At 59.0% G+C, this 56,996-nt stretch carries 53 protein-coding genes and 2 tRNA genes (1 of these 55 cut by a window edge); 30 read left to right on the forward strand and 25 right to left on the reverse strand.

Translation table 11 applies throughout. The annotated features are described in order from the left end of the window. Together psaB and psaA are read right to left on the reverse strand one after the other, a co-directional pair. On the reverse strand, window positions 1-1,526 hold the 5' portion of the coding sequence (gene psaB / locus SIB58_RS12425) for a photosystem I core protein PsaB (RefSeq protein WP_066904556.1). The gene continues 682 nt to the left of window position 1, outside the view; only the first 1,526 of its 2,208 coding nucleotides appear in the window; it begins with the start codon at window positions 1,524-1,526; the stop codon falls past the left edge of the window. Window positions 1,527-1,548: 22 nt separating this feature from the next. Beyond that, window positions 1,549-3,855: a photosystem I core protein PsaA gene (psaA, locus tag SIB58_RS12430; protein WP_066904559.1), complete on the reverse strand. Its 2,307-nt coding sequence runs from the start codon at window positions 3,853-3,855 to the stop codon at window positions 1,549-1,551. A 390-nt stretch (window positions 3,856-4,245) separates the two neighbouring features. Between psaA and SIB58_RS12435 the strand changes: the two genes are divergently transcribed. Together SIB58_RS12435 and cobJ are read left to right on the forward strand one after the other, a co-directional pair. Next, entirely contained in the window at window positions 4,246-5,652 is a 1,407-nt protein-coding gene (locus tag SIB58_RS12435; RefSeq protein ID WP_231884150.1) for a hypothetical protein, read from the forward strand. 52 nt (window positions 5,653-5,704) lie between these two features. Then, complete coding sequence (gene cobJ, locus SIB58_RS12440) at window positions 5,705-7,525, forward strand: precorrin-3B C(17)-methyltransferase (protein ID WP_066905002.1); 1,821 nt, start codon at window positions 5,705-5,707, stop codon at window positions 7,523-7,525. 16 nt (window positions 7,526-7,541) lie between these two features. Here cobJ and SIB58_RS12445 read toward each other — a convergent pair. Further along, a tRNA-Pro gene (locus tag SIB58_RS12445) sits at window positions 7,542-7,615 on the reverse strand. Between the two features lie 18 nt (window positions 7,616-7,633). Here SIB58_RS12445 and lipA point away from each other — a divergent pair. Beyond that, window positions 7,634-8,512 (forward strand): lipoyl synthase, encoded by an 879-nt coding sequence (lipA, locus tag SIB58_RS12450; protein WP_066904565.1) that lies wholly within the window; start codon window positions 7,634-7,636, stop codon window positions 8,510-8,512. Window positions 8,513-8,516: 4 nt separating this feature from the next. On the opposite strand, the gene SIB58_RS12455 is transcribed toward lipA, so the two are convergent. Both SIB58_RS12455 and gltB read right to left on the reverse strand, forming a co-directional pair. Next, complete coding sequence (locus tag SIB58_RS12455) at window positions 8,517-8,822, reverse strand: YciI family protein (RefSeq protein WP_066904567.1); 306 nt, start codon at window positions 8,820-8,822, stop codon at window positions 8,517-8,519. A 15-nt stretch (window positions 8,823-8,837) separates the two neighbouring features. Continuing rightward, complete coding sequence (gene gltB, locus SIB58_RS12460; RefSeq protein WP_067326081.1) at window positions 8,838-13,436, reverse strand: glutamate synthase large subunit; 4,599 nt, start codon at window positions 13,434-13,436, stop codon at window positions 8,838-8,840. A 98-nt stretch (window positions 13,437-13,534) separates the two neighbouring features. On the opposite strand from gltB, the gene SIB58_RS12465 reads away from it, so the two are divergent. From SIB58_RS12465 to SIB58_RS12505, 9 genes are all read left to right on the forward strand, one after another. After that, window positions 13,535-15,229, forward strand: coding sequence for a phosphodiester glycosidase family protein (locus SIB58_RS12465; protein ID WP_067326079.1), 1,695 nt, complete (start codon window positions 13,535-13,537; stop codon window positions 15,227-15,229). A 52-nt stretch (window positions 15,230-15,281) separates the two neighbouring features. After that, window positions 15,282-15,608, forward strand: a complete 327-nt coding sequence (locus SIB58_RS12470) for an AIR synthase (RefSeq protein ID WP_066904576.1) — start codon at window positions 15,282-15,284, stop codon at window positions 15,606-15,608. A gap of 76 nt (window positions 15,609-15,684) precedes the next feature. Continuing rightward, window positions 15,685-16,059 (forward strand): 30S ribosomal protein S12, encoded by a 375-nt coding sequence (rpsL, locus tag SIB58_RS12475; protein ID WP_066904579.1) that lies wholly within the window; start codon window positions 15,685-15,687, stop codon window positions 16,057-16,059. A gap of 75 nt (window positions 16,060-16,134) precedes the next feature. Further along, on the forward strand, window positions 16,135-16,605 hold the full coding sequence (gene rpsG, locus SIB58_RS12480) for a 30S ribosomal protein S7 (RefSeq protein WP_066904590.1): 471 nt from the start codon (window positions 16,135-16,137) through the stop codon (window positions 16,603-16,605). Between the two features lie 85 nt (window positions 16,606-16,690). Beyond that, entirely contained in the window at window positions 16,691-18,766 is a 2,076-nt protein-coding gene (gene fusA / locus SIB58_RS12485) for an elongation factor G (RefSeq protein WP_066904593.1), read from the forward strand. A gap of 42 nt (window positions 18,767-18,808) precedes the next feature. Further along, window positions 18,809-20,008 carry an elongation factor Tu gene (gene tuf / locus SIB58_RS12490; RefSeq protein WP_066904596.1) on the forward strand — a complete coding sequence of 400 codons (1,200 nt, stop codon included), beginning with the start codon at window positions 18,809-18,811 and terminating at the stop codon, window positions 20,006-20,008. A gap of 149 nt (window positions 20,009-20,157) precedes the next feature. Then, complete coding sequence (gene rpsJ, locus SIB58_RS12495; RefSeq protein ID WP_006042265.1) at window positions 20,158-20,478, forward strand: 30S ribosomal protein S10; 321 nt, start codon at window positions 20,158-20,160, stop codon at window positions 20,476-20,478. 57 nt (window positions 20,479-20,535) lie between these two features. Beyond that, on the forward strand, window positions 20,536-21,198 hold the full coding sequence (locus tag SIB58_RS12500; protein ID WP_066904599.1) for an LON peptidase substrate-binding domain-containing protein: 663 nt from the start codon (window positions 20,536-20,538) through the stop codon (window positions 21,196-21,198). Beyond that, complete coding sequence (locus tag SIB58_RS12505) at window positions 21,198-22,142, forward strand: methyltransferase domain-containing protein (RefSeq protein ID WP_066904602.1); 945 nt, start codon at window positions 21,198-21,200, stop codon at window positions 22,140-22,142. Before SIB58_RS12500 ends, SIB58_RS12505 begins: the two co-directional genes overlap by 1 nt. On the opposite strand, the gene pheA is transcribed toward SIB58_RS12505, so the two are convergent. After that, window positions 22,139-22,978 carry a prephenate dehydratase gene (pheA, locus tag SIB58_RS12510; RefSeq protein ID WP_066905003.1) on the reverse strand — a complete coding sequence of 280 codons (840 nt, stop codon included), beginning with the start codon at window positions 22,976-22,978 and terminating at the stop codon, window positions 22,139-22,141. The genes SIB58_RS12505 and pheA overlap by 4 nt on opposite strands. A gap of 50 nt (window positions 22,979-23,028) precedes the next feature. On the opposite strand from pheA, the gene SIB58_RS12515 reads away from it, so the two are divergent. Further along, a complete protein-coding gene (locus tag SIB58_RS12515; RefSeq protein ID WP_066904604.1) occupies window positions 23,029-23,634 on the forward strand; it encodes a DUF1997 domain-containing protein in 606 nt (201 codons plus the stop codon). On the opposite strand, the gene SIB58_RS12520 is transcribed toward SIB58_RS12515, so the two are convergent. The 3 genes from SIB58_RS12520 to SIB58_RS12530 form a co-directional block, all read right to left on the reverse strand. After that, a complete protein-coding gene (locus SIB58_RS12520) occupies window positions 23,575-24,147 on the reverse strand; it encodes a ribonuclease HII (RefSeq protein WP_066904607.1) in 573 nt (190 codons plus the stop codon). The genes SIB58_RS12515 and SIB58_RS12520 overlap by 60 nt on opposite strands. Continuing rightward, a complete protein-coding gene (locus tag SIB58_RS12525; RefSeq protein WP_067326076.1) occupies window positions 24,144-26,069 on the reverse strand; it encodes an Rne/Rng family ribonuclease in 1,926 nt (641 codons plus the stop codon). The genes SIB58_RS12520 and SIB58_RS12525 overlap by 4 nt, the downstream gene beginning before the upstream one ends. Window positions 26,070-26,331: 262 nt before the next feature. Continuing rightward, window positions 26,332-28,911, reverse strand: coding sequence for a TIGR03960 family B12-binding radical SAM protein (locus SIB58_RS12530; protein WP_231856960.1), 2,580 nt, complete (start codon window positions 28,909-28,911; stop codon window positions 26,332-26,334). A gap of 146 nt (window positions 28,912-29,057) precedes the next feature. Between SIB58_RS12530 and SIB58_RS12535 the strand changes: the two genes are divergently transcribed. The 3 genes from SIB58_RS12535 to SIB58_RS12545 all read left to right on the forward strand — a co-directional run bounded on the left by SIB58_RS12535 (window position 29,058) and on the right by SIB58_RS12545 (window position 31,514). Further along, the gene (locus tag SIB58_RS12535) at window positions 29,058-30,284 is read left to right on the forward strand and encodes an LL-diaminopimelate aminotransferase (protein WP_066905005.1); all 1,227 of its coding nucleotides are present in this window, start codon (window positions 29,058-29,060) and stop codon (window positions 30,282-30,284) included. Window positions 30,285-30,333: 49 nt separating this feature from the next. Continuing rightward, window positions 30,334-30,654: an ATP-dependent Clp protease adapter ClpS gene (clpS, locus tag SIB58_RS12540; protein ID WP_066904616.1), complete on the forward strand. Its 321-nt coding sequence runs from the start codon at window positions 30,334-30,336 to the stop codon at window positions 30,652-30,654. Window positions 30,655-30,758: 104 nt separating this feature from the next. Continuing rightward, window positions 30,759-31,514, forward strand: coding sequence for a CPBP family intramembrane glutamic endopeptidase (locus SIB58_RS12545; protein WP_082823331.1), 756 nt, complete (start codon window positions 30,759-30,761; stop codon window positions 31,512-31,514). Here the strand turns inward: SIB58_RS12545 and SIB58_RS12550 are convergent. Further along, complete coding sequence (locus tag SIB58_RS12550) at window positions 31,478-33,094, reverse strand: photosystem II high light acclimation radical SAM protein (protein ID WP_066904621.1); 1,617 nt, start codon at window positions 33,092-33,094, stop codon at window positions 31,478-31,480. The two genes, SIB58_RS12545 and SIB58_RS12550, sit on opposite strands and share 37 nt — an antisense overlap. Window positions 33,095-33,268: 174 nt before the next feature. Between SIB58_RS12550 and psbA the strand changes: the two genes are divergently transcribed. Beyond that, window positions 33,269-34,348 (forward strand): photosystem II q(b) protein, encoded by a 1,080-nt coding sequence (psbA, locus tag SIB58_RS12555; RefSeq protein WP_066904623.1) that lies wholly within the window; start codon window positions 33,269-33,271, stop codon window positions 34,346-34,348. Between the two features lie 179 nt (window positions 34,349-34,527). Next, the gene (locus SIB58_RS12560; protein WP_156486650.1) at window positions 34,528-36,111 is read left to right on the forward strand and encodes a permease; all 1,584 of its coding nucleotides are present in this window, start codon (window positions 34,528-34,530) and stop codon (window positions 36,109-36,111) included. Here SIB58_RS12560 and SIB58_RS12565 read toward each other — a convergent pair. From SIB58_RS12565 to SIB58_RS12575, 3 genes are read right to left on the reverse strand one after another with little or no spacing between them, the layout of a single operon-like run. After that, window positions 36,103-37,083, reverse strand: a complete 981-nt coding sequence (locus SIB58_RS12565; RefSeq protein ID WP_067326469.1) for a glycine betaine ABC transporter substrate-binding protein — start codon at window positions 37,081-37,083, stop codon at window positions 36,103-36,105. The genes SIB58_RS12560 and SIB58_RS12565 overlap by 9 nt on opposite strands. Continuing rightward, entirely contained in the window at window positions 37,080-37,976 is an 897-nt protein-coding gene (locus SIB58_RS12570; RefSeq protein ID WP_066904627.1) for an ABC transporter permease, read from the reverse strand. The genes SIB58_RS12565 and SIB58_RS12570 overlap by 4 nt, the downstream gene beginning before the upstream one ends. Beyond that, window positions 37,976-39,109 carry a quaternary amine ABC transporter ATP-binding protein gene (locus tag SIB58_RS12575; protein WP_066905009.1) on the reverse strand — a complete coding sequence of 378 codons (1,134 nt, stop codon included), beginning with the start codon at window positions 39,107-39,109 and terminating at the stop codon, window positions 37,976-37,978. Before SIB58_RS12575 ends, SIB58_RS12570 begins: the two co-directional genes overlap by 1 nt. 241 nt (window positions 39,110-39,350) lie before the next feature. Between SIB58_RS12575 and SIB58_RS12580 the strand changes: the two genes are divergently transcribed. The 4 genes from SIB58_RS12580 to aroC are packed head-to-tail and all read left to right on the forward strand — an operon-like array spanning window position 39,351 to window position 42,680. Next, window positions 39,351-40,193, forward strand: coding sequence for a class I SAM-dependent methyltransferase (locus SIB58_RS12580; RefSeq protein ID WP_066905010.1), 843 nt, complete (start codon window positions 39,351-39,353; stop codon window positions 40,191-40,193). 3 nt (window positions 40,194-40,196) lie between these two features. Beyond that, a complete protein-coding gene (locus SIB58_RS12585; protein ID WP_067326363.1) occupies window positions 40,197-41,054 on the forward strand; it encodes an SAM-dependent methyltransferase in 858 nt (285 codons plus the stop codon). Then, entirely contained in the window at window positions 41,054-41,557 is a 504-nt protein-coding gene (locus SIB58_RS12590; RefSeq protein WP_066904630.1) for a cupin domain-containing protein, read from the forward strand. Before SIB58_RS12585 ends, SIB58_RS12590 begins: the two co-directional genes overlap by 1 nt. 34 nt (window positions 41,558-41,591) lie before the next feature. Continuing rightward, entirely contained in the window at window positions 41,592-42,680 is a 1,089-nt protein-coding gene (gene aroC / locus SIB58_RS12595) for a chorismate synthase (RefSeq protein ID WP_066904632.1), read from the forward strand. 28 nt (window positions 42,681-42,708) lie between these two features. Here aroC and SIB58_RS12600 read toward each other — a convergent pair whose 3' ends face one another. From SIB58_RS12600 to psbO, 5 genes are all read right to left on the reverse strand, one after another. Then, window positions 42,709-43,365: a hypothetical protein gene (locus SIB58_RS12600; RefSeq protein ID WP_066904636.1), complete on the reverse strand. Its 657-nt coding sequence runs from the start codon at window positions 43,363-43,365 to the stop codon at window positions 42,709-42,711. A 52-nt stretch (window positions 43,366-43,417) separates the two neighbouring features. After that, entirely contained in the window at window positions 43,418-44,071 is a 654-nt protein-coding gene (locus tag SIB58_RS12605; protein WP_066904638.1) for a bifunctional 4-hydroxy-2-oxoglutarate aldolase/2-dehydro-3-deoxy-phosphogluconate aldolase, read from the reverse strand. After that, complete coding sequence (gene ftsH3, locus SIB58_RS12610; RefSeq protein ID WP_066904641.1) at window positions 44,046-45,899, reverse strand: ATP-dependent zinc metalloprotease FtsH3; 1,854 nt, start codon at window positions 45,897-45,899, stop codon at window positions 44,046-44,048. Before ftsH3 ends, SIB58_RS12605 begins: the two co-directional genes overlap by 26 nt. A gap of 46 nt (window positions 45,900-45,945) precedes the next feature. Beyond that, window positions 45,946-47,112 (reverse strand): sulfate adenylyltransferase, encoded by a 1,167-nt coding sequence (gene sat / locus SIB58_RS12615; protein WP_067326365.1) that lies wholly within the window; start codon window positions 47,110-47,112, stop codon window positions 45,946-45,948. A 128-nt stretch (window positions 47,113-47,240) separates the two neighbouring features. Continuing rightward, window positions 47,241-48,062: a photosystem II manganese-stabilizing polypeptide gene (gene psbO, locus SIB58_RS12620; RefSeq protein WP_066905011.1), complete on the reverse strand. Its 822-nt coding sequence runs from the start codon at window positions 48,060-48,062 to the stop codon at window positions 47,241-47,243. A gap of 118 nt (window positions 48,063-48,180) precedes the next feature. On the opposite strand from psbO, the gene SIB58_RS12625 reads away from it, so the two are divergent. Next, a complete protein-coding gene (locus SIB58_RS12625) occupies window positions 48,181-48,486 on the forward strand; it encodes a hypothetical protein (RefSeq protein WP_066904645.1) in 306 nt (101 codons plus the stop codon). A 17-nt stretch (window positions 48,487-48,503) separates the two neighbouring features. Here the strand turns inward: SIB58_RS12625 and coaBC are convergent, their stop codons facing one another. Together coaBC and SIB58_RS12635 are read right to left on the reverse strand one after the other, a co-directional pair. Then, window positions 48,504-49,802, reverse strand: a complete 1,299-nt coding sequence (gene coaBC, locus SIB58_RS12630; RefSeq protein WP_067326368.1) for a bifunctional phosphopantothenoylcysteine decarboxylase/phosphopantothenate--cysteine ligase CoaBC — start codon at window positions 49,800-49,802, stop codon at window positions 48,504-48,506. A gap of 4 nt (window positions 49,803-49,806) precedes the next feature. Further along, window positions 49,807-50,010 carry a DUF2555 domain-containing protein gene (locus SIB58_RS12635; protein WP_066905019.1) on the reverse strand — a complete coding sequence of 68 codons (204 nt, stop codon included), beginning with the start codon at window positions 50,008-50,010 and terminating at the stop codon, window positions 49,807-49,809. 71 nt (window positions 50,011-50,081) lie between these two features. Here SIB58_RS12635 and SIB58_RS12640 point away from each other — a divergent pair. From SIB58_RS12640 to SIB58_RS12665, 6 genes are all read left to right on the forward strand, one after another. Beyond that, window positions 50,082-50,154: transfer RNA gene (locus tag SIB58_RS12640), tRNA-Ala, on the forward strand. Between the two features lie 22 nt (window positions 50,155-50,176). Beyond that, window positions 50,177-50,338, forward strand: a complete 162-nt coding sequence (locus SIB58_RS12645) for a PCP reductase family protein (RefSeq protein ID WP_066904648.1) — start codon at window positions 50,177-50,179, stop codon at window positions 50,336-50,338. Window positions 50,339-50,341: 3 nt separating this feature from the next. Further along, window positions 50,342-50,494 carry a hypothetical protein gene (locus SIB58_RS12650; protein WP_156486651.1) on the forward strand — a complete coding sequence of 51 codons (153 nt, stop codon included), beginning with the start codon at window positions 50,342-50,344 and terminating at the stop codon, window positions 50,492-50,494. 67 nt (window positions 50,495-50,561) lie between these two features. Next, window positions 50,562-50,762, forward strand: a complete 201-nt coding sequence (locus SIB58_RS12655) for a hypothetical protein (protein WP_006042295.1) — start codon at window positions 50,562-50,564, stop codon at window positions 50,760-50,762. 225 nt (window positions 50,763-50,987) lie between these two features. After that, window positions 50,988-51,329, forward strand: coding sequence for a DUF565 domain-containing protein (locus tag SIB58_RS12660; protein ID WP_066904650.1), 342 nt, complete (start codon window positions 50,988-50,990; stop codon window positions 51,327-51,329). 77 nt (window positions 51,330-51,406) lie between these two features. Next, window positions 51,407-52,912, forward strand: coding sequence for an NAD(P)/FAD-dependent oxidoreductase (locus SIB58_RS12665; protein ID WP_066904653.1), 1,506 nt, complete (start codon window positions 51,407-51,409; stop codon window positions 52,910-52,912). Here SIB58_RS12665 and SIB58_RS12670 read toward each other — a convergent pair. Continuing rightward, window positions 52,861-53,901 carry an aspartate carbamoyltransferase catalytic subunit gene (locus tag SIB58_RS12670; protein WP_066904655.1) on the reverse strand — a complete coding sequence of 347 codons (1,041 nt, stop codon included), beginning with the start codon at window positions 53,899-53,901 and terminating at the stop codon, window positions 52,861-52,863. The two genes, SIB58_RS12665 and SIB58_RS12670, sit on opposite strands and share 52 nt — an antisense overlap. A gap of 57 nt (window positions 53,902-53,958) precedes the next feature. Beyond that, on the reverse strand, window positions 53,959-54,582 hold the full coding sequence (locus SIB58_RS12675) for a DNA-3-methyladenine glycosylase (protein ID WP_066904658.1): 624 nt from the start codon (window positions 54,580-54,582) through the stop codon (window positions 53,959-53,961). A 92-nt stretch (window positions 54,583-54,674) separates the two neighbouring features. On the opposite strand from SIB58_RS12675, the gene SIB58_RS12680 reads away from it, so the two are divergent. Then, window positions 54,675-54,935, forward strand: a complete 261-nt coding sequence (locus tag SIB58_RS12680; RefSeq protein WP_066904660.1) for a Nif11-like leader peptide family natural product precursor — start codon at window positions 54,675-54,677, stop codon at window positions 54,933-54,935. Between the two features lie 225 nt (window positions 54,936-55,160). Here the strand turns inward: SIB58_RS12680 and SIB58_RS12685 are convergent, their stop codons facing one another. The 3 genes from SIB58_RS12685 to SIB58_RS12695 all read right to left on the reverse strand — a co-directional run bounded on the left by SIB58_RS12685 (window position 55,161) and on the right by SIB58_RS12695 (window position 56,837). Beyond that, a complete protein-coding gene (locus SIB58_RS12685) occupies window positions 55,161-55,946 on the reverse strand; it encodes a transposase (protein WP_066904662.1) in 786 nt (261 codons plus the stop codon). Window positions 55,947-55,969: 23 nt separating this feature from the next. After that, window positions 55,970-56,125 carry a hypothetical protein gene (locus SIB58_RS12690; RefSeq protein ID WP_007099788.1) on the reverse strand — a complete coding sequence of 52 codons (156 nt, stop codon included), beginning with the start codon at window positions 56,123-56,125 and terminating at the stop codon, window positions 55,970-55,972. A 169-nt stretch (window positions 56,126-56,294) separates the two neighbouring features. Further along, window positions 56,295-56,837 carry a hypothetical protein gene (locus tag SIB58_RS12695; RefSeq protein ID WP_067326371.1) on the reverse strand — a complete coding sequence of 181 codons (543 nt, stop codon included), beginning with the start codon at window positions 56,835-56,837 and terminating at the stop codon, window positions 56,295-56,297. Between the last annotated feature and the right edge of the window lie 159 nt (window positions 56,838-56,996).

Consider the following 56,996-nt stretch of genomic DNA (forward strand, 5'->3'; position numbering starts at 1 on the left):
ACGTCGGTGTTGCCGTTGATGGCATCCATCCAGCCACCCATGTAAGCGGCGTTGGCATTGGCGGCTGCACCAGCGGAGTTGGAGAGCAGCACATCAAAACCGTAGATCGCCTTACCGGATGCGGCTTGAACGAACTGGGCAAAGACTGGCTCAACCAGGATCTGTTTCTCGGGTGTTCCGAACGCCACAACAACGTCGTTGTGAACGTAGAGACCGAGCGTATGGAAACCAAGGAAGAGGGTGATCCAGCTCAGATGGCTGATGATCGCTTCCTTGTGCTCCAGCATCCGAGCAAGAACATTGTCCTTGTTGGCTTCAGGGTCGTAGTCACGGATGAAGAAGATTGCTCCGTGAGCAAAGGCACCGCACATCAGGAAGATGGCGATGTACTGGTGGTGCGTGTACAGAGCAGCCTGTGTCGTGTAGGCCTTGGCGATGAAGGCATACGACGGCATCGCATACATGTGCTGAGCCACCAGTGAGGTGACAACACCCAGCGAAGCAAGAGCCAGGCCAAGCTGCATGTGCAGGCTGTTGTTCAAGGTGTCGTAAAGACCCTTGTGACCGGCACCGAGATCACCAGGAGTGCCCTTGGGAGGATTGTGAGCTTCGAGGATCTCCTTGATGGAGTGACCGATACCGAAGTTGGTCCTGTACATGTGACCAGCGATCACAAACAGGCAGCCAATCGCCAGGTGGTGATGGGCGATGTCAGTGAGCCAGAGGGCTTCAGTCTGAGGATGGAAGCCACCGAGGAAGGTGAGAATCGCCGTACCTGATCCTTCGGTTGTGCCGAAGATCTGGCCCATGGAATCCGGATTCTGTGCATAGACACCCCAGTTGCCGGTGAAGAAAGGTCCAAGACCGGCGGGGTGAGGCATCACGCTCAGAAAGTTGTCCCAGCCGACGTGCTGACCCCGGGATTCGGGGATCGCCACGTGCACCAGGTGACCTGTCCAGGCGATGGAGCTGAAACCGAAGAGGACAGCCAGGTGATGGTTCAGACGTGACTCAGCATTTTTGAACCATGCGAGTGAAGGGCGGAACTTGGGCTGCAGGTGCAGCCAACCGGCGAACAATGCCCAGGCCGACAGGATCATCATGAAGATGGAGCCCTGATACAGCTCGGCGTTCTTCGTCATGCCAATTGTGTAGAACCAGTGGTACAAGCCTGAGTAGGCGATGTTCACTGGCGATGTGGCTCCCGCTTGGGTGAAGGCGGTAATGGCGCCTTGACCAAAATGGGGATCCCAGATTGCGTGAGCAATGGGCTTCACATGCAGAGGGTCGGCGACCCACTGTTCGAAGTTGCCCTGCCAGGCGATATGGAACAGGTTTCCCGAAACCCAGAGACCGATGATTGCGAGATGCCCGAAATGGGTGGAGAAGAGCTTTTGGTAAAGCCTCTCCTCCGTCATTCCGTCATGGCTCTCGAAGTCGTGAGCCGTGGCGATCCCGTACCAGATGCGGCGGGTTGTCGGGTCCTGTGCCAGACCCTGGCTGAACGAAGGAAATTTCGTTGCCATTAGAGGGAAAGTTCAGGAAAGGTCAGCCGCCCACCACAAGGATGTGGGCGTGGAAGAAGGACCACGTGACTGTGATGCCGCCCAGAAGATAGTGAGCAACACCGACAGCACGGCCCTGGATGATGGACAGAGCACGAGGCTGGATGCCAGGAGCCACCTTCAGCTTGTTGTGAGCCCAGACGATGGACTCAATCAGCTCCTGCCAGTAGCCGCGGCCACTGAAGAGGAACATCAGGCTGAAGGCCCAGATGAAGTGACCACCAAGGAACATGATTCCGTAGCCAGCTGTGTTGGAGCCGTAGCTGTTGATCACCTGAACGGCCTGAGCCCACAGGAAATCACGCAACCAACCGTTGATGGTGATGGCGCTGTTGGCGAAATTGCCGTTGGTGAGGTATTGGACTGAACCATCAGGCCTCACGGCACCCCAGACATCGCTCTGCATTTTCCAGGAGAAGTGGAAAATGACAACCGACAGGGAGTTGTACATCCAGAACAGACCCAGGAAGACATGGTCCCAAGCAGACACCTGACAGGTGCCGCCGCGACCAGGGCCATCGCAGGAGAAGCGGAAACCGAGGTTGGCTTTGTCTGGAATCAGGCGGGAATTACGGGCATAGAGAACACCCTTGAGCAGGATTAACACCGTCACGTGAATCGTGAAGGCGTGAATGTGGTGGACCATGAAGTCCGCCGTGCCCAGAGGAATCGGAGCAGCTGCAACCTTGCCGCCAACTGCCACGACCGAACCGTTGAACACCTCACTGACGCCAGCGAGGGCGTTGGGTGCGGTGCTGCCGGCAGCTGCAGCGTGCAGACTCTGAATCCACTGTGCGAAAACAGGTCTGAGCTGAATCGCCGAATCGCTGAACATGTCCTGGGGGCGACCCAGAGCACGCATGGTGTCGTTATGGATGTACAGGCCGAAGCTGTGGAAGCCAAGCCAGATGCACACCCAGTTGAGGTGGCTGATCAGAGCGTCACGGGCCTTGAGCACCCGGTCAAGAACGTTGTCAACGTGCTTGGCAGGGTCGTAATCGCGAATCATCGCGATGGCAGCGTGAGCTGAAGCACCGACGATCAGGAAGCCACCAATCCACATGTGATGGGTGAACAGACCGATCTGAGTCGGATAGTCAATCGACATGTACGGATAAGGAGGCATCGCGTACATGTGCTGGGCAACGATGATGCTCAGGGAGCCGAGCATTGCAAGGTTCAGAGCCAGCTGGGCATGCCAGCTGTTGATCATGAACTCGAACAGGCCGTCATGGCCCTTCGTTGCAGGGAAAAGCAGAGGATCGCCTTTCTGGCCCTCGAGAATCTCCTTGATGGAGTGCCCGATTCCCCAGTTGGTCCGGTACATGTGACCGGCCACGATGAACAGCACCGCGATGGCCAGGTGGTGATGAGCGATATCGGTCATCCACATGCTTCCGGTCACAGGATTGATTCCACCCTTGAAGGTGAGGAAATCGCTGTATGCAGCCCAGTTGCCGTTGAAGAAGGCACCGATACCGGCGCTGAATCCCGGGTAGAGCTGAGCCAGCAGATCCTGATTGAGGAATTCGTGGGGAAGAGGAATGTCTGCCACGGAAGCAATGGTCTTGCCGTTCAACACCAGCGGCTGGCCGGCGTCGATGGCATCCATCAACTTGGTGGTGGGCAGAGACACATGCAGCAGGTGACCGGTCCAGGACAGTGAGCCCAGGCCCAGCAGACCAGCCAGGTGGTGGTTGAGCATCGACTCAACGTTCTGGAACCACTCAAGCTTCGGAGCTGCCTTGTGGTAATGGAAAACGCCTGCATTGAGCATCAGGCCGGCCATCACCAAAGCGCCGATGGCGAGAGACATCAACTGCGTCTCATTGGTGATGCCCCAGGCCCTCCAGACATGGAAGAGACCGGAGGTGATCTGGATGCCTTGGAAGCCGGCACCCATATCGCCGTTGAGGATTTCCTGGCCGAAGACCGACCAAACCACCTGAGCGCTTGGCTTCACATGGGTGGGGTCGGCGAGCCAGCCGGAGAAATTGGAGAAGTGGGCGCCATGGAAAAAGGCACCGCTCAGCCAGATGAAGATCACGGCCAAATGGCCGAAGTGAGCACTAAAGATCTTCCGAGAAACCTCCTCAAGGTCACTCGTGTGGCTGTCGAAATCGTGAGCGTTGGCGTGGAGGTTCCAAACCCAGGTGGTGGTTTTGGGACCTTTCGCGAGGGCTCGGTCGAAATGTCCGGGCTTACCGAACAATTCGAAGGTCGCTGGATTGTCGACCTTCTCGACTTGAGTCTTCGCGGTGCTCCCACGCTCTGGTGGGCTGATGGTCATCGAGTCGTTCCTCGAGGGACGGGATCGAGGTGGTGGGACACCCCTCCGGAAATCCATTGGATCACCGGGGCCCCGGGCGCGGATCAGCAAGCTTCACCGTGACCGGGCGCCAGTGGTATTCAGAGTAATGAACCCTGACTCTCACTGGAGCTAGGGCCCCAAAGAGGGGACCGCTGGCGGCAGCATAGGAGGGGAAGCAGGCATCACACGACAGGGAGTTACAAAGGTTCAATCCGGTCGCGGGCCTGTCCAGACCTGGGGTCTGCATCAGCTCGAGCATCAGCGAGAACACACCGATTAGGCACGTTGAGCAACACAAACAGGCAACACATATCGAACTATTTAATGCAAATCATTCCCAATAGTGCACCCCTTCCGTCGGTGCCCAGAATGAGTCGACTCAAGCTTTGCCCCATGGCGGCATCAGGCCGGACGTACCACCTCCATTACTGGCTTCAGGCTCTGCTTGCCCTGTGGATCATGGTGATTCCCGCCGCAGCCGCTCAGGCCTGGCCCTGGGGAGGAGACGGCTCTGGCGATGCAAACCGCTCCTCAGAGATCATCAGTGTTTCTTCACCTTCCGGTCGACTTCAGGAAGTCAGTCCCCCGGGAGCTGTTCAGCAGCTGCAGGCAGCCCTGAGCAGCCATACGCCCCGACTCAGGCTGATCAGCCCCTCTGATGGCAGTGTGCTGAAGAACGGGGAGGTGCAGCTCTCGTTACGGATCGAGGATTGGCCGCTAGCCGAGGATCCACAACTGGGGCTTGGTGCGCATGTGGCAGTCCAGATCGACGACGGTCCACCACTGCGTTTCAGCCACGCCGACAATGATCAAATTCAGATCACGCTTCCTGCTCTCAGCCCGGGGAGTCATCGCTTGACGGCCTACGCCGCCATGCCCTGGGGTGAAGCTGTGAAATCTCAGGGGGCCAGCCTTCAGTGGCGACTGAATCTCTTGCAGAAGCTTTCAGGAACGCAGCCGGATCAGGATGCTCCCTGGCTTGCAGTGGTCAGCCCCGCCGAACTCGGCAGCGATGATCCCCTGCTGATCGACTGGCTGATCTGGAACGCCCCGCTGCAGAACCTGCGGGAGGGTGATGGCCGCTGGAGGCTGAGGATCAGCGTGGATGGCGACAGTTTTCTTGTTGACCGCCAGGAGGCCCTTTGGCTGAAAGCTGCGGGCAATAGAAACGGAAGCGTGCAGATGGAACTGCTTGATGGTCTTGGTGATCCGATCACACCGGTCTTCAACAATCAACTGCGTGCCACGGTGGCTCTCCCCGGCACCCGTCCGATCTGGATGCAGTCGAGCCTCAGCGATGAACAGATGGCACGCCTGATTGGTGACGCCATTCCCGAGCCGGAACAGCCAGCTGAGAGAGATGCAACCCCGCCACAGACTGCGCTCGACACTGACTCTGAACCTGAAGCGTCCATTCAGGACGATCCTTCAGCGGAGATCCAAACAGCAGAGGGACAAACCGTTGATGGACAAACAATTGTTGGACAAACCTTGGATAAAGACGCAGACGGCGCTGCGGACTTGATGCTTGATCCAAGCCAGCAGCAGATCGACTCCTCTGAGGCAATCAAAGCTGACGATGAGCTGCCTGTGGTGCCTGATCGGGCAGAGGCTGATACAGAAGAGCCGCTGGAGACCAGCAAAGCCGAAAAGGCTGTTCCCGAAGCAGAGATCCGGAAGAGCGAACCAGCAGCCGAGCCAGAAAAGCTGCGGATCACCAGCAGCCTTGGAGGATCAGCCAGGGAGCTGGTGAACGAGGATGGCACCCAGCGCTGATTCACTGAGGCCGCTTGCCCTGAACGCTGTCAACACCACCACCATCCAGCCGATGGGAGCCTCACTTGCATTGGGACTGTCAGTGAGTGCCTGGCCCCTGCTTCAGCAGCTGCGACAGGCCGGCCAGGCTGATCGGATGGGACTGACACCGCTGGCGGCCGCAGCACTTCAGACCCCTCCCAGCGACTTGCTGGTCGCACCGGCTGCGCAACTTCTCACTGACCAATGGCTGCGTGGAGGGCCCACGATCGTGGTCGGAGCCTTGGGTGCAGTCACACGCCTGATCGCTCCTTTGCTGAGCGACAAGCAGAACGACCCAGCCGTGGTTGTGATGGACGCCCGCGGTGCAAAGATCGTGCCCCTGATTGGTGGGCATGCGGCAGGAGCTGAACAGCTTGCCCATGCGCTGGCAGCTGCACTGGGGGGGCAGGTCGTGCTGACCGGTGATGGAGCGAGCCAGCAGCGACTGGCTCTCGACGCCTTCGGTGAAGGCTGGGGATGGGTGCGTGGCGGCACGCCGAAGGACTGGCATGAGCTCATGCTCTCCCAGGCCTCTGGACATCAGATCAACGTTCTTCAACAGACAGGATCAGACCTCTGGCGCAGGAGTGGCGCCGGGCAGGGCTTCGCAGTTGCCGCAGAAAGCGAGCATGGATTGGGGCTCGCCATCGGTCCGCGCACCGATGGGGCTCCGTGTCGCTGGCACCCAGCCACGATCTGGATCGGCATCGGCTGCGAACGCTTGAGCAGCCTTGAACTGATTGAAAGAGCCGTGGATCGTTCTCTTGAATCCGCAGGAATGGCCAAGGAGGCCGTGGCAGGCATCAGCAGCATTGAAGCCAAGGGTGACGAGCCGGCCTTGCTGCAACTCTCTGAGCAGCGTGGTTGGCCTCTGCGGCTGTTCGGCGCGACTGCCCTCGCCGATGTTGCCGTGCCCACACCATCGGAAGTGGTGAAAGCGGAGATGGGCACAGCATCTGTTGCGGAAGCCTCAGCACTGCTGGCCTCAGGAGAAGGAGCACAGCTCTTGCAGGCCAAACAGATCTTCCATGCCGAGGGCGGCGAGAAGGGCGCCGTGACGGTGGCGATCGCAGAGGCTGCCCACGCCCTCGCACCCAGGAAAGGAGAACTGCATCTGATCGGCAGTGGGCCAGGGTCACTGCAACTGCTCACGGCCGATGCCCGCGAAGCGCTCAGCCGCTGCATCCTCTGGGTGGGATATGGCCTTTACCTAGATCTGCTTGAACCGCTGCGTCGCTGTGATCAGGTCCGCTTAGACGGGCAACTCACCCGGGAACGGGATCGCTGCTTACAGGCACTGAATCTGGCCCGCCAGGGCGCCCGTGTTGCTCTGATCTCCTCGGGAGACAGCGGCATCTATGGCATGGCAGGGCTGGCGCTGGAGCTTTGGCTGGACCTGCCTCAGACAGAACGTCCTCAGTTTCAAGTGCATCCCGGTCTCTCCGCACTGCAGCTGGCTGCCGCCAGGGCAGGGGCACCACTGATGCATGACTTCTGCACCATCTCTCTCAGCGACCGCCTCACACCCTGGGAGGTGATCGAACGACGCATCGAGGCAGCTGCCGCCGGAGATTTTGTGGTGGCGCTTTACAACCCACGGTCCAGAGAACGTGACTGGCAGTTGGCAAAGGCCATCGAGATTCTGCTCTGCGCTCGTCCACTGACCACCCCTGTGGTGATGGCTCGCCAGCTCGGTCGCAGCGACGAGCAAGTGAGCATCCACAACCTGGGCAACCTGCGGCCTGAAGACGTGGACATGCTTACGGTGCTGGTAATAGGAAACAGCAGCAGCCGCGTTCAGGACGGCCGCATGGTGACCCCCAGGGGTTACCCAGGTGCCGCTCTGAGCTGATGACGACCTAGTGCAGTCGGGATGACAGGATTCGAACCTGCGGCCCCTTCGTCCCGAACGAAGTGCGCTACCAAGCTGCGCCACATCCCGATGGCCCGACTGTAGAAGATGACCTCAGTTCTGAAACCTGACTGGTTACGCGTCAAAGCCCCTCAGCGGGAACGCATCGGAGCTGTTGCCGACCTGCTTCTTGACCTCAAGCTCAACACGGTCTGCCAGGAAGCGAGCTGTCCAAACATCGGTGAATGCTTCGCCGGGGGAACGGCCACATTTCTGATCATGGGTCCGGGCTGCACGCGCGCCTGTCCCTACTGCGACATTGACTTCGACAAGAGCGTTCGAGCACTGGATCCCACCGAACCGGAGCGTCTTGGTGAAGCGGTGTCAAGGCTGAAGCTGAAGCATGTGGTGATCACCTCGGTGAACCGTGATGACCTCAGCGATGGCGGAGCCAGTCAGTTCGTTGCCTGCATCGAACAGGTGAAACAACGCTCCCCCTTCACCACGATCGAACTGCTGATCCCCGACCTCTGTGGGAACTGGGATGCACTGGCAACGGTGATGAACGCTGCCCCGCATGTGCTCAACCACAACATTGAGACGGTGCCAAGGCTCTACAGAAGAGCCAGACCTCAGGGCAATTACGAACGTTCTCTGGCACTGCTGAAAAGGGTCAGGGATGGATGGCCCAGGTCGTACAGCAAATCCGGTCTGATGGTGGGTCTCGGCGAAAACGATGAAGAGGTGATCGGGGTGCTGCGCGACCTGCGCGACCACCGTGTCGACATTGTCACCATTGGCCAGTACCTCTCTCCAGGCCCGAGACACTTACCGGTGAACCGCTTCGTGACTCCGGAACAGTTCGACAGCTATCGGCGCATTGGGGAAGACGAGCTGGGTTGTCTGCAGGTGGTGAGCAGTCCACTGACGCGCAGCAGCTATCACGCCGGTGAAGTGCAGCGCCTGATGATCAGCCACCCACGCTGATGATTCAGAGCTGATCACCGCCGATCTGAATCCATTCCTGCAACTGCCAGGTCACCAGTCCGGACTGAATCATCGGGTCAGCCTGCACCCAGCGGCGGGCGTCCTCGAAGCTGCAGGCTTCAAAGATCAACAGTCCACCGCCGCCGGGCCGCTTCTCGCCATCCACCAGATATCCGCTGTGGATACGACGTCCACAGTCGCACTGGGACATCACCCATCGGCGATGAGCCTCGAGGTGAGGCCGCTTTTGCTCAATGGGCAGGGCGGCCGTCTCTTGAGTGAACGTTTCGGTCTTGATGAACCAGGGCACGGTGCGAGAGCTCGATCAGGCCGCAACCGCCTGCTTATCGGCCAGCCCCATGGCAGCACGTTCGCTGGGCGGAACCAGAACCTTGAACCGGCTTCTTGCGGCGGACCAGTCAGACAGAAGAGCCACAGCCTTCTCACTGCCGGTAGCAGCGACATGAAGCTCGAGCAGCTCCTTGAGCGTGGACTCCTGCTCAGATGTGCTGACCGGGCACACCTCAACGATCTCCGGGTTCACACGTGGAGTGACCCGGTCGCCTTCATCCAGAAGGAATGTGACGCCGCCGGTCATCCCGGCGCCCACATTGCGTCCGGTGCTGCCGAGCACCACCACTACGCCACCGGTCATGTATTCACAGCAGTGGTCGCCGGCGCCCTCAACAACAGTGCGGGCTCCGCTGTTGCGCACACCGAAGCGCTCCCCGGCGCGCCCATGAGCGAACAGCTCACCACCGGTTGAACCATACAGACAGGTGTTCCCGAGAATCACCTGTTCACCGGGATTCGCTGTGGAATCAGATGGCACAAGCGTGATGCGACCACTGTTCATGCCCTTACCGACATAGTCGTTGGCTTCGCCTTCAAGGCGCACATTCATACCCTGAACCAGAAAAGCACCGAAGCTCTGGCCGGCAGCTCCGCGGAAGGTGAGATCGAGCTGGCCCAGAAAACCACGATTGCCGTAGCGCTGGGCAATCTCGCCGGCCAGACGTGCACAAACGCTCCGGTCGGTGTTGATGATCTCCACTGTGCGACGAATGGATCGCTGACTCTCAATGGCAGCCATCAGCTCGGGATCAGCCAGCAGCTGGTCTTCGAGAATCGGCCCATTGCCATGGGCTTCGGCACTGTGAATCAGCCATGAGCGATCTTCAGAACCACTGATCGGTGCCAGCAGGCTGGAGAGATCCACGCACTTGGTTTTGGCCAGAGACACACCCCTTGGCTTCAGCAGGTCGCTGCGACCAATGAGATCCTCCAGTCGAGCCAGACCAAGCAGACTCATCAGCTGACGGACCTCTTCGGCGACATACCAGAAAAAATTCACGACGTGCTCAGGAACTCCGGTGAAGCGCTGACGCAGGTTCTCCTTCTGCGTCGCCACACCAACCGGGCAGCTGTTGAGGTGACAGACGCGAGCCATCACGCAGCCTTCGGCGATCATGGCGATCGAACCGAAGCCATATTCCTCAGCACCGAGCAGCGCAGCAATCACCACATCCCAGCCGGTCTTGAGACCGCCATCGGCTCTGAGCAGAACTCTTTCGCGAAGGCCGTTTTCGAGCAAAGCGCGATGCACCTCAGTGAGGCCCAGTTCCCAGGGACCGCCAGCGTGCTTGATCGAACTCAGCGGGGAAGCTCCTGTGCCTCCGTCATGGCCAGAGATCTGGATCACGTCCGCGTTGGCTTTGGCCACACCGGCAGCGATAGTGCCGATGCCGATCTCAGCAACCAGCTTGACGCTGACCGGCGCCGAAGGATGCACCTGATGCAGGTCATGGATCAGTTGGGCCAGATCCTCGATCGAATAAATATCGTGATGCGGTGGCGGTGAAATCAAAGCGACTCCAGGCTTGCTGTTGCGCAGCCAGGCAATGTATTTGTCCACCTTCGGGCCTGGAAGCTGTCCTCCTTCACCTGGCTTGGCCCCCTGGGCCACTTTGATTTCCAGCTGTTTACCGCTCCTCAAATATTCAGCCGTCACACAGAAGCGGCCTGAGGCGATCTGCTTGATCGCAGAGCAGGCGGTATCGCCGTTCTGAAGCCCGCCGATGCTGGGGAAGGCGATGGATCTGCCGTCGTCATCCACATCAGTGAGCACCTGAAAGCGAGCAGGATCCTCACCACCCTCACCGCTGTTGCTCTTACCGCCGATGCGGTTCATGGCCACAGCCAGAACCTCGTGGGCTTCACGAGAGAGAGCGCCAAGGCTCATGCCACCGGTACAGAAACGGGTGCAGATGCTTTCAACGCTTTCCACCTGATCCAGGGGCAAGGGCGTCGAGGCGACCTTGAACTCCAGCAGGTCACGCAGCGCCATCACCGGACGGTTCTCCAGCAACGTCTTGTAGGTGGAGAAATGGTCATAGCCGGGACCCTGGGCCAGAGCCTTGTGCAAGGCCTTGGAGAGTTCAGGATTGTTGCGGTGGTACTCCGCACCGTTGCGGTATTGAACGAAGCCCATGAACTCGAGCTTGCTGCGATTCAGCTCGGGGAAAGCCTTGGCATGCATCGAGAGTGTTTCGTTTGCCAGTTCCGCAAGAGTCATGCCGGCAACCCGGCTGGTCGTGCCACTGAAGGCGGTCTCGATCACGTCGGCACCCAGCCCGATCGCCTCGAAAATCTGAGCACCGTGGTAACTCGCCAGCAGCGAAATGCCGATCTTGGAAAGAATTTTTCTGAGACCGTTTTCCAGAGAGATGCGCACATTGGCCTGAACCTGATCAGCACTGAGGTCGGGAAGCTTTCCCTGCTCGATGCGTTTTTTTGTTTTGGGGTGTTGAAGCCAGTGGCGGGTGGTCTCCCAGGTCAACCATGGACAAACGGCACTGGCGCCATAGCCGATCAGGCAGGCCATGTGATGGGTGCTCCAACACTGAGCGGTGTCCACCACGATTGAGCAGCGCAGCCGCAACTTGCGGCGCAGTAAATGGTGGTGGACGGAGCCAACGGCGAGAAGCGCTGGCATCGCCACCGTGGTGGCAGTCAGTGGTGTGGATTCAGCATTGGCATCGAAGCGGTCGGAGAGCACCAGAACCTGGGCCCCAGCGTGCACGGCTTGCTCTGCCGCCTGACACAGGGCATCAAGGACGGTTCGGAATCCACCGGTGCAGGATTCAACCGCCACCTGGGTGGACAGGAACTGAACGGGAAGACCTTGCTGGCTGATCTTTTCCAGCTCAGCCTCATTGAGAACCGGGGTATCGAGGTGAATCACCGAAGCGGCGTCCGCCTGAGGCTTCAACGCCGGACGACGCTCACCCAGATGCATCTCAAGGCTCATCACCAGTTGTTCCCGCAGGGGATCGATCGGCGGATTGGTGACCTGAGCGAAGCGCTGCTTGAAGTAGTCGTAGAGCAGATGAGGCTTGTCAGACAGCACCGCCAGTGGGATGTCATCACCCATGCAGAAGGTGGGTTCCTTCCCAAGGGAAGCCATGTCTCCGATGATCAGGTCAAAATCCTCGGCGGTGAAGCCCATGGCGGTCTGCAGTCTCAGCAGGTCGAGTTCTCCGACCTGCTGAGACTGGGTCCAGGGTTGCGGCCCCACGTTGCGGCGATGTTGCTTCAGCCAATCGCCGTAGGGGAAACGGCCAGCAGCGTCTTCTTTCACCAACCAGTTGTCGAGGAGCTGGCCGGTCTGCAGATCAACCGCCAGCATCTGACCGGGACCGAGCCGACCTTTCTGGACCACGGTCTTGCCGCTGAGATCCACGACGCCAGTCTCGGATCCCATGATCACGAAGCCATCCTCTGTGGAGCACCAGCGCGCTGGACGCAGGCCGTTGCGATCCAGGGTGGCTCCGACACGTTTACCATCGGCGAACACCAGCAGGGCAGGGCCGTCCCAGGGCTCCTGGATGCCAGCGTTGAATTCATACATGGCCGTCACATCAGGACGGCTATCGAGGTCTGGCTGGTTGCGGAATGCTTCAGGGACAAGGGTGATCAGGCTGTCAGTGACGGAACGACCACTGCGCACCATCAGCTCGAGCGTGGCGTCGAGGTTGGCTGAATCACTAAACGCGGGATTGACCACGGGGTTGAGGTCGTCCGCGGCGTCTCCCCAAACTCCAGCGAGGCTGGCTTCAGATGCCTTGGCCCAGTTGAGATTGCCCAGCAGAGTGTTGATCTCACCGTTGTGCCCCAACAACCGCATCGGCTGAGCCAGCGGCCAGCGGGGAAGGGTATTGGTGCTGAAGCGCCGGTGATATACCGCGAAGCTCACTTCAAAGCGGGAATCACGCAGGTCTGCGTAGTACTGCGCGAGCACTTCCGAACGAACCATGCCCTTGTAGACGACGGTTCGACTGCTCATCGAAGCGACATAGAAGTCGCGTGATCCCTCAAACCCCCATGCTTCTCTGGCTCTGGCACCAACGCGGCGCCTGAGACGCAGCAGCAGCGCCTCGAAGGCATCGCCTTCAGCCTCCCCTTTGACGAGCCACTGCTCAATGACCGGAGCCGTTTCACGAGCCATGGGCCCAAGCACTGCCGAGTCGACAGGCACCTCGCGCCATCCGGCGAACTGCAGGTCAAGCGCAGCGGCTTCCTCTTCAAAGAACTGGCGAGCCTGCTGACGTCGTTCAGCATCTGTGGGGAGGAACATCATTCCCAGCCCTCGGGCATCAGCAGCTTCAGGCCAGATCGCCCTGAGATAAGCCCATGGAATTTCACACAAAACGCCAGCACCATCTCCGGAGTCAGCGTCACCGCCACAGCCACCGCGGTGTTCCATGCAGCCAAGGCCACGCAGGGCCTGCTCCAGAACCCAATGGCTGGGTTGCCCCTGCATCTGGGCCAGGAATCCCACTCCACAGGCATCCTTCTCACCGGCTACCGCCTGGGGCGCAGCGCTGTCGCTGTAAGGCCAGGAGGAGCCGGAGAGGTGAGTCATGACCTGGATAAGAGTCGGGCTGACGCCGCTCTGGATTCAACATCCAGCACGGAGCAAATTCGATCCTAAGGATTGGCCACCCCGGCTAGCGTCTACGCATGTTCTTGCCGCCTCCTCCTCCAGTCCCGGTTGCCGAAGTGCGCACAGCCGGTCGGTACAGCGGTACCGAAGTCAAGGTTGGAGGCTTCCTATCCAAGGGGGCCTGGCAGTGGGTCGGAAACGACCAACGCTCACCTGAGCAGCTCTGGATTCCACTGGATCTGCTGATCGGACGACTCGGCTTCCAGCGGGTGGCCACTGAAGCGGGGGAGGAACTGGAGTGGTTCGGTCAAAGCATCCCCTTAAAGGCTCTGGCCAAGCGCTCCCTCGACGATGAGGTGGCGGTTGACGCAGCACCTTGGTTGAAGGCATTGAATGTTTCGACCAGCCGTCGAAACGGTGTCCTCTCAATCTCGCTGCAAGCTCCCAGAGTCCAGAATCTGCGTCAGGGGCGCGGCAGCACAGCAGGGCGGCTGGTGCTCGATCTCAGCGGTCCGGCACTACTGCAACGTCAGAACGATGACCTGTTACTCGGGGTTTCGATCACAGCAGCCCAGGAAGCCCGTTTGCGTGAGATCGGCTTGAAAACCAAGCGCGAAAGGCAGGGTCTGAGACTCCAGGGCAGTGCCGATCGTCCGACGCTCACGCTTGCATCACCCTGGCGGCTTGTGATCGATGGGTTGAGCAGCTCGCGCGCCACCCGAGTCCGTTCCACAGGGAATGCGTTGCGGTCAGCTCTGCTCAATCCAGAGATCCAGGCGGAAAGTGGCAACGGACTGGTGCTGGACACCCGCACGGTTCGTGTAGGGGTCAAGCCGGTGAAGATTTACAGGGCAGGCGTTCCTTTCAACAGCCAATCTCTCCAGCTTCGACCACTGGCCGCTCGAGGAGCACAAACCGGGATTCGATTTCTGAGCCAACTGGCCCAGCCTGAACAGGCTTTGCTGGCCGTCAATGGGGGATTCTTCAATCGGGTTCGTCAGCTTCCCCTGGGCGCCCTTCGTGTCGATGGGACCTGGCTTTCCGGACCGATACTCAACCGCGGAGCGATCGGCTGGACAGCAGGGAACAGGCTTCTGTTCAATCGTCTGCGCCTGGACCAGTCCATGCAGGTCAACGGAGGACGTCGCTGGGGCCTGGGTTTTCTCAACAGTGGCTACGTCCAGCGCGGCTTGAGTCGTTACACCCGTGCATGGGGTCCGGTCTACAAAGCCCTGAGCGGCGAGGAGAAGGCCATCACTGTGAAGGAAGGAGTCACCGTTAGCCAGCACGATCGCGCCGAACTGAGTCGGGGGGTTCCTCTGACACCCGGAGTCTCGCTGATCGTTTCGCGCGCTGGAGCGCCGCTTCCCGCCCAACCCGGTGATCGGGTCAGTATCAGTCTGCGGCCATCCACTCCAGTTGGAGAGCAACCTCAGGTGCTGGCGGGTGGTCCACTCCTGCTGAAAAACGGTCAGGTGGTTCTGCGGGGTCGCCAGGAAGGGTTCAGTGCCGGGTTCCTGTCCCTTTCAGCTCCACGCACGGTCGTCGCCCAGGACCGCAGTCGTGTGTGGCTGTTGACACTCGAGGGCACTACAGGCACTGATCCCACGCTGCTGGAAACGACACTGGCTCTTCAGCAGCTGGGAATGCTCGACGCCCTCAATCTTGACGGTGGCAGCTCCACCACACTGCTTGCCGCCAATCGGACCGTCATGACCGGACGCGGTGTGACACCGAGGGTTCAGAACGGTCTGGGACTGGTTCGTCGTTGAACGGTCGTTGAACAACGGCTGGCAAACTGGTGTCTCTCCTGAGCTTTGCTCCATGGGCGCCACGCTGCAAATCACCGCCACTGCAGCCGCCGAACTGGGGCGACAGGCGGCAATTGCAGGCACCCCAGGAGTGATGCATCTGGATCTCACGGCAGGGCACTGTGAACGGAATGTCATTCGTCTACAGCCAGGCCAGCTGAGCGGAACACCGGTTGCCAGATCAGAGGGAGTCACCCTGCATGTTCCCGATGCCCAGCACGCGTTGCTGGAAGGGCTGACGCTGGACTACCGCAGCGACATCAGTGGCGGTGGATTTCTGATCCTGAGCAACGATGCAGTGCGTTGCTGTGCCTGCGGCAGCGCTTTCAGCCGCCTTTGATCAGTTCAGGCAGGTCGAACCGGTATTGTGATGGATTGTCGAACAGGTCGGATCTCCGGCCGCTACGCGACCGTCGATGCCAACCATTCAGCAACTGATCCGGACCGAGCGCCAGAGCTCAAAGGCGAAAACCAAATCGCCAGCTCTGAAAGCCTGCCCCGAACGCCGTGGTGTTTGCACCCGTGTGTACACGTCCACGCCCAAGAAGCCCAATTCGGCTTTGCGCAAAGTGGCCCGTGTGCGCCTCACCTCCGGTTTCGAGGTCACCGCCTACATCGGCGGTATCGGCCACAACCTGCAGGAACACTCGGTTGTGCTGATCCGCGGTGGTCGCGTCAAGGATCTCCCCGGAGTTCGGTATCACATCATTCGCGGAACTCTTGACACCGCAGGGGTCAAGGACCGCCGTCAGTCCCGTTCGAAGTACGGCGCCAAATCACCGAAGGAATGATTGCCAACGGTCCAGCTTCAGGATCGTTCCATCCATTCCCTTCACCCCTTTCTGTTCCTTTTCATCTGACAGTCCATGTCACGCCGTAACGCCGCCGTCAAGCGCCCGGTCCTCCCTGATCCCCAGTTCAACAACCGACTTGCCACCATGCTTGTGGCCCGGCTGATGAAGCACGGGAAGAAGTCCACGGCACAGCGCATCCTGTCCGATGCCTTCAGCCTGATCGGCGACCGCACTGGTGGTGATCCCATCGAGCTTTTCGAGACGGCCGTGAAGAACGCGACTCCTCTTGTGGAGGTCCGTGCACGACGCGTCGGAGGTGCCACCTATCAGGTGCCCATGGAAGTGCGCCAGGAGCGCGGCACAGCCATGGCTCTGCGCTGGCTTGTCAGTTTTTCCCGCGCTCGCAACGGTCGCAGCATGGCTCAGAAGCTTGCTGGTGAACTGATGGATGCTGCCAATGAAGCCGGCAGTGCCGTTCGCAAGCGGGAAGAAACCCACAAGATGGCCGAAGCCAACAAGGCATTCGCCCACTACCGCTACTGATCCAAGCCTGCCCTGAAGCCTCGATTGCTCAGGGCGGACCTGTAGGATCTCACCCGCCTTTTTACGCCCCACCCCGGAGTTTCCTGTGGCTCGCGCCTTTCCCCTGGAACGCGTCAGAAATATTGGTATCGCTGCCCACATTGATGCGGGCAAAACCACCACGACAGAACGGATTCTGTTCTATTCAGGTGTGGTTCACAAGATCGGTGAAGTGCACGACGGTGCGGCAGTGACCGACTGGATGGCCCAGGAGCGCGAGCGGGGCATCACCATCACTGCTGCGGCAATTTCCACCAGCTGGAAGGATCACCGCATCAACATCATCGATACGCCTGGCCACGTGGACTTCACCATCGAGGTGGAGCGCTCCATGCGCGTGCTTGATGGTGTGATTGCCGTCTTCTGCGCGGTTGGTGGCGTCCAGCCTCAGTCAGAAACCGTCTGGCGTCAGGCCGACCGCTATTCCGTTCCCCGGATGGTGTTCGTCAACAAGATGGATCGCACCGGCGCCGACTTCCTCAAGGTCCACGGTCAGATCAAGGATCGCCTCAAAGCGAATGCCGTTCCGATTCAGCTGCCCATCGGCGCTGAAGGCGAACTGAGCGGCATCATTGATCTCGTGGCCAATCAGGCGCATATCTACAAAGACGATCTCGGTCAGAACATCGAAGTCACCGATGTTCCGGCTGAGATGAAGGATCAGGTGGATGAATGGCGCAACGTCCTGATGGAAACCGTTGCCGAGAACGACGAAAACCTGATCGAGAAATTCCTGGAAACCGGTGAGCTTTCGATTGAGGAGCTCAAAAACGGCATCCGCGAAGGAGTTCTGAGGCATGGCCTTGTGCCGGTGCTTTGTGGCTCCGCTTTCAAGAACAAAGGTGTGCAGCTTGTTCTCGATGCGGTTGTCGACTATCTGCCTGCACCAGTGGATGTTCCTCCCATCCAGGGAGTCCTGCCCGATGGCAAGGAAGCTGTTCGCCCCTCCGACGACAAAGCGCCTTTCAGTGCTCTGGCCTTCAAGGTGATGGCCGATCCCTACGGCAAGCTCACCTTTGTTCGGATGTACTCCGGTGTTCTCGAGAAGGGCAGCTACGTCCTCAACTCAACCAAGGACAGCAAAGAGCGTATTTCCAGGCTGGTGGTGCTGAAGGCCGATGACCGAGAGGAAGTCGATGCACTACGAGCTGGCGATCTGGGCGCTGTTCTGGGTCTGAAGAACACAACCACCGGAGACACTCTGTGCTCGGTTGAGGATCCGATTGTCCTTGAGACACTGTTTGTTCCGGAACCGGTCATTTCCGTGGCGGTTGAGCCCAAGACGAAGGGTGATATGGAGAAACTCTCCAAAGCTCTTGTCGCACTGGCTGAAGAAGATCCCACCTTCCGTGTGAGAACTGATTCAGAGACTGGTCAGACCGTGATTGCCGGCATGGGTGAGCTCCACCTGGAGATCCTGGTCGACAGGATGCTGCGCGAATTCAAGGTGGAAGCCAATATCGGTGCTCCTCAGGTCTCCTATCGCGAAACCATTCGCGCGGCATCACGAGGCGAGGGCAAATTCTCTCGTCAGACCGGCGGTAAGGGTCAGTACGGCCACGTGGTGATCGAAATGGAGCCGGGTGAACCCGAATCCGGCTTTGAATTCATCAACAAGATTGTTGGTGGTGTCGTCCCCAAGGAATTCATCAAGCCTTCGGAAATGGGCATGAAGGAGACCTGTGAGTCCGGCGTGATTGCTGGATTCCCCATGATCGACGTCAAAGTCACCATGGTCGACGGTTCATATCACGATGTGGACTCGTCGGAGATGGCATTCAAGATTGCCGGTTCGATGGCCTTCAAGGACGCCGTCAAGAAGTGCAATCCAGTGCTTCTTGAGCCGATGATGAAGGTCGAGGTCGAGGTCCCCGAGGATTTCCTCGGCTCGATCATCGGCGACCTGTCCTCTCGCAGGGGCCAGGTCGAAGGTCAGGCAATTGACGATGGCACGTCAAAAGTCTCGGCCAAGGTGCCCTTGGCCGAGATGTTCGGCTATGCCACCGAGCTCCGATCCATGACCCAGGGTCGGGGTATTTTCTCGATGGAATTCAGCCACTATGAGGATGTTCCTCGCAATGTGGCCGAGGCCATCATCTCCAAGAATCAGGGCAATTCCTGATCTCTACCCCCTTTTAATTCCACCCCCGATTCTTTAACCAAAATGGCACGCGAGAAGTTCGAAAGGAACAAGCCCCACGTCAACATCGGCACGATCGGCCACGTTGACCACGGCAAAACAACCCTCACCGCCGCGATCACCAACGTGCTCGCCAAAAAGGGACAGGCAGAGGTTCAGGACTATGCCGATATCGACGGCGCTCCTGAAGAGCGCGAGCGCGGGATCACCATCAATACCGCTCACGTCGAATACGAGACCGACTCGCGTCACTACGCCCACGTCGACTGTCCTGGCCACGCGGACTATGTGAAGAACATGATCACCGGTGCCGCTCAGATGGATGGCGCCATCCTCGTGTGTGCCGCAACCGACGGTCCCATGGCCCAGACCAAGGAGCACATCCTGCTGGCCAAACAGGTTGGCGTGCCCGCCCTGGTGGTTGCACTGAACAAGTGCGACATGGTCGATGACGAGGAGATCATCGAACTGGTGGAAATGGAGATCCGCGAACTGCTCTCCAGCTACGACTTCCCCGGCGACGATATCCCCGTGGTGCAGGTCTCCGGCCTGAAGGCGATCGAAGGCGACGCTGAATGGGAGTCCAAGATCGAGGAGCTGATGGCGGCTGTTGATGCCAACATCCCTGAGCCAGAGCGCGAAGTTGACAAGCCTTTCCTCATGGCTGTTGAGGATGTCTTCTCCATCACCGGCCGCGGCACCGTGGCGACAGGTCGTATTGAGCGAGGCATCGTCAAGGTTGGCGAAGAAGTGGAAATCGTCGGCATCAGAGAGCCACGCAAAACCACCGTCACCGGTGTGGAGATGTTCCGCAAGCTGCTCGATGAGGGCATGGCTGGTGACAATGTGGGTCTGCTGCTTCGTGGCATTCAGAAGGAAGACATCGAGCGCGGCATGGTGCTCGTGAAGCCAGGATCGATCACCCCTCACACCAAATTTGAGGGTCAGGTTTACGTTCTCAAAAAAGAGGAAGGTGGCCGCCATACGCCTTTCTTTGCTGGCTACCGCCCGCAGTTCTACATCCGCACCACGGACGTGACCGGTCAGATCACCGCCTTCACCGCGGAGGATGGCAGCAACGTGGAAATGGTGATGCCTGGAGACAACATCAAGATGACCGGCGAATTGATCTGCCCGGTCGCGATGGAAATGGGCATGCGCTTCGCTATCCGCGAGGGTGGTCGCACCATCGGCGCAGGCGTCGTCTCCAAGATCATCGAGTGATCTAGAACGGGATGATCACATGGATGGTCTGACTGCTGTCAGGCCATCCTTTAACATTCCAAAATGACTCGAACGTTGCTCAAATCCGTTCGATCTGCACCTCGACAATCCACCTCTCGTGATCTCCGCAGGAGATTTCTTCGCGCTTCATGTCCACTGCAATCGCCCAGCAGAAGATCCGCATCCGCCTCAAGGCGTTTGACCGCCGCATGCTGGATCTGTCCTGCGACAAAATCATTGAAACCGCCGATAACACTGCAGCAACGGCGATCGGGCCCATTCCCCTGCCGACCAAGCGCAAGATTTACTGCGTTCTTCGCTCACCCCATGTGGACAAGGATTCCAGGGAACATTTCGAGACCAGGACCCACCGCCGAATCATCGATATCTACAGCCCTTCCGCCAAGACAATCGATGCTCTGATGAAGCTCGATCTGCCCAGCGGCGTGGATATTGAGGTCAAGCTCTGAGCCGAGCCCGTTCATTCAGTCAGCTGCCTAGGATTCGAGCCCTCGACAATTTCCTGCGTGGCTGACCTGTCCGTCAGAGAGCTTCCGTTATTTCCTCTGCCGGATGTCGTTCTGTTCCCCAGCGACGTGCTGCCCCTGCACATTTTTGAGTCGCGCTATCGGATGATGCTGCAGAGCGTCCTGGAAACCGATCGACGCTTTGGTGTCGTCCGTTGGGACCCCCGCAGCCAAAGCATGGCGACCATCGGCTGTTGTGCCGAAGTGATCCAGCATCAGACGGGGGAGGACGGTCGCAGCAACATCGTGACGCTCGGACAACAGCGTTTTCGGGTGCTGAATGTGACCCGTGAGACGCCTTTCCGTACGGCCATGGTGAGCTGGATTGAGGATGAGCCTGAGAGCGATCTCGATCAGCTTCACACCCTCAGCGATTCCGTCACCAAAGCCCTCAGAGATGTGGTGGAACTGACAGGCAAGCTCACCGATTCCCCCACCGCACTTCCTGAGGATCTGCCCGACCTGCCAAGAGAGCTGTCGTTCTGGATCGGTGCTCACCTGGGTGGCCCCGTGGCAGATCAACAGCAGGAACTTCTTGAGCTCACGAGTACCCGTACCCGTCTCGAACAGGAGTTCGAAATGCTCGATGAAACCCGTCGTCAGCTGGCTGCACGCACCGTGCTGCGCGACACCCTCTCCTCCGCCGATTCCGGCAACGGTTGATGTCTCTCACCACTTTTCTGGCTCCGGCCGTGATCGGTCTCGCCGCCGCTGCAGGGGCTTATGGACTCTGGACTCGACGTAGCCGGACCTATCACTCCAGTGAAAGCGTCGCTTCTGCCTATGACGCCTGGACTGAAGACCGGCTGCTCGAGACCCTCTGGGGGGAGCACGTGCATCTTGGACATTACGGAGATCCTCCGATTCGACGGGATTTCCGCCGTGCCAAAGCCGATTTCGTGCACGAACTCGTGCATTGGAGTGGGTTGGATCGCCTGCCCCCCGGATCAAGGGTGCTCGATGTGGGCTGCGGGATCGGCGGCAGCGCCAGGATTCTCGCCAGGGACTATGGCTTTGACGTACTCGGCATCAGCATCAGTCCCGCACAGATCCAACGGGCCACGGATCTAACGCCGGACAACCTGTCCTGCCGCTTTGCCGTGATGGACGCGCTGAACCTGAATCTTGCGGACGCTGAATTCGACGCGGTGTGGAGTGTGGAGGCAGGCCCCCACATGCCGGATAAGCAACGGTTTGCTGATGAACTCCTCAGGGTTCTGAAACCGGGTGGAGCATTGGCTGTCGCTGATTGGAACCGTCGCGATCCTCGCGACGGTGCGCTGGATGCCCGGGAGCGCTGGGTGATGCACCAGCTGCTCACTCAGTGGGCTCATCCCGAATTCGCCAGCATCCCGGGGTTCCAGCACAACCTGGAAAGCAGCTGTCAACGCAGGGGGCTGATCGATACAGCAGACTGGACCAGGGCGACTCTCCCTTCCTGGAATGAATCGATCCTGGAAGGGTTCCGACGGCCCGCCGCCGTGCTCAAACTCGGCCCGCCCGCTCTGCTTCAAGGCCTGCGCGAAACTCCAACGATGTTGTTGATGCGCTGGGCATTCGCCCGGGGAATGATGCAGTTCGGCGTGTTTCGCCTCGCCTCTGATTAGTTGAATTCCGAGCTGGGATAAGCGCCGAAATTGGCCAGATGCTCACACAGCGGGCTGAGAAGGGCCTCGAGTTTGCTCAGCACGTCATCCACACAGGAAGCTGGCAACTCCACATCCACAAAGAACACGTATTCACCCAACTCGCGTTTCGACGGTCTCGACTCGATTCTGCTCATGTTCAGGCCCAGGCCGGCAATCGCCTGAAGAGCTTCGATCAGGGCCCCAGGAGCATTGCGATGCAGAGAGAAGGCCAGGCTTGCGATCTGCCCATCACGCAGACGCTCTCCGCGATGCAGCAGCAGAAAGCGGGTCCTGTTGCCCACAACATCATTCACCGGGAACGCCAGTTCCCCGAGACCCTGCAGTTCGCCAACGGAGCGATCCGCAATCGCTGCTCTGAAACGGCTGCCTTTGACCATCCGAGCGGCTTCCGCCGTGGATGTGGTCGGTAGTTGGAGCGCCTGCGGCAGATGGGTTGCCAACCAGCCGCTGCATTGCGCCAGCGCCTGAGGGTGAGACAGAACCTCAGTCACGCTCTCAATCGAACCACTACTGAGCAGGGCGTGGCGGATCGGCAGAACCAAAGCGCGTCGAATACACAGATCGGGATGAGACCAGAGGGCATCAAGACTGGCCGTGACACCACCCTCCACCGAGTTCTCAACAGGCACCACAGCAGCCTGACAACGGCCATCAGCAACATGGTCGACCACTGAACGCAGCCCGGTGCATGCCACCAACGCAGCGTCACTGATCTGTTCAAGCCGGATCATCTCCTTGGCCGCTCGCTCTCCATAGGTGCCTTCCGGCCCAAGAAACGCCATCCGAATCGGCATGGATCCAAGCACTTGCATCGATAGGATCATGCCGCGTCAGCACAAGGGGCATGACCCTTGCCTTCCGCGCCAGTCAGCATCTCGATCTGCCGGTCGCCAACCAGAGTGAACACCTGCGCAGCTACCTGCGACAGGAAGACCGGGTGATCAAAGCTCTTCTGGATGCGCGTCAGCTCGACAGAATCGGGCCTGGCCGTTACCGATACACCGTCACCACACTGCAAGTGTTTCAGCTGCAGGTCTGTCCTGTCGTTTCGCTGAAGATCGAGCAGGGTGATGGAACGATCGCCATTCAGGCGACCGATGCAACTCTGGATGGACTTGGCCTTGTCGATGACTTCCAGCTGAGCCTGGAAGCATTGCTCGAAGTGGCGGATCACGGCTTGCAGGGCGAGGCCAAGCTCGGAGTCCATGTCAGCCAGCCACCACTGCTGAAGCTGATTCCAAGACGAGTGCTGGAAAGCACCGGCGAGTCAATCCTGAACGGCATCCTGATGACGATCAAAGGTCGGGTCGGGCGACAGCTGGTGCGAGATTTTGAAGACTGGGCACTGCAACCGGCCGAGGCCGAGGAGACCACAAGTACGGAGCAGCGCTCAGACCCCGGAAAACACCTTGGTGAGGAAGGTGTGACGATGCATCGGAGTGGGACCTGAGGCCAGCAGGGCCGCTCGATGTTGAGCGGTGCCATATCCGGCATGGCGTTCCAGTGCGTAACCAGGGAAATGTTGCGCCAGACGACGAATCAAGGCATCGCGCGCCTCCTTTGCCAGCACGCTGGCGGCAGCAATCGAGGCCTCACAGCTGTCACCACGCACGATGGTGCGCTGAGCGCCTGTCCAGAGACGCAGAGGCAGCACTCCATCCACCAGAACCAACTCTGGGACCTGGGAAAGTTTTTGAAGAGCACGAAGCATGGCGAGCTCCGTCGCCACCCTGATCCCCTTAGCATCCACATCACGCGCGGCCGCCTGCCCAAGTGCCCAGCTGGTCGCTCGAGCTTCAATCTCGGGAACCAGCGCAGCTCGGCGCTTGGGAGAGAGGGCTTTGCTGTCGGTCAGGCCGAGATCGGAGAGTTCATTCGCGGCGGCATCAGTGAGGCTGACCGCCGCAGCGAAGACAGGGCCGAACCAGCATCCACGGCCAACCTCATCAACGCCAACAATCACTCGGCGGTGGCGGAAGATCGTCGACGGCGACGGCCCGGGCGGGCCTCTTCAACGGGCTTCTCAGGCTCGGCGACTGCTGCTGCAACGGGTTCAGGAAGCTGTGACTCAGGTCCAGCAGCCGTTTGCGACGGTGTCGGGACGTCGTTGGTGGGGGTCACCTCCAGCGGGGTGATCTCAACCAGCAATGGTGCTTCTTCAGCGGTACCCGAGGCAGACACGGGCGAAGCTGTCGGAGCGGTTGAACCATTGCGCCCACCTCCTCGACCTCCACGGGAGCCGCGACGACGGCGGCGACCTGAACTGGCAGCGAGCTGCTGTCTCGCGTCCTCCAGGACCGAGTCGGCATCTTCCCCCGGTCGCACCACACGCACCAGCAGGTTGTCATTTTCAGGAGGTGGATCCAGCAGAAGCACAGGATTCAGACCCAACCAGCCAAAAACCCTTTCCTGGTCGTCGTCCATCGGCACAGCGACCAGTTCAGGATCCTGACGGCGGTTAGCGCCCGCAGGCTCCATGGCCTCCGATGTGGATTCACCGGCAACAGTGGTCTCCAGGGTCGAATCAACCAACTTGGTCTCAGTGGATCCATTAGGCCGGCCGCGGCCACCCCGACGGCGGCGGCCTCCCCCTGAGTCAGCAGAGGCAGGGACTTCCGCACGCACCGATGTTGCTGACCTCACAAGGCCTGTGGCAGCAGCTTGAGGCTGAGGAAGATCCTTACCAGGAAGCACTGCCTCGTAACCAGGGGAGACTCGACCGAACAGCTCGTAAATGTTCTGACCCTGACGCTTGCGCGTCATCTCAACCAATCCCAGCTCGGTGAGTTGCGCAATCTGAGGGCGTGCCGTGTCATTGCGCATCGCTGTCATGAAGTGCTCCAGCAACTGAAGCTGATCACGCCGGGAATCCATGTCGATGAAGTCGACGACGATCACACCCCCGATATTGCGGAGCTTCAACTGCCGTCCAATCTCGACAGCGGCTTCGCAGTTGGTCCAGAGAACGGTCTCACGGGCATTGGCGGAACGGGTGAACGAACCCGAGTTCACGTCAATCACGGTGAGAGCTTCCGTGGGCTCGATGATCACGTAGCCGCCGGATGGAAGATCCACCCTCGGTTTCAACGCATCACGGATGGCCGCATTCACCTTGAAGTGCTCAAGCAGCTCGTCGGATTCGGTGTGTGCCTCCACCGACACGTTGGACCCTTCCTGGCCCAGGAAGGTGGTCACTCGGTCGACGGCGGCGGCATCATCGAGCACCACGCGAGCCAGCTCAGGGCCGGTGTGATCTCTGAGAATCCGATGGATGAAATCCTCGTCCCGATTGAGCAGAACAGGCGGCGAAGCGGTTTCAGCAGCTTTCTGAATCGCTTCCCACTGACGCAGCAAGGACTCGAGATCATCAATGAGCAGGTCTTCACTGACTCCCTCCGCTTCCGTGCGGATGAGCAGACCCGCACCCGGCGGTTTCACCAACACACCCAGAGCTCGCAGGCGATTGCGCTCCCCTTCGGCGCTGATGCGGCGGGAGATATTCACGCCCTGACCACTGGGCTGCAACACCAGATAACGGCCTGGCAGAGCCAGATTTCCGGTGAGTCGAGGGCCCTTTGTGCCGGTGGGTTCTTTCATCACCTGAACCAGAACCTTCTGGCGCGGTTCGAGCAGCTCAGTGATGCCTGCGGCGCCTTTTTTGAGCCGCAGCGGACCCAGGTCGCTCACATGGATGAACCCGTTTTTCTCACTCTCACCAATGTTCACAAAGGCGGCGTCAATCCCCGGGAGCACGTTCTCCACTGTTCCGAGGTAAACGTCACCGATCTGATAGCGGCCTTGCGCCACGATCAGCTCATCAACACGGTCATCGGACAGAACCGCTGCGATTCGCAACTGCTCGGCGATGACGATTTGCTGGGGCATAAACAGGAACTGACGACGCCCGTCAGGGCAGATGCCGATCAGCGAGCCGCTGGCTCCAAGATCGGGGGTGAATTGGAATTGCTTTGAGAAGACCCTTGGGTCGAAATGGCACGGAGTGAATCACTCCTATAGCAGATCAGTGTCAGCGCGAGGGCGCTGGCTGGAAAGAAGGCCTAGGCCTCTCGTTCCAAACAATGATTGGGACAAGAAGTCCGGGACGAATCCGTGGCTCAAGCCTCTGGATTGAAGTCCTGATTTGAATTTAGCACTGCAACAGAGTCAGCTCCACCCGTCGAACACGGGAGAGTGACAAGTCAAACCCCAGATGTTGCGAGAGCCAGAACTGCAACTGGGCCGGCTTGAGACTGCGACCCTGGGAATCAACGGAAGCGATCAGCTCCAGCTCCGCACGGCATCCGACCGCACCGGAAGAGGGCTCAGCCTGCCCCAGAAGGCGCAGACTCTGGAGCAGGTCACGGACATCACGACGACGCGGTCGACCCTTCTTATCGGTGTCTTCCCAGATCAGCTCCTGCTGAGCAAGCAGTGCCGAGACGGCCTGCGACCAGGCAGCGGATTCACAGCGCGACAGCAGCTCAGAGCCACTGAGAACGAAACGCCAGCGACTGGTTCGCAACTGCTGAGCAAGGCTGGGGGATGACACGGCCACTTCTTCAGCCGTGATCAAACGCAATCCCGGTGGCAGTGTCTGCTGCCAACGCTCCTTCACCATCAGCGCATCCACCATCTCCACAAATTCCAGATCCATCCATTCACCTTCCCCTTCCACTCCCAGAGGAAGCGCAAGCGCCAGCTGCAGCCGAGGCAAGGGATGAAATCCACCTGTGAAGCTCACGGGCAGCTCAGTCCTGCGCAACGCCCGCTCGAGAAGCCGCACCAGATCCAGATGACTGAGCAGCGCCATCGCTCCGGTTTTGCTGAAACGAAAGCGAATGCGACAGGCACGATCGCTGGGTGGTGCCTGCTGAGGCCTGGCCACTGGAACCTCAGGTGGAGCCACCACAACGTTGTGGCCCAGATCGGGGCCGCAGACACCGCAGCTGCTGCATGCCTCAAACGAGCAGTCAGGCACAACGCTTGAGGCAAGCGCATGCTGCAGATCCTGCGCCAGCCAGCCCTTGTCGATGCCGCTGTCAATGTGATCCCAGGGCAGGGGTTGCCGGCAGAAGGCCTCAAGATCATCACGATCCAGCGCCGACACTGCGCTCCAGCCACCAAGCTCCATCTGCCGGTAACGGCCTTCAAGCCCGGCCTCTGCAATTGCAGTGGTCCAGGCGTTATGGGTGCGATCGAGGGCCTCAAACCAGGCATCCATCCCCGCACCGGCACGCCAGGCCGCTTCGATCACAGGTGCCAGTCGCCGGTCTCCTCGACCGACAAAATCCTCCATCGCCGAAAGGCGCACATCCGTGAAGTTGAAGCGCACACCCCGAAGGCTTCGTCCTGCATCACGCAGGAGTTGCTGACGTCGGAGAAACTCAGCTGTGGAAACGCTGTGCCACTGAAAAGGCGTGTGGGGCTTGGGTGTGAAATTGCTGATGGTGGTGTTGAGGCTGAGGCGGCCCAGGTCGCGACAACACTCCTGAAGCATCCGGCAGGTTTCGGCGATCCCGAGCACATCGGCATCGGTCTCTCCCGGTAGCCCGATCATGAAATAGAGCTTGACCTTGCGGTAACCGTTCTGCATCGCCGTACGGATGCCCTGCAGAAGGTCGTCGTCGGTCAGCCCCTTGTTGACGATATCCCGCAGACGCTGAGTGCCGGCTTCCGGAGCGAACGTGAGTCCTGCCTTGCGGGCACCTCCAAGAATGTGAGCGATGTTCTGGTCAAAACGATCGACCCTTTGGCTGGGGAGCTGAAGCGTGACATTGCGATCTGCAAGCCGATTACGCAGCTCCACTCCCACAGCAGGGAGCGCAAGGTAGTCACTGCAGCTGAGCGAAAGCAGTGAGAAATCGCTGTAGCCCGTCTGACGCATGCCGGTCTCAACGGCCTCGATCACGGCTTCGGGCTCCACATCTCTGGCCGGCCGCGTGAGCATGCCCGGCTGGCAGAAACGACAGCCACGCGTGCAGCCCCGGCGGATTTCCACCGTCAGCCGGTCATGGACTGTTTCCACATGGGGGACCAGACCCATGGCGTAATGGGGCATCGGCGTGGCAACCCTCCGAAGCACCCGCTTGGGCAGTCCTGGCTTCAGCGGTTCAAGGCCCACCCCATCCGGGCCCGGAGCATAGAGAGAGGGCACATAAACCCCTGGCACCAGAGCCAGATCAAGCAGCAGATCCGAACGGGTCAGGCCTGCCTGCTTGCCTTCGGCCAGCACCAGGCCGATCTCCGGTAACAGCTCCTCACCATCTCCCAGGGCGATGAAATCGAAGAAGGCGGAGTAGGGCTCTGGATTACTTGTGGCTGTTGGCCCCCCCGCAAAGATCAGTGGCGGAGCCTGCGGGTCACTGAGCGGAAGGTCTCCGCGGTCTGCCGCTCGGATCGGAACCCTGCAGAGATCCAACATCTCGAGGATGTTGGTGGCTCCCAGCTCATAGCTGAGACTGAAGCCGAGGATGTCAAAAGCGTTGAGAGGCCAGCGGCTCTCCACACCGAACAGAGCCTGCTCACGCTGCTTGAGGCGGTCGGCCAGATCAGCTGCCGGGAGATAGGAGCGATCACACACCTGCCCAGGCAGGGCATTGAGAATCGAATAGAGAATGATGTGGCCCAGATTGCTGGAGCCCACCTCATAAAGCTCGGGATAAGTGAGGGCCCAGCGAACCCTGGCACCGTTCCAGTCCCTTGGCTTTACGCCGAGCTCATGGCCCATATAGCGAGCCGGCCTGTTGATGCCCGCATCCACCAGCTCATCAAACGCCACAGGAGCGATGGATGTATTCAACGCGACGGTCACGGTCTTCCGACCCGACTTCCTTCATCGTATGTAGCAGGATGCCCGCAGAAATCGGTCTTTCTGTGGTTCAGGTCAACGGCAATTACCTCAAACTCAAGGCGGGCTATTTGTTCCCTGAAATCGGACGTCGGGTGAAGGCCTTTGCTGCCGCCAACCCTGATGCAGCCCTGATCCGCCTAGGCATTGGCGACGTGACAGAACCTCTGCCCAAGGCCTGTCGCGAGGCGATGAAAACAGCCATTGATGAGATGGGCACCGCAGAAGGTTTTCACGGCTACGGCCCTGAACAGGGTTACGGCTGGCTGCGGGAGGCCATCGCCAAGCACGACTTCCAGGCACGCGGATGTGACATCAGCGCCGAGGAGATCTTCGTTTCCGATGGCTCCAAGTGCGACAGCAGCAACATCCTGGACATCCTCGGTGCGGGGAACAAGATCGCCGTCACAGACCCTGTCTACCCCGTCTACGTGGACAGCAATGTGATGGCCGGTCACACCGGCGATGCCGGTGACGAAGGGCGCTATGCGGGTCTGACCTATTTGCCCATCAGTGCCGACAACAGCTTCACTGCCGAGATCCCCAGCGAACCGGTGGATCTGGTCTACCTGTGCTTTCCCAACAACCCCACAGGTGCCGTGGCAACGAAGGAGCAGCTGAAAGCCTGGGTGGACTATGCCCGCGCCAACGGCTCTCTGATCCTGTTCGACGCCGCCTACGAGGCCTTTATTCAGGACCCGAGCCTTCCCCACTCGATCTTCGAAATCGAAGGAGCCCGTGAATGCGCCATTGAATTCCGCTCGTTCTCCAAGAACGCCGGCTTCACCGGCACCCGCTGCGCGCTCACCGTTGTTCCCAAAGGACTCAAGGGCAAAACCACGGGCGGCGAGGCGGTTGAACTCTGGGGCCTGTGGAACCGCAGACAGAGCACCAAGTTCAACGGTGTGAGCTACATCATTCAGCGTGGCGCAGAAGCCGTTTACTCCGATGCTGGCCAGCAAGAAGTGAAAAACCTGGTGACCTTCTATATGGAGAATGCCGCGATCATCCGTCGCGAACTCAGCGCAGCTGGCCTCACCGTCTATGGCGGGGAGCACGCTCCCTACGTGTGGATCAAGACTCCTGATGGCATGGACTCCTGGGGTTTCTTTGACCATCTGCTCAATCAGGCGAATGTGGTGGGGACTCCGGGAAGCGGCTTCGGCGCAGCCGGAGAGGGTTACTTCCGCCTCTCGGCATTCAACAGTCGAGACAATGTCGACAGCGCCATGGCGCGAATCAAGGCCCTCTGACTCGCCAGCTGTGCTCCCATCCCCTTTAAATTCGATTTATCTGAGAACCATGGTCATGGCGGTGGACACCCCCAGCCGTAGCCCAGGTGGAGCAGCCGTTCTGGACAAGGCACCGGAACAGGTCCGCAAGCGCTCTCCCCGGTACAAAGTGCTGCTTCACAACGACCCGGTCAACTCCATGGAGTATGTGGTCACCACCTTGCGCCAGGTCGTTCCCCAACTCAGTGAGCAGGACTGCATGGCTGTGATGCTCGAAGCTCACAACACAGGCGTGGGGCTTGTGATTGTCTGCGACCTGGAGCCGGCCGAGTTCTACTGCGAAACGCTCAAGGGCAAAGGGCTCACCAGCACAATCGAGCCGGAGGAGTAATCGTCAAACCCACTGCTGAAGCCTGGGATGGCCTGCTCAGCCTTCAACCCCGCTGGGTCTCAGCGATTGTCCTGATACCCGCGCTCTACGGACTGGGGTGGTTGATGGCACAGCCCCTCGGTTTGCTGATTCCTGGTGTCTCAGCTTCCCGGCTGTCGCTGATCGGCACGGTCATCACGTTTGTGCTGTTCATCCTGGTGTTACCCAGCTGGGTGCGCCAACGCTGGAACAGCCGTCAGCCCTGGCTGACCCTCGGCGTTCGCAGCCGCCGCGGCGAGGCATCACCGGGGTCGTGCCTGGTCCAGGGCCTGCTGCATTCCGCAGGCCTGCTGGCCCTGATCTGCCTGCCCTTGCTGCTTGGATCCTGGGGGCGCTGGCTCGGAGAGCTCACCACGGCGGATGTCATCAACGCCTTGTTGCTCTGTTTCGGACTGGGCTTGGCGGAGGAACTGCTCTTCCGGGGCTGGCTATGGGGAGAGCTCAACGTACTCGCTGGCCCTCGCTCAGCCGTCATCGGTCAGGCCCTGATTTTCAGCCTCGCGCACACCCGATTTGATCAGGGTTTTCTGCCGATGCTCGCACTGCTGACAGGCTTATGGCTGCTTGGTCTGATCCTTGCAGTGCAGAGGCGTCTAGACGGTGGTTCCCTCTGGGGTTGCGTCGGATTGCACGGCGGGCTGGTCGGCGGCTGGTTCGCGCTGCGAGCCGGGTTGCTGCAGGTCTCCCCCAATGCTCCTCAATGGCTGATCGGCCCCGGAGGAGCCCATGCCAACCCCCTTGGCGGACTGATCGGCATCATCGCTTTAAGCGTTTTGCTCTGGCGTCAGCTCACAGCCTTGGCTAAGGCGGCTCGACCCTGAAGCGGTGCTCGGAGTGCTTCCTGCAGAGGGGCCACCCCGTAATCCCTCTCAAGCAGTGACATCACGGTTCGGCCGAAATCGGAAGGATCAAGATCAAAGGCCTCCAGACAAATCCTGCCGAACGTGCTGCCCATGGGCTCGGGATTCCAGAGCAGCTTGCGCGCCGTCCAGGGCATCATGCTCATCGGGTTGTAACCGGGCTTGATCAGTCCCTGGTCGAAGCCGTACTGCTCCAGGTGAGTGTGGGGCTGCAGCCCGATGAAGAAAATCGCGGGCTCCACGAGATCGGCGCCAAAGATGCGCTCCAGCTCACGGTGATAGGCAACGGTCTGACGAATCGTCTCCGGACGCTCGTCGATCACGTTGAACGAGTAATTCACCGAGACATGGTCGCGGAAGCCGGCATCCGCCAGCATCCTGCAGCTTTCCAGCACCGTGCGCAGGTTGTAGCCCATGCGCATTTTGCGCACGAGCTCCTGGGATCCTGAGGTGATACCGATTTCGAAGTAACTCATCCCGGTCTCGACCATCAGCTGAGCAAGCTCAGGATCGAGATTGTCGGCCCGGATGTAGGCAGCCCAGCGGATATCGGTGAGACCCTCCGCCTTGATGGCTCTCAAAAGCTCCTTGGCGTCCTCGATGTAGCGCTTGGCAGGAATGAACTGGGCATCGGTGAACCAGAAACCTCGAACACCTCTGTCGTAGAGCTGACGCATCTCCGAAACCACCGACTGAACAGGGTTCAGGCGTACCTGCTTACCCTCCACAGCCGTGTAGACGCAGTAACAGCAGTTATGGGGACAGCCACGCTTGGTCTGCACTCCAACGTAGAAATCGCCTCCCTCGAGATACCAGTCGAGCTGAGGCCAGATCGAAGCGATGTAGTCGTAGTCGCATGCCGTTTTCGGTCGACTTTCCGGTTGCTCATGGATCAACCCCGGCCGAGGGGGCTCGCCGACCACGAAACAGCGCTCGCCCTCGAGTGATTGACCGAGAAGCAATTTCTCCAGAAGAGGCTCACCCTCACCGACGGACACAATCGTTCCCTTCGGTAAAGAGCGACCGAGCTGTTCATAGAAAACGCTAACAGCACCTCCGCCAAGTACGGCCCTGGCTTCAGGACGATGGCGCCTCGCTCGACGCAGCCCCCTGCGCACCAGAGCCTGATTGCGTGAGAGCTCTCCGTAGTGGCTGGTCATCAGCCGGAGTCCACCAAGGGCACCGTGCAATCGCTTCAGGGGATTGCGGGCATAGAAAACCTCAAAGGAATTCTGAAGAGGGTTCCCACCCCGACCATCAACGGGGGCATAGATCTGAATGTCCCTCCAGGAGAACACCAGGAGAGTGGGGCGGAACTGATCAATGGTGATGCGCAGAACACGGTGCACATCAAGAACCGGCAAAGCAGCCAGATCAAGAATCCGCTGAGGAACCCCAGGAAAACATTTATGCAGATGATCAGCGAGATAGATCGGGCCGATCGGAAAAATGGGATTACAGGGCAGACGAACCAACAGCACCCTTTCGCCGGAATGCTTGGGCTGAGACAAAAGCTCAGGCGGTTGCAGGAGGCCTTGCATGGTCTGGACGCTAACAACCACGTCCCTGAGAACGCCTGAGCGAGGTCTCAATGGTTCTTCACGACAGCTTCATAAAGCAGCCGACATCTTGCGCAATGTTGCTTTACAATCACGGATGGCAGGGCTTCCTGCCCTTCCGTAACCGTCTCCTCGGAGACCTTCTTTCCCGTTCTCATGACCACCACCATTCAGCAGCGCTCCGGCGCTAATGGCTGGCAGCAGTTCTGCGAGTGGGTCACCTCCACCAACAACCGCCTTTATGTGGGCTGGTTCGGTGTGCTGATGATCCCCACCCTGCTGGCTGCCACCACCTGCTTCATCGTTGCGTTCATCGCAGCACCCCCCGTCGACATCGACGGCATCCGTGAGCCCGTCGCCGGCTCCCTGATCTACGGCAACAACATCATCTCCGGTGCTGTTGTGCCCTCCTCGAACGCCATCGGCCTTCACTTCTATCCCATCTGGGAAGCTGCTTCTCTCGACGAGTGGCTGTACAACGGCGGTCCCTACCAGCTGGTTGTCTTCCACTTCCTGATCGGCATCTTCTGCTACATGGGTCGCGAGTGGGAACTCTCCTACCGCCTCGGCATGCGTCCCTGGATCTGCGTTGCTTACAGCGCACCTGTGGCTGCTGCCTCCGCCGTGTTCCTGGTGTACCCCTTCGGTCAGGGTTCCTTCTCTGACGGCATGCCCCTGGGCATCTCCGGCACCTTCAACTTCATGTTGGTGTTCCAGGCCGAGCACAACATCCTGATGCACCCCTTCCACATGCTTGGTGTGGCTGGCGTCTTCGGTGGTTCACTGTTCTCCGCCATGCACGGTTCACTGGTGACCTCCTCCTTGGTTCGCGAAACCACTGAGAACGATTCACTGAACTACGGCTACAAGTTCGGCCAAGAGGAAGAGACCTACAACATCGTGGCTGCCCACGGTTACTTCGGTCGCCTGATCTTCCAATACGCCTCCTTCAACAACAGCCGTAGCCTGCACTTCTTCCTGGCTGCCTGGCCCGTTGTCGGCATCTGGTTCACCGCCCTGGGCGTGTCAACCATGGCCTTCAACCTGAACGGTTTCAACTTCAACCAGTCCATCCTTGATGGTCAGGGCCGCGTCCTGAACACCTGGGCTGATGTGCTGAACCGCGCCAACCTCGGCATGGAAGTGATGCACGAGCGCAACGCTCACAACTTCCCCCTCGACCTGGCTGCTGCTGAGTCCACTCCTGTGGCTCTGCAAGCTCCCGCCATCGGCTGAGGCTGAAGTCTCCAAGAGATTCGGCTTTAGCTGAATCGGAAAGCCCCCTCTCACGAGGGGGCTTTTTGCTGGCTTGCTGTCCAGACAACTCAAAGCCGCATCGCCCCATCAATGCAACGGATGGTCTGGGGCGAGATCCAAAACGTGCCTATCAAGAGATCAGACCCATTGAGCCATTCATGGACATCAACCAGGTGGCACCGCTGCTGATCGGTCAATCGCTCTGGAGCGGATGGCTGATGTTCTGGGCAACGCTGTGGCCTCTGGTGCTCGGCTTCTGCCTCTCGGGCTTGGTGCAGGCCTGTGCAAGCCGCAACGCCATGGAACGCGTGATGGGATCACACAAGCCGGGAGCGATTCTGCGCGCCTCCGGGCTGGGCATGGTGTCGTCGTCCTGCTCCTACGCCGCTTCGGCCATGAGCAAAAATCTCTTCGCCAGAGGTGCCGACTTCATCACGGCCCAGGTATTCATGGTGGCCTCCACCAATCTCGTGCTTGAGCTCGGGCTGGTCCTGATCGTGCTGCTGGGCTGGCAGTTTGCCGCAGCTGAGTTCATCGGCGGTCCACTGATGATCATTCTGCTGGCGTGGTGGGGAACCCATCTGTTCCCTGTTCGCCTCACTCGACCTGCCCAGGAGAGGCTGCGGGAAAGTGCCATCGCCAATGCCGCGGACGCCGGGTCGTCCAAACCGGAGCGTCTTGGAAGCAGGCTGCGCTCACCAGCGACCTGGGCCAACGCCGCCAGTTATGCGCTGGCCGATCTAACGATGCTGCGCAAAGAGCTGCTGATCGGCTTTGTGGTGGCCGGCATGCTCAGCACCCTGGTGCCGGACGCGCTCTGGCGGATTGTATTCATGCAGAACCAGGGGATCTGGACATCGATCCAGAACGCATTGATTGGCCCCCTGATCGCCATCATCAGCTTCGTCTGCTCCGTCGGCAACGTTGCTATGGCAGCGGCTTTATGGACTGGGGGCGTGTCCTTCGGTGGCGTGATCGCGTTCATCTTCGCTGACCTGATCACATTGCCGCTGCTGTTGATCTACAGGAAGTACTACGGACCGCGCCTGGCTCTGCGCATGCTGCTCGGCCTCTGGCTGTTGATGTCCATCAGCGGCCTGGCCGTTGAGGGACTGTTCCGAATCTCAGGACTGATTCCTGACCTTCGAATCAATGCTGGGCAGAGCCTGTCGATCGGCTGGAACAGCACCACATGGCTCAATCTGGTCGCCCTCAGCATTCTTGTGATGTCTTGGTGGCTGGCTCGCAACAAAGAACGCTTCGGAGGCGGTGCCGGATATGCCCTCGATCCGATCTGCGGAATGCAGGTGGAGAAAGCCAACGCACCGGCCACGCGGAAGCGGAATGGCCAACAATTCTGGTTCTGCTCGGATCACTGCGCTGAGCACTTCGATCAGCAGACCGAGCCAGAACCCGCAACCACCCCTGAGGTGAGTCATGACAACTCCACAGACCTCGAGAAGCAAGACAAAGATCCCGTCTGCGGGATGAGCGTCAATCCCGCGAAGCCAGGCAGCCGGCGTGAACACGCCAAGGAGACGATTCTGTTCTGCAGCTCACGCTGCGCGCAGCATTTCGACGCAGAACCCGCGACCTACGTGAAGGAATCAACGGATCCGATCTGCGGAATGCAGGTCCACATCAAGCCCTCCACGCCACATCGACAGAGAGGTCAGGTGCATGCATGGTTCTGCAGCAGCCATTGCGCCGATACCTTTGATTCCCGAGAGTCATCAGCCTGAGGCAATCTCGCCGGTGCTCCAGTAGCGAACGCGCGCCGGATGCGATGCGATGTAGTCGTCAACAGCGGCCTCGGCCGACTGCTCATTGGCCTGCAGCAGAAGATCCGACATCTCCTGATCAGGCAAGTAGAAACGCGTGAGGAAACCGGCCACATCTGGCATCTCCAGATCCAGTTCAGGACGACCAAGCGCATGAATCCACTCGATACCGCCGAACACCCGTTGCGGATCCTGAAGAAAACGCAACTTGTAACGAGCGAACATCCAGTGGGGAGTCCAGCTGGTGACCACCACCCAACGTTGCTGACGGATCGCCTGATCAAGCACCGCCGTCATTGCAGCACTGCTGGACGCCACCAGCTCCAGATCATTGAGGCGATAACTCTTGAGTGCTTCGACCGAGGCCTGATTCAGACCCGAACCGGGGTCAATCCCCTGCACGCGGTTGTCGAAGCGGGCCGCCAGAGAAGGATCGCGTAAATCAGCAATGGAGGAGAGATCCGAAGCAGGCACATAGTCCGGAACCACCCAGCCCAAACGGCCTGAGTACATCGAGCCAAAGTCGACGAGCCGATCGCGTACCCGCCGGTAATAGTCACGATGCGTCAACGGCAACCATGCCATCAGCATCAGATCCAGATCACCACGGGCCAGTGAGGCGTACTGAATGCCGATATCGGCGAGAACACGCTCGACCCTCACGTTGTAAGCCTGCTGGATCACAGTCTGAGCAATGAGGCTCACCACCTCAGCATCAGCCCAGGGTGACCAACCAAGGCGCAGTGTGGGGCGTGCGGATGCAGAACCGGGCAGTGAACTGCGAGGGGCCTCCAAACCTTCCTGCCCGGAGGAGGCTGAAGAACTGAGCGAGGTGGAAGGAGCACTGAGCTTGACCAGGCTTGCAGCGGAGATCCCCGCGACCCCAAGGCCTCCGAGCAGAAAAGCTCGTCGTCGGATCTGTCGAGCGCTCATGAAGCCCTCCACAGAGACATCCAAGCGCGCAAACGCTCTTGCAGTGATGATCCACGACGACCGGCAAAGCTCTGACTGAGTCGGTCGAGGATCACCGCCAAAATCACCACGGCGATCCCTCCTTCAAAGCCCATCCCCACATCAAGCTGCTGAATTCCACGCAACACGACATCACCGAGACCGCCACCACCGATCATCGAAGCGATCACGACCATGGAAAGTGACAGCATGATCGTCTGGTTGACCCCGGTCATCACGGTGGGAACGGCATTGGGCATCTGCACCTTCCAGAGCAACTGTCGATCAGTACAACCAAAGGAGCGACCGGCTTCGATGAGGTCATCCGGAACCTGAACGATTCCCAGGTGCGTGAGCCGGACCACCGGTGGCATGGCAAAAATCAGCGTGGCCAGGATCGAAGGAACAGCGCCCGTGCTGAACAACATCACAGCCGGAATCAGATAGACAAAAGCCGGCATGGTCTGCATCAGATCCAGGCAAGGGCGCACCAGCCTCCACACCAGTCGTGAACGTGCCGAAAGAATGCCAAGTGGAAGGCCGATCAGCAGAGCAAGGCCTGACGCAGTCAGCACCAGCGAGAGGGTGGCGATCATCTCGCTCCACAGCGCCATCGAAAGCACAAGGTTGAAACCGAGCAAAACAAACAGAGCGAACCCCCCATTGACTCGCCAGAGCCCAAGCGCCGCGGTGATCAGAGCGAACAACCAGGCCGGCGGCCACTCCAGCAACCAAGCGGTGACCGAGACCAGGGCCAGGACCGACGCCTTGATCACATCAAACAATCCCTGGGCATTGGCCAACAACCACGCAACACAGAGATCGATCGCCTGACCGAGCCAACCGGCTTGAGAGGCAGCGGCAAGGATCAGCATCAGGCGCCTCCCTCCATTGCGAGCAGCAATTGACGCGGGCTGATCACGCCCAGCAGGCGCTTCTCGTGATCCAGCACTGGCACCGGCTCGGAACTGTTCGCCACCACATCAATGGCTTCCTTCACGGATGTTTCGGCTGACAACGTCCTGATGGCCGCCACGTCGAACCAGCCGCGACCTGCTCGCAAAACACCACGCAAATGCTGCAGACGATCCGTCACGTACACCGTGACGTCCCCTTGATCAGGCAGGAGTTCGTCCAGATCACACACCTGCTGATGAAGGGGAGGCTGCGCAATCGCCTCCACGGTCAGAACGGACGCCACATCGACGTCGCGGAAAAAGCGTTTGACCTCATCATTGGCGGGGTGATGCAACAACCGCTGTGCGGTGTCGCACTGCAGAAGCCGCCCGTCCTGCATCAAGGCGATCCGGTCACCGATCCTGATCGCCTCATCAAGATCATGGGAAATGAACACCACCGTGCGACGCTGCTCCTCCTGCAGCTCCAGCAACAGATCCTGCATGTCCTTGCGGATCAAGGGGTCCAGTGCAGAGAAGGCCTCATCCATCAGCAGAATCGGCGGGTCAAGGGCCAGGGCTCTGGCCAGACCAACTCTCTGCTGCATCCCACCGGACAGTTCACGCGGGCGTTTGCGGGCCTCTGCAGCCAGCCCTACACGCTCAAGAGCCTGCATGGCACGATCGATCCTCGCCTTGCGTGGCATGCCCGCAACCTCAAGGCCAAAAGCTGCATTTTCAAGCACGCTGCGATGCGGGAAGAGCGCAAACGACTGAAAAACCATCGCCATCTGATGACGGCGCAGCTCCGCCAGCTGCTGTCCGGTCATCGCGTTGAGCGAACAACCCTGAACAATCACCTCCCCTGCGCAGGGAGAGATCAGTCCATTCAACATTCTCAGCAGAGTGGATTTGCCTGAACCGGAAAGCCCCATCACCACAAAGATCTCGCCGGCGAGAATCTCCATCGAGACATTCTGAACAGCAGCCCGCACGCCACGACTGGCATAAAGAAGCTCAGGATCCACGCCCGAGCGCAGCTGCTCGATCAACTCAGAGGAGGATCCGCCAAAAAGCTTCCAGACCGACTCGATGGAGATCTCTGATTGCACTTCAGAGCCTCCGCCCAAGTCTGAGCTGCTTATAGCAGTGGCCTGACCGCTGATCAGCGATCAGGCACGATCCGTTTGCCCAAGCCTGCGTCCGCGTAGCTGACAGCTCCAAACGCCGTGATTAGGTTGCCAATTGAGCCCGTTTCGCAATGTCGACACAGCTCAGAGGGTCGGTGACGAGCTGTCAGACAGCGCCGCTGCTGTCCTTCGCACGCCCCCGCGCATAGAGGATTCGACCGGCATGACCACACTCAGAAGCCAACCGTCAGCGGAATCCGATGATTCGCAACGCTTCGGGCAGCGACCCGAACGCGTCAGGGAAACAGATCATTATCAGCAGGAATACATCGAGCAGTTCGCAGACCGCTGGGATCGCCTGATTGATTGGGATGCCAGGGAAGAAGCTGAGGGCAACTTCTTTGTGCGCTTACTGCACGAGCACGGTGCCCGATCGGTGCTGGATGTGGCCACAGGCACGGGATTCCATTCCGTCCGACTTCTGCGCGAAGGCTTCGATGTCGTCAGCGTGGATGGCAGCCCCAACATGCTTGCCCGTGCCTTCAAAAACGCCAGGGAACGCGACCTGCTGATGCGCACGGTTCATGCCGACTGGCGCTTTCTGAACCGCGACATCCACGGCGAGTACGACGCCGTGATTTGCCTGGGCAATTCATTCACCCATCTGTTCCGCGAGCGGGATCGTCGCAAGGCTTTGGCCGAGTACTACGCGGTGCTGAAGCACAACGGCATTCTGATCCTGGACCACCGCAACTATGACCGTCTGCTGGAGGGAACCTCCACAAGCGGCAAGAGCAATGTCTACTGCGGCAAGGACGTCGAAGTGGGACCGGAACACGTCGACGATGGACTGGCCCGTTTCCGTTACGCCTTCAGCGATGGCAGCACTTATCACCTGAACATGTTCCCGCTGCGCCACGGCTACGTGCGGCGTCTGATGCGCGAGGTGGGCTTCCAGAGGATCACCAGCTACGGCGACTATCAACGCGGCCACGATGATCCCGACTTCTACGTGCATGTGGCTGAGAAGGAATATCTGTTCGACACCGACATCACAGCGATCTGAGCGATGACGAGCGCTTATTCCGCCGCAGCCAGCACCGCAGCCGATTACTACGACAGTGATGATGCCGATCGGTTTTACGCAGGCATCTGGGGCGGTGAGGACATTCACATCGGCCTCTACGAGAGCCCCGAGGAACCGATCGCAACCGCAAGCCGTCGAACTGTCGACGCGCTGATTGCACTGATGGGGCAGCCTCCAGCCTCAGACACAGCGACCACACTGCAGGTTGTGGACTTCGGGTCCGGCTACGGAGGTGCAGCCCGACGACTCTGCGACAGTCCTGGTATCCGGGTGGATGCCATCAACATCTCCGCGGTTGAGAACAACCGACATCGGCTGCTCAATCAAGAGGCCGGCCTCTCTGAGCGGATCACTGTCCACGATGCATCCTTCGAGGCGGTGCCTCTGCCCGATGGCTGCGCCGATGTGATCTGGAGCCAGGACGCGATTCTCCACTCCGGTGACCGCCCAAGAGTGATGCGGGAAGCAGCTCGTTTGCTGAAACCCGGCGGCGTCATGGTGATGACCGACCCCATGGCAGCGGATGGCGTCAACGCTGATTCACTCACGGCGATTCTCGATCGCATTCACCTTGCTGATCTCGGATCACCGGAGCGTTATCAACACTGGGCAAGCGAAGCGGGACTCACAAGGACTGCATGGCATGACCGCACACCCATGCTGATCGAGCACTACAGCAGAGTGCGACTGGAATTGCGACGGCGGCGAAAGGATCTTGAATGCAGCATCACACCCGGTTATCTGGAGCGGATGGATACGGGTCTTGGCCATTGGGTTGATGGTGGACAGTCAGGAAAGCTCAGTTGGGGCTTGATGCGTTTCAGCAAACCCCTGAACTGATGGAGCCAATGCCTGAGGAGTCCCCATCAACGAATCGCTCGCCGATGGAGGTGGTGAATCAACTGATTCTGGAATGGAGCCTCGAGCAACATCCAGAGGGTGGTTGGTTCCGTGAGCTATATCGGAGCCCATCACGGGTCACCCGTGCCGATGGTCAGCAGCGGGCCGCAATCACCAGCATCCTCTATCTGCTCGATGCAGGGTCCAGAAGCCGCTGGCATGCGGTTCATCAGGCCGATGAGGTCTGGACCCATCTGCAGGGAACACCACTGAGTCTCTGGACGCTTGAACCGCAGGGAGGCCAGGCCGTACAGCACGTGCTCTCCATGCACAATCCTGTTCACGTGGTGCCCGCAGGCCACTGGATGGCAGCACGCTCAGAAGGGCAGTACTCCTTGGTGAGCTGCTGTGTCGGACCCGGTTTCGACTTCGCGGACTTCGAGATGCTTCGAGACCGGCCAGCGTCTGAACATCCTTCAGGGGCCCTGAGCGAGCTGATCTGAGCTCTCTTACGCTCAAACGAGAGAAGGCATTCCATTGGGCAGCAGTTTCGGCACCCTGTTCCGCATCAGCAGCTTCGGAGAATCCCATGGCGGCGGAGTCGGCGTGGTCCTGGAGGGTTGCCCGCCGCGAATGGAGCTCGACTTGCCAGCGATTCAGGCCGAACTGGACCGGCGCAAACCAGGCCAAAGCAGAATCACCACACCGCGCAAGGAAGCCGATCAGGTGGAGATTCTGAGCGGCGTCATGGATGGCATCACCCTGGGCACTCCGATTGCCATGGTGGTGCGCAACAAAGATCAGCGGCCCCAGGATTACCGAGAGATGGAGGTTGCCTTTCGTCCCTCCCACGCCGATGCCACCTATCAGGCGAAGTACGGCATTCAGGCCCGCAGCGGCGGAGGCAGAGCATCGGCCCGCGAAACAATCGGCCGCGTGGCGGCCGGTGCCATTGCCCGGCAGTTGCTGAGCAAGGCCCATGGCACCGAGGTGGTGGCCTGGGTCCGACGCATTCATGACCTCGAAGCCACGGTGGATATCAATGCGGTGAACCGCGAAGCCGTGGAAGCCAACATCGTGCGCTGTCCGGATTCTGCAATGGCCGAGCGGATGATCGAACGGATTGAGGCGATCGGCCGCGACGGTGACTCCTGTGGAGGCCTGATCGAGTGCGTTGTACGCAGACCTCCCGTGGGTCTGGGAATGCCTGTGTTCGACAAGCTGGAAGCGGATCTGGCCAAAGCGGTGATGTCACTACCTGCCACCAAAGGGTTCGAAATCGGCTCAGGTTTTGCCGGCACCCTGCTGAAAGGGAGCGAGCACAATGACGCCTTTCTCCCAAGCGAAGACGGTCAACTGCGGACAGCCACCAACAATTCCGGCGGAATTCAAGGAGGCATCAGCAACGGTGAGCCGATTGTGATCCGGGTGGCATTCAAGCCAACAGCCACAATCCGCAAAGAGCAGCAAACGATCAACGACCGCGGGCAGGCCACCACACTCGCCGCCAAAGGTCGGCATGACCCGTGTGTACTGCCCAGGGCCGTGCCGATGGTGGAGGCAATGGTGAATCTGGTTCTGGCCGATCACCTGCTCAGGCAGCAGGGTCAGTGCAGCCTCTGGTGAGACTGCACTGTGTGGATCAACTTGTGGATCAGCTGCGAGCCGGAGAAGGGATGCCGCTGCCGCTGCCCAGCTGAGCTGCAGCCTTGGCCATGCGTCCAGCCACTGATCCAGCGGGAGCTGACTTGGTGGCCTTGCGGGCACGTCGAGCTGCGCGTGGCTTGCTGGCAGTGCTCACGGTTGTCGACGTTGTCGTGGTCTTTTTGGCGGCTCTGGTCGTGGTCGGCTTACGCGAAGCGGGTTTCTTCAAGGAAGCCTTGGCGACCGAGGCTTTCGCTGCAGGAGACTTAGCCGTGGCGGCCTTTGCGGCAACACGCTTTTTGGCTGCGGGTTTTTTAGCCGCAGGCTTTTTGGCAGCGGTTTTTTTGGCAGCCGACTGGCGAACAGGCTTGCCTGTGGACTGACGGTTGCGATGGCTCAACACCATCACCCACTCTTCATCGCTGAGAGAAGAGGGCTTGCTGCCGTGGGCATTGGCCAGCTTGGCGGCCTTTTCGATGTCCTGAATCAGATTGACCCAGGAGGTTGAGAAACGCTTGTCGGACTGCGATCGAGCCCCGCTTTCCACCAGGGTCTCCACAACGCCGGAGGCAGTGACCTTCTTGCGTCGTCGATTGAAAATTTCCTTCTGCAACTGAGCGATCAAAGCATCAGCTTTGTCGCTCAACTTGATGGATAGCTGAGACATCGTCACCAAAACATCTCTCTTATCTGTAGCAGATGGGTCTCATTGCTACCACTCATGCGCCAATCCAGGCGGAAAGGCAAGGATCAAAACCATCGTTTTCGAACACCGTCCGGCCAAGAGCGATGGCGTCATATCCAGCTCCCAGCCAGGAGTAGAGGTCACCGGCACGCAAGCCTCCAGCAGCAATCATGAAGGGAAGATTGCCCATTGGCGCAGCGATCTGTCGATAAAAACCGCGACCCAGCACGCTGGCCGGGAACAACTTCACCAAACGGCAATCCAGATCGCAAGCCTGCCTGATCTCAGAGGGCGTCATCACGCCTGGCACCAACAGAAAATCGAGCTGCCTGGCCTTTTGCTGTAAACCCCTGTCCAACAGCGGCGACATGGCGTAGCTGAATCCCAGCTCAGCCACCTGCTTTAAAGCCGACTGCTGGGTGATCGATGCCGCTCCCAGAGACAAACGCGGATGACGAGACATCGCTGCCATCACCAGATCGGGCCAACGGGGATGCTCAATCCAGGCAATTTCGACGTGCTGAACACCCGCCTCAACCAGCTGATCAAGCTGACGACTCAGGCGGGTGCTTGGAAAGGATGCGTCCAGGTCAGTGCTCTCTGGACGCAAAACAACCAGAAGGGGCTGGATCCGCAGGGAGCGGATCAAACCCTGCTCATGATCAGACGTATTCAGCAATACGGACATCGCTGCGGATCAGCAGTTCTTGGAACTCTTCAGCATCCACAGTTTCCTGGTCCACGAGCATGTCAGCGAGCTCGTCGAGAACGGATCGGTTATCGACAAGAACCTTGGTGGCACGCCTGTAGGCAAGAGCCACGAGATCGGAAACTTCTTCGTCGATAGTGGCCGCAGTGTCTTCCGAGAAGTCGCGTTCAGCAGCGATATCTCGGCCAAGGAACATGCCTCCCTGAGAACGACCAAGAGCCACTGGGCCGAGCTTGTCGCTCATGCCGAAGCGGGTGATCATCTGTCTTGCTGTCGAAGCCACCTGCTGCAGGTCGTTGGAGGCGCCTGTTGTGACTTCATCCTCTCCGTAGACGATCTCTTCAGCGACACGGCCACCCAGCGCAACGGCCATCTGGTTCTGAAGGTAGGTGCGGGAATAAAGGCCTGACTCCATCCGCTCCTCGCTGGGAGTGAAGAAGGTCAGTCCTCCAGCATTTCCACGCGGGATGATCGAGATTTTCTGAACCGGGTCGTAGTCAGGCATCAGAGCACCGACCAAGGCATGGCCAGCCTCGTGGTAGGCGACGAGACGCTTACGACGATCACTCATCACGCTGTCCTTTTTCTCAGGGCCAGCCATGACGCGCTCAATGGCATCACTGATCTCGTCGTTACTGACTTCGCTCAAATCGCGACGGGCCGCAAGGATCGCCGCTTCGTTGAGCAGATTGGACAGGTCAGCACCCGTGTAACCCGGTGTGCGTCGTGCCACCTTGTCGAGATCAACGTCCTTAGAAAGAGTCTTGCCACGGGCATGAACTCCGAGGATCTGTAGACGACCCGCGTAGTCGGGGCGATCCACCGTGACCTGACGGTCGAAACGACCAGGCCTCATCAGAGCAGAGTCGAGGACATCCGGACGGTTGGTGGCCGCCACAATGATGATGCCGGTATTGCCTTCAAAACCATCCATCTCGGTGAGCAGCTGGTTGAGCGTCTGTTCACGCTCATCATTTCCACCACCCATGCCAGCGCCACGCTGACGACCGACCGCGTCAATCTCATCGATGAAGACGATGCAGGGAGCGTTTTTCTTGGCCTGCTCGAACAAATCGCGAACACGACTCGCACCAACGCCGACAAACATCTCGACAAACTCCGAACCGGAGATTGAGAAGAAAGGAACGTTGGCCTCGCCTGCAACAGCTTTGGCCAGAAGCGTCTTACCTGTACCTGGAGGGCCTACAAGAAGCACACCCTTGGGAATCTTGGCCCCGACAGCTGTGAAGCGATCAGGATTCTTGAGAAAGTCGACCACCTCGGTGAGTTCAAGCTTGGCCCCTTCAATGCCTGCAACATCACCGAAGGTGATCTGCGTGGAAGGTTCCATCTGAACACGGGCCTTGCTTTTGCCGAAATTCATGGCGGGATTGCCGCCACCACCGCCCGACTGCGCACGACGGAAGAGGAAGAACAGCCCGCCGAGCAACAACAAGGGGAAGATCAGGCTTGAAGCAGCCTGCTGCCAGGCACCTGGCTGACGCGAAGGCTGAACCGCGATATCAACGTTGTGATCGGTGAGCAGCTTGAGCAGGTCCTTGTCGGGAGCGAGATTCACCTCAGCGCGACGGCCATCGGTCTCGACAACCTGAGCAGTACCACGATCGGGAGAAAGAAGCACACGGCTGACCTGATCTTCCTGGACCCGCTCCACAAAATCGCTGTAACGAAGCGAGCGTGCCTCGGGTTGAGGGCCACCGGCACCACCAAAGAAAGCCGGTGCGATCACAACGATCGCGAGCACTAGGAGGGCCCCAAGCCCAATGTTCCGCCAACGTTTGTTCAAGGGTCTTCCGCCTCTGATGAAGGAATGTTAATAGGAAGCTGAGAGCTCAGGCGGACCGGAGCACATCCACAACGCTTTTGAAGGCGAACCACTCGGGGATCTCTTCACCGCTGCGCAGCATCTTGCGGAACTGAGTGCCGCTCAGCTTCTTCACGTGCAGACCTCTGGCCTCGGCATGTTCAGCAGTGACGTACCCCTCTTCTTCCGTGTAGACGAGGTTGAGAGAGGGCACGGTTTCCATGGTGAGCTCAGGCGCGCATTCCTTGGCAAAGTTCTGAGCGTCATAGGGGCCGTAGAAGTCGTCACCGCTCAAGGACGACTTACAGCCGGCCATGTCGCGTCCAATGATGAAGTGGGTGCAGCCGTAATTACGGCGAATGATCATGTGCTGCAAGGCCTCACGAGGGCCTGCCATGTGCATGGCGTAGGGCAGATAGGCCCAGCGGATCCGCGGGTTTTCCACCTCGGCCGCCAGGCGCTCATAGGTCTGAAAGCGCACAGCACCGGGAATGTCATCCTGCTGGGTGGGACCACAGGTTGGATGCACTAGCACCACAGCGTTCTCACTGACATTGCTGGCATGCAGAGCTCGGGTGAACAGCTCGTAATGGGCTCTATGGATGGGATTGCGGCACTGGAAAGCCACAACGTCTTCGCCTTCAGGCAGACCTGCGCGAACTTCAGCTGGGGTCTTGCAGGGGAACACGCGCGAAGGCAGTTCCAGGCCCTGAATCAGACCACCAAGGTAGAAACGGCGGCGCTCGGTGGCGATCATGCGCACAGCGGGATGTTCCAGCGACGTGGTGCCGTAGCAGCCCTTGGCCTCAATCACCTTGTCTGGCTCCCACTTGTCCTCAACGGTGAGCACCGCGAGATCCTGACCCTTGTAGGTGAGCAGAATCTTCTGCCCCAGCGTGATGTCCTCACGGTCGGTGTCCATCACAATCGGCAGTCCGAACAGATAACCCGTTGTGGTGCGATTGCCTGCCACCACGGCGTCGTAATCGGCCTGGAGCATGAAGCCCCTTTCAGGGGAGAAGCCACCGACCACCAGCAGCTCCACATCACAGGCATTGCGGTCGGAGCACTCGATGCTGCTCACGGCTGAGGCCTTCACAGCGGCTTTGTCACCCTCAGGCACCATCAAATCCACAAGGGTGCCGCCATAGGGAGCGATCACACCGGTCTGAGAGGAAGGGGAGCTGGCGGTCATGACAGGCCGGAGTGGATTGGGAAGACGGCGCGATTCTCCCAGACGACAGCCGGCGGCTTCAGCGAAAAGGGTTCACAACAAAAAAGGGGCCGAAGCCCCTTGTTGCTGATCGAAGTGTGTTGAAGGAATCAGGCTTCCTCAAGCTGGCCGTAGAGCTCCCCAGTGATCTTGACGTCCACAGTTTGTCGACTGCCCATATCAGAGTCTGAGGGCTGGATAGCGGTGAAAACCCCTGCGAATTCACCCGTGGAAGGATCAACACGAGTGATCGACAGGCTCATCACACCCTGTCCGTCGATGTACTGCTTCTTGTTCTCTTGCTCGAGCTCCTGGTAATCACCACCCAGACCGATCAGACCCTGCGGGTAGTCCACACCGGTTGTGAGTGAACGTCCTTTGGGGTCAATGAAGTTGCTGGTGCGGTAGCTCGGCGTGCGGTACTCGCCTTCAAAGTCTGTGCTGGTGGTGATGGCTGCACCTTCAGCCTCGGCCTTCAGGTTTTTGCTGGAGAACGTGAAAGGGAACTCCTCACCGCCTGGAACCAGAACGGTGATGGCCTGGAAGTCAATGCCACCCTCCTCAGTGAAGGAAAGGCCTTTCTCACCCACAACGAGGTCTCCGTAGACCTGGTCAAGACTGGAGGTGTAACGGGTGAGGATCTTGCCCTCAATGAACTGGGCTTCCTGACGCTTGTTGGCAGGCTCACCCTTCACGAAGACCTGACTGGGGTGCATGCAGATGGCACTCAGCTGATAGTCATTTCCGGGGGTGAGCGGAATGGAGCCTCGGGCGGATTCAGGGAGCGTGGGGCAATCATTCGCCTTGCCGGTGTTACGGATGTCGTCGTACGTGATGTTCGAACGATCAACAGCCTGAGCATCTCCGCTGCAGGCAGTGACGAAGGTCAGACAGAAAGCCAGCACAAGGGCCAGCAGAGGACGGATGCGCATGGAGGAGAAGCCGAAACGCCGGCTGTTGACGATGTCCACCGGACAGGCGGATCCTACAGGTGTCAAACGGTCGCACCGGCTAGCCTTTTGCACGTCTCAACAAGGTGAAGTGTTCTCGATGCAGCACGACGGCCGAGAAACCATCCAGGAGAAGCTGAAGCCGGCGCTGAAAACACTCCGAGAACTATCGGAACTGCATCGAGACGATCCCGAGTCTCTACTGGTGCTCCTGCGTGATCTGGAAGCCCTGCACAGAGACATTCAGGAAGATGCCTTTCGCGAAAGCCTTCCAGAAGACCGCCAAAAGCTGTTCGCTCTGCTCAAAACGATGGAACGCAGCGGCGGCTGGCCCTATATCCCGCGCCTTCAACTGCGCACGTTCATCGATCTGCTGCAGCAAGATCCTGCCGATATGGCTGCCTGATCAAGACAACTGCCTGATCAAGACGGCCGCCTGACCAAGCCGGCTGACTGATTCAAGTCGTCGGAAGTGATCTCCAACAGTCGATCCAGCAATCGGTGGGACAACGCGAGCTTGTCTTCGAGGGGGCAGATCTGATGATGATCGCCTGGACCCAGAAGCCAGCCGGCGTTCTGATCACTGTCGAGCCCCTGACCCGGACGATCGACGGGATTGACCATCAGCAGGTCACAGCCCTTGGCTTGGAGCTTTCGGCGGCCAAGCTCAAGCAGTTGCTCGTCGGATCCCGTCAGAGCGGCAAATCCCAAAACAGACTGCCCCTTGGGACGCCTCCTCACCAGCGCCTGAAGCAGATCTGGCGCCAGTTCCCAACCAGCCTCAATCGAGCCAATCAGCTGGTCTTTCGGCAGCTTCTCAACATCAGCAGAACAGGTCCGGCGCAAATCGGCCACAGCCGCGCACATCAACACCGCATGCGCTTGCGGCTGCAGTTGTTGGAGCGTGTTGTCCATAGCAGCACTTCCGACCACAGGATGACAGCGCAAACCTTCCAGCCAGGACGGGGGAACCTGCAGCGGGCCATGCACCAAATCGACGGTGGCACCTCGCAGATGAGCGGCCTGGGCCAGCAGAACACCCATGCGGCCGCTGCTGCGGTTGGAGAAGACGCGGACACAGTCCAAAGCTTCCAGAGTGGGACCGGCGCTGACCAGCACATGCCTGCCACGCCAGTCGGATTTGAGCAGGCCCTCAGCATCGGCTTGCAACAGGGCGCTGGCGGCGGCCAACTCAATCCTGACGGGGTCTGCCATGCGTCCCGTGCCGAGTCGGTCACAGGCGAGCAGACCGCTCTCAGGCGCCAGGGGCAGCACGCGAGGGTCGTCAACCAGAAAGCCCCAGTTGCGCTGCACGGCTGGATGCTTCCACATGGCTGTATTCATCGCTGGCGCCGCCAGAACTGGGCACTCACAAGCCAGCAGAAGACTGGCCAAAAGTCCTTCGCCATCGCCCTGAACCCAGCGGGAGAGTGATGTCGCACTGAGCGGCGCCACCACCACGAGGTCCGCCCATTCGGCCAACTCGATATGCAGTGGTCGCGGGCGCGTAGAATCCCACTGGTCAGCGTCCTGCAGGCAGGGTTCACGACTGAGCGTTGCCAGAGCCACTGGGCTCACCAAGCGGGCTGCACTGGCGGTGAGCACACAGCGGACCTGAGCCCCTGCCTGCACAAGGGCACTGACCAGCAGCGGAGTCTTGACAGCAGCAATGCTTCCCGAGGCAGCCACCAGCACCCGTCGTCCCTTCAGCAGCGCCGGCATTGGCTCAGTCCTCGTCGAAGGGTTCCTGATCGATCAGATGGGCGTATGGAGCGGTGAGTTCCGGTCGATGAATGGCAAGGGCTCTCAACAGATGCCAGTCACTCAGGCCCTCAAATGGAGTTGGGTAGTCGTCGTACTCCAGACGGCGAGCCAGCGTCGCAACGGATGCCTCATCAAAAGAAGCCAGTCGCTCCGGAGTGATCAGCATGCAGGCACGAAGCACTGATGTTCATTTTGCCTTCGAGTGCGTTTGAAAACCGGCGCTAAGTTGCCCAGCCCGGGGAATTAGCTCAGCTGGTAGAGCGCTGCGATCGCACCGCAGAGGTCAGGGGTTCGAATCCCCTATTCTCCATCGAGTTCGTGAGAGATCAAGGTTGAACTGGAGTGCTGAAGCAGAACAGTCGCTCAAGGAAGTTCCCTTCTTCGTGCGGCCGGCCGTTCGCCGCAGAATCGAATCAATGGCCCAGGAGTGCCAACTTGAATGCATCGATTCAACGTTCTACGCCGAAGCCAGGGCGAAGTTTGCAAAGAGTTGAACCATGATCAGGCCCACGCTTGGCTACCGGTACGCGATCAGGTCTTCGCTGCTGATCGCCCTCGGCGTTACGAGCTGTCTTTCAGTGCTCGTCAGACCTTCCGCTCTTTTGACCTACGGGCTGATTCTTCTGGCAGGTGGCCTTTCCCGCCGCTGATTAACGCTGATTAAGAGCGTTTCATTCAGGCCATGCGGTAAAAGAGAGGCTGAGAAAGCCACGATTGATGTCTCAGTCGAAACGGGAACAGGTAGTGAGCCATCTGCGCTACATCCGCCAGGAACTGCGGGAAATGCATCAGGGCGTTATGGAAGACGGTCTGCTGCCTGAAGCTGGTGAGGTACGGGGAGTGATGGCCCAAATGGAAGCGCTACTTGAACTTCTCGAAGGCAAAAGCTCTCGCAAAGCAAAAGCTGAATCCGACTAATCCTGAAGCCTGCTCTTGCCAAGCAGCGTTGTTCAGGCTTTTCTTTGGGAGTGATCAGCCGCTGAACCGGACAATTTCAGGCTTTTTGCATCAAAAGCCTCAATATGTAGCGGTTGATAGAGGCATTAACCCCACAAATGGTGTATACATTGGACGGCAGGGTTCGGGCCGGGTGATGGGGATCATCGGTTGTTGTCCCTGCCTCTCTTTTGAGAGGTCGTCAAGTTGACAGCGCGTCTCCAAACAACACGCCTGCAGCGAACGATTGGAGAAGCCACGACCAGGCTCGACCTTTGGGCGACCAATCCGTGGAGACGCTTTTCACTCCTGCTGATCGCCCTGACAGGAAGTTTCATGATCGGCAACGGCGTTGCTTCCGTCTCCGGTGCTCTCAATCTGATGGATCCTGTGGCTGCGATGCTCAGCGTGGGGCTGATGGAAGTGATGGTGCGGGTGAGAAGACACTGGGCCAAAGATCGGGGCAGTCATCTAGGCCGACAATTGCTCGACATGACGCGATTTGGACTGCTTTACGGCCTGCTCCTGGAAGGATTCAAGTTGCTTTAACCAGCTCATGTTGTTGAAAGCGCAGACAAAACCCTTCGGCATCCATACGCTGAATTGAGATTGTCAACCTTGCATCCATGGCTGGAGAGCATTACTTCCTCGAGCTGGATCCACCTGAAGAGCGTCTGCGACACGCTCCCCACGTCGTCATCGTGGGCGGAGGATTTGCAGGTGTGCGTGCCTGCAAGGCGCTGGCCAAGGCAGACGTTCGCATCACCCTGATCGACAAACGCAACTTCAATCTGTTCCAACCTCTGCTTTATCAGGTTGCAACAGGATTGGTTTCCAGTGGTGATGTGGCGACTCCGCTGCGCCAGCTGGTTGGACGCCAAAGCAATGTGCAGGTCCTGCTTGGTGAAGTCACCGAAATCAAGGCGGAAGACAAGCAGATCATCTTCAGCGGCAAGGCTTACAGCTACGACCACCTGGTTCTGGCAACAGGATCCGGCAGCACCTTCTTCGGCCACGAAGAGTGGCGGACCTTTGCCCCGCCAATGAAGATCCTGGAGCACGCCGAGGAGATCCGACGGCGGCTGCTGATGGCCATGGAGCAGGCCGAACAGACCCCTGATCCTGAGGCACGTCGCTTTCTGCAGACCGTTGTGATTGTTGGAGGAGGGCCCTCAGGATGCGAAATGGCAGGAGCAGCTTCCGAGCTGATGCGCAATGCCATGCGCAAGGAATTCCGCCAGCTGAATCCGGAGGAGACCAGGATCGTGCTTGTCGATCCAGGCGACCGCGTACTCAGAGCCATGCCGGAAGAACTCTCTGAGGCTGCTCAGAAATCCCTGTCGGCTCTTGGCGTGGAGTTTCTGTTCAAAGGACGTGTGCAGAGCATGCAACCCGGTGAAGCGATTGTGGGAACACCGGATGGTGAGCGCCGGCTGCAGGCAGCCACCGTGATCTGGACCGCTGGCGTACGTCCCTCACATCTGGGCCGCAAGCTGGCGGATTCGGTTGGCTGCGAAACGGACCGAGGCGGCCGCGTGATTGTGGAGCCTGACTTCTCAGTCAAGGGGCATCCCGAAATCCGGGTGGTGGGCGACCTCTGCTGCTACAAGCACACCCGAGACGGAAATCAGCTGCCCGGCATGGCAGGGCCGGCCACCCAGGCCGGGGGCTTCGTTGGCAAGGACATTGCCGCGATTGTGGCCGGCGGATCGCGTCCGAACTTCAGCTGGTTTGATTTCGGCAGCATGGCCGTACTGGATCGCGTCGACGCGGTCGCTGACTTGCGTGGCTTCAAGTTCAAAGGCGGTCTTGGCTGGCTGCTGTGGGCCGCTGCACACCTCGCCTTCATGCCCAATGATGAAAATCGCTTCTCATTGCTGGTGAAATGGATCTTTGCGGTGGTCTCTCAGGCCAGAGCATCGATGCTGCTCACGGGCATGCCAAGTCAGCACATGGGCTTGGATTCGCCTGATGCTGCCTTCCCGATGGCACCAGGGGCCGGTCCCTCCATCTCCGAACCTGGAGCAGCGCTGCGAGCGGCAATGGACTACTACTCCAATCAGGTTTCCGGCCTTGCGCCTCAACCCAAAGGAGGTGAGTCCACAGAGGATTCAGCCGCTGCCATCAAATAAAGCAAGGCCATCCTGATCGGGATGCCATTGCTCACCTGACTCTCCACCAGGTTTGAGCTGAGGTCATCGAGCAGAGCGCCACTCATCTCAATCCCCCGGTTCACCGGGCCGGGGTGCAGCACCGGAATCGAGGCACCACATCGAGCCAAGCGCTCGTGGCTGAGACCGTAGTCACGGTGATAGCGATACAGATCGGTGAGCATCTGCTGCCGCATCCGTTCCTTCTGAAGTCGGAGTGTCATCACCGCATCGGCTCCGGACAGGGCCTCATCCAGATCACGGCAGATGGTCAGCGATCCCCGCTGCGCTACAGGATCCATGGTCTGGCCAGGGGGAGGCTCAGCCAAAAAGTCGGCGAAAGCATCCGGAACCAGCGTGGGCGGACCACACAGCACGACATCGGCGCCGCAGGCACTCAGGGCCCAGAGGTTGGAGCGGGCCACACGTGAATGCAGGATGTCACCCACGATCAGGACACGCCGACCCTGCAAAGCCTCTGGCAGAGGATTGGCGGGATCAAAGTGATAGGCCAGGGTGTAGAGATCGAGCAGTCCCTGGCTTGGATGGCTGTGCAGGCCATCACCGGCATTGAGGATCACAGTGCGTTCACCGGTGCGTTCCAGTGCGTCTGCCAGCTGGCGCGGCACACCGGTGCAGCGGTGACGCACCACCAGCATGTCGGCGCCCATCGCCACATAGGTGCGTGCGGTATCCAACAGTGATTCCCCCTTGCTGAGCGAACTGCTGGAAGGCGAAAAACTGGAGACGTCTGCCGAGAGACGCTTGGCCGCCAGCTCGAAACTGCTGCGAGTGCGCGTGCTGGGCTCGAAAAACAGGGTGGCCACCAAGCGTCCCTGCAACGCCGGCAGCCGACGGGCACCCGTAACCGGCATCGACCGGAAACGATGAGCCAACTCCAACACAGTCGCGAAGTCTTCTCGGGAAAAAGCCGCGAGATCCAGAATGTGTCGGTGTGTCCAGGCGCTCAACTGGGCGGCGGCTCACTGCTCTCAACCGTAGAGGCACACCGTGCATCCACCCAAGGATCAACGGGGCTGAAACGCAGCGTCAGGCTTCGGGGAGCGATCCCCGCGAGCGCGTTTGCTGACACTTCGGCTGGTCTTCAGGTACCAGCGCAGAGGCAGATCTTCGCCCTGACTGATCCCGATCCGGGTGGTGGTGACCAAAGCAGGGTGGATCAGCTCGACCGGGCGGGGTGCAATCCAGAGGTCACCGTCACCGCAGACCGACAGGGCATCACAACCGCGATCGATCCCGAACCGTCGGGCCAGCAAACCCGGCCCTGCCGCGATCCGTTCAGGCTCATCAGGCAATGCCACAGCACGCAGCAACACGCCATTGGCCCATTCAGGGCGGTCGGTCACCACATTCACGCAGTGGTGGATGCCATAGCTCACATACACATAAAACCGCCCTGGCTCTCCAAACAGGGTTTCGTTCTGCGGTGAGCGACGCCGGTAACCGTGACAGGCAGGTTCATCCTGTGAATACGCCTCCGTCTCCACAATCACGCCCCACAGCAAACCTCCATCCGCTTGGCGTTTCACCAACCTGCAGCCCACCAAGTCAGGTCCCACCACTTCTGCGGGACGGCAGAAGAAGGATTGAGGTAGTGCTGGGAAATCCTTGGCGATGGAAGTGGTGGCTATGGGAGTGGCTGGAGCGACAAACCTTCTTCACCCAAGTCTGACAACGCTGCTTGAAGAAGAGACAATGAAATCAACAAAGCCCTTTCTCTCAGATGTCAGAAGAGCAACTCAAAGCCTTCTTGGAAAAAGTCAAAGCTGACACCAGCCTGCAGGAGAAGCTCAAAGCAGCTGCTGATACTGATGCTGTGGTTTCTATTGCCAAGGAAGCAGGATTTAGCATCTCTGCTGATGACTTGAAGAACGCTCAATCAGAGATTTCTGAGGAGGAGTTAGAAAGCGCGGCTGGAGGGGCTGAAGGTGGTTGGTGCCAACTGTTTCCGGTGCCAACTGCCTGTCAAGTCACCTGGAACTGAGCCGGAGGAGCCTACACACCCGCGAAAGCCCCTGCATTGACAGGGGTTTTTTATTGCTTCAATGGTCTGACTGACCCCATAAATCAGCCTTCAATACCTGGCACCATCACCAACTAAACACTCAAGACTTTCACCGGACCAGTTGCCTAATCAATCCGCAAGAAAATTCAAGGCAGGGCAAATAAAGTCTCAGCATTCTGTTGCCCTACTTCTACCCTTATCCCCTCAACACAACTGCCAAATACTTCGCTCCCTGTCGCCATCTCGGATGCCATTCGCCCGTCTAAATCTCACTGCTACTTGATGCCACTCCTCTGGAATTTGATTGAGACGCACATCAAATACAAACGGCAGTTGCTGTTGCCCTGGCGAGACACGCTTTCTCTTGCTTCTACTGCTCCCAACCAATCGCTTCAGCATCCTTGAGCCCCAATGGCACTTCGCTCCTCCCTTGGCGTGATGGCGATACTTCTGGCAGAACCGCTCATAGCGCCTGGAGCATCCCTTGAGGCTTGATGCCAGTTGCAGAAAACTGGGGTGCCATTCGCTGATGCCATCACACGCCAACCTGCCGTAGTGCCCGTAGTTGGAATAGGGGTCATAAAACCCCTGCCGCACTCCAGCTGCTTTCGGGTTGGCGTGGATATACCGCAAGGTATTCAGCACTCGTCTGTGGTCTTTAACTGCGATGGCAGTGGCGTAATACCTCGCTTCCCAGAAGTGCCCGCAACGACCACTCAAGCGGTTGAGTGCCATTGCTGAATACCAGCCAAACCAGTGCATCAGCTTTGGCAATTCACTTGCATCATCAGGACGCAGAAGCAAATGCAGGTGATTTGCCATCAGGCACACGGCATACAACCTATGGCGCACCTTGGCTTGTGCCTTGGCGAGCACTGCTAGCAGCACATCCCGCCTCAATCCTTTGGCAATCAAAAACTGAAGGCTGTTGCACCTCAAGGTGATGTGAAACGAATAGCCCTGAGGCAGATGGCGTGGTGAGCGTGACATTGCGGCTGCTCAGGCTGACACTTTCAACTTGATGCTCTGCCCTTAGCGGTCTTGGCATATTCCTGCTGGATTTGACTCACCAGAAAACCTTGGATGTCTCTATACGCCCGATTGACCTTCTGCACCTCCACCAGCATTGCTGCCTCCACATCAGGTAGGCGAATGGTGATGGTCTTCATTTGACGAGCTCTTGGGTTTCCACTGGCTCCAATCGCTCCAGCTTTTCTGCAATCGCCTCCCTACAGAAGGCTGAAATATTCAGGCAACGGCTTCTCTTTAGGAGCAGAAGTGCCTGATGCAGTTGCTGGGCGTCACCTTCTGGGTAAGTGATGGTGAATTGATTTCTTCTCATTGCTTTCTTGCTGATAGGTCGCTGTTGAATGGGTCAAGGGCAATCAGCTCCAAACTCGTCTGTTTGCCCAAATAACTGCTGATGCGTTTGTAGTCATCATCCTGTTGGTTGATGCGTTGAATATCAATGGATTTCCACTTAGACAACGCTTTGACCTTATGGGGCAATCGCTTGTGGAATAAGACTTCCATCTCAACTTGAGTATTTAGCCTTACTGGCAACTTTTCTGCAATCAGATGGGTATGAAACTGACCCGTGCCCTGATGGCTGGTTTCGTGAAAAAACAACATCCTTGGATACGGATATTCACCAGCACCCTTGATGCTCTTATCACGGCTCTTATAAATGATGCGATGCAGTTTTCGCTTGAGGTCGGCAACATCTTGGAGCAACTCATCTTCTTTGCTGTGGTGGTCTCGGTAGTGAAAGCTAATAAACCACCAAGGGTTGATACCTTGGAGCTCACCTGTGATGAGGCGTTTGACATTCCGCTTCAGATTGTGGGCTTGCTTTCGCTCTTCTTGTTGTATTGATTTCATTTGAGTTTCTCCTGTTTCTTCTCACTCAGAGACACCTGACACCAATCCCTTGGCATCCAGCACATCTCTTCTGTTGTATTGCTAGCAGCGGTCGCTTCTCAATCCACCGAGCAAGCACTGCAGGCGATAGTATTTATACAAGTTGTTGTTTTTACAGGG

Source organism: Synechococcus sp. MIT S9504, from assembly GCF_047497135.1.
Lineage (GTDB): Bacteria > Cyanobacteriota > Cyanobacteriia > PCC-6307 > Cyanobiaceae > Synechococcus_C.

What these genes read in the sequence shown, in the direction of transcription:
- psaA (WP_066904559.1), bottom strand. Translation starts at nt 3,855, where the DNA reads ATGACCATCAGCCCACCAGAGCGTGGGAGCACCGCGAAGACTCAAGTC.
- SIB58_RS12435 (WP_231884150.1), top strand. Translation starts at nt 4,246, where the DNA reads ATGAGTCGACTCAAGCTTTGCCCCATGGCGGCATCAGGCCGGACGTAC.
- cobJ (WP_066905002.1), top strand. Translation starts at nt 5,705, where the DNA reads ATGGGAGCCTCACTTGCATTGGGACTGTCAGTGAGTGCCTGGCCCCTG.
- lipA (WP_066904565.1), top strand. Translation starts at nt 7,634, where the DNA reads ATGACCTCAGTTCTGAAACCTGACTGGTTACGCGTCAAAGCCCCTCAG.
- gltB (WP_067326081.1), bottom strand. Translation starts at nt 13,436, where the DNA reads ATGACTCACCTCTCCGGCTCCTCCTGGCCTTACAGCGACAGCGCTGCG.
- SIB58_RS12465 (WP_067326079.1), top strand. Translation starts at nt 13,535, where the DNA reads ATGTTCTTGCCGCCTCCTCCTCCAGTCCCGGTTGCCGAAGTGCGCACA.
- SIB58_RS12470 (WP_066904576.1), top strand. Translation starts at nt 15,282, where the DNA reads ATGGGCGCCACGCTGCAAATCACCGCCACTGCAGCCGCCGAACTGGGG.
- rpsL (WP_066904579.1), top strand. Translation starts at nt 15,685, where the DNA reads ATGCCAACCATTCAGCAACTGATCCGGACCGAGCGCCAGAGCTCAAAG.
- rpsG (WP_066904590.1), top strand. Translation starts at nt 16,135, where the DNA reads ATGTCACGCCGTAACGCCGCCGTCAAGCGCCCGGTCCTCCCTGATCCC.
- tuf (WP_066904596.1), top strand. Translation starts at nt 18,809, where the DNA reads ATGGCACGCGAGAAGTTCGAAAGGAACAAGCCCCACGTCAACATCGGC.
- rpsJ (WP_006042265.1), top strand. Translation starts at nt 20,158, where the DNA reads ATGTCCACTGCAATCGCCCAGCAGAAGATCCGCATCCGCCTCAAGGCG.
- SIB58_RS12505 (WP_066904602.1), top strand. Translation starts at nt 21,198, where the DNA reads ATGTCTCTCACCACTTTTCTGGCTCCGGCCGTGATCGGTCTCGCCGCC.
- pheA (WP_066905003.1), bottom strand. Translation starts at nt 22,978, where the DNA reads ATGCCGATTCGGATGGCGTTTCTTGGGCCGGAAGGCACCTATGGAGAG.
- SIB58_RS12515 (WP_066904604.1), top strand. Translation starts at nt 23,029, where the DNA reads ATGACCCTTGCCTTCCGCGCCAGTCAGCATCTCGATCTGCCGGTCGCC.
- SIB58_RS12525 (WP_067326076.1), bottom strand. Translation starts at nt 26,069, where the DNA reads ATGCCCCAGCAAATCGTCATCGCCGAGCAGTTGCGAATCGCAGCGGTT.
- SIB58_RS12530 (WP_231856960.1), bottom strand. Translation starts at nt 28,911, where the DNA reads ATGGGCCATGAGCTCGGCGTAAAGCCAAGGGACTGGAACGGTGCCAGG.
- clpS (WP_066904616.1), top strand. Translation starts at nt 30,334, where the DNA reads ATGGTCATGGCGGTGGACACCCCCAGCCGTAGCCCAGGTGGAGCAGCC.
- SIB58_RS12545 (WP_082823331.1), top strand. Translation starts at nt 30,759, where the DNA reads ATGGCACAGCCCCTCGGTTTGCTGATTCCTGGTGTCTCAGCTTCCCGG.
- SIB58_RS12550 (WP_066904621.1), bottom strand. Translation starts at nt 33,094, where the DNA reads ATGCAAGGCCTCCTGCAACCGCCTGAGCTTTTGTCTCAGCCCAAGCAT.
- psbA (WP_066904623.1), top strand. Translation starts at nt 33,269, where the DNA reads ATGACCACCACCATTCAGCAGCGCTCCGGCGCTAATGGCTGGCAGCAG.
- SIB58_RS12560 (WP_156486650.1), top strand. Translation starts at nt 34,528, where the DNA reads ATGGACATCAACCAGGTGGCACCGCTGCTGATCGGTCAATCGCTCTGG.
- SIB58_RS12565 (WP_067326469.1), bottom strand. Translation starts at nt 37,083, where the DNA reads ATGAGCGCTCGACAGATCCGACGACGAGCTTTTCTGCTCGGAGGCCTT.
- SIB58_RS12570 (WP_066904627.1), bottom strand. Translation starts at nt 37,976, where the DNA reads ATGCTGATCCTTGCCGCTGCCTCTCAAGCCGGTTGGCTCGGTCAGGCG.
- SIB58_RS12580 (WP_066905010.1), top strand. Translation starts at nt 39,351, where the DNA reads ATGACCACACTCAGAAGCCAACCGTCAGCGGAATCCGATGATTCGCAA.
- SIB58_RS12585 (WP_067326363.1), top strand. Translation starts at nt 40,197, where the DNA reads ATGACGAGCGCTTATTCCGCCGCAGCCAGCACCGCAGCCGATTACTAC.
- SIB58_RS12590 (WP_066904630.1), top strand. Translation starts at nt 41,054, where the DNA reads ATGGAGCCAATGCCTGAGGAGTCCCCATCAACGAATCGCTCGCCGATG.
- SIB58_RS12600 (WP_066904636.1), bottom strand. Translation starts at nt 43,365, where the DNA reads ATGTCTCAGCTATCCATCAAGTTGAGCGACAAAGCTGATGCTTTGATC.
- SIB58_RS12605 (WP_066904638.1), bottom strand. Translation starts at nt 44,071, where the DNA reads ATGTCCGTATTGCTGAATACGTCTGATCATGAGCAGGGTTTGATCCGC.
- sat (WP_067326365.1), bottom strand. Translation starts at nt 47,112, where the DNA reads ATGACCGCCAGCTCCCCTTCCTCTCAGACCGGTGTGATCGCTCCCTAT.
- psbO (WP_066905011.1), bottom strand. Translation starts at nt 48,062, where the DNA reads ATGCGCATCCGTCCTCTGCTGGCCCTTGTGCTGGCTTTCTGTCTGACC.
- SIB58_RS12625 (WP_066904645.1), top strand. Translation starts at nt 48,181, where the DNA reads ATGCAGCACGACGGCCGAGAAACCATCCAGGAGAAGCTGAAGCCGGCG.
- coaBC (WP_067326368.1), bottom strand. Translation starts at nt 49,802, where the DNA reads ATGCCGGCGCTGCTGAAGGGACGACGGGTGCTGGTGGCTGCCTCGGGA.
- SIB58_RS12635 (WP_066905019.1), bottom strand. Translation starts at nt 50,010, where the DNA reads ATGCTGATCACTCCGGAGCGACTGGCTTCTTTTGATGAGGCATCCGTT.
- SIB58_RS12650 (WP_156486651.1), top strand. Translation starts at nt 50,342, where the DNA reads ATGATCAGGCCCACGCTTGGCTACCGGTACGCGATCAGGTCTTCGCTG.
- SIB58_RS12655 (WP_006042295.1), top strand. Translation starts at nt 50,562, where the DNA reads ATGTCTCAGTCGAAACGGGAACAGGTAGTGAGCCATCTGCGCTACATC.
- SIB58_RS12665 (WP_066904653.1), top strand. Translation starts at nt 51,407, where the DNA reads ATGGCTGGAGAGCATTACTTCCTCGAGCTGGATCCACCTGAAGAGCGT.
- SIB58_RS12680 (WP_066904660.1), top strand. Translation starts at nt 54,675, where the DNA reads ATGTCAGAAGAGCAACTCAAAGCCTTCTTGGAAAAAGTCAAAGCTGAC.
- SIB58_RS12685 (WP_066904662.1), bottom strand. Translation starts at nt 55,946, where the DNA reads ATGTCACGCTCACCACGCCATCTGCCTCAGGGCTATTCGTTTCACATC.
- SIB58_RS12690 (WP_007099788.1), bottom strand. Translation starts at nt 56,125, where the DNA reads ATGAAGACCATCACCATTCGCCTACCTGATGTGGAGGCAGCAATGCTG.
- SIB58_RS12695 (WP_067326371.1), bottom strand. Translation starts at nt 56,837, where the DNA reads ATGAAATCAATACAACAAGAAGAGCGAAAGCAAGCCCACAATCTGAAG.